The 57,671-nt window shown below is 69.7% G+C and carries 37 protein-coding genes (1 of these 37 running past the window's edge); 17 read left to right on the top strand and 20 right to left on the bottom strand.

Features of this window, described 5'->3' with window-relative positions; translation table 11 throughout:
* Positions 1–29 precede the first annotated feature (29 nt).
* The 10 genes from Q664_RS38840 to Q664_RS38885 form a co-directional block, all read right to left on the bottom strand.
* Positions 30–713 carry a DUF7986 domain-containing protein gene (locus tag Q664_RS38840; RefSeq protein WP_043408025.1) on the bottom strand — a complete coding sequence of 228 codons (684 nt, stop codon included), beginning with the start codon at positions 711–713 and terminating at the stop codon, positions 30–32.
* Between the two features lie 14 nt (positions 714–727).
* On the bottom strand, positions 728–1,846 hold the full coding sequence (carA, locus tag Q664_RS38845; protein ID WP_043408028.1) for a glutamine-hydrolyzing carbamoyl-phosphate synthase small subunit: 1,119 nt from the start codon (positions 1,844–1,846) through the stop codon (positions 728–730).
* Positions 1,846–3,147, bottom strand: a complete 1,302-nt coding sequence (locus tag Q664_RS38850) for a dihydroorotase (RefSeq protein ID WP_043408109.1) — start codon at positions 3,145–3,147, stop codon at positions 1,846–1,848. Before Q664_RS38850 ends, carA begins: the two co-directional genes overlap by 1 nt.
* Entirely contained in the window at positions 3,144–4,037 is an 894-nt protein-coding gene (locus Q664_RS38855) for an aspartate carbamoyltransferase catalytic subunit (RefSeq protein WP_043408032.1), read from the bottom strand. The genes Q664_RS38850 and Q664_RS38855 overlap by 4 nt, the downstream gene beginning before the upstream one ends.
* A gap of 15 nt (positions 4,038–4,052) precedes the next feature.
* Positions 4,053–4,469, bottom strand: a complete 417-nt coding sequence (locus tag Q664_RS38860; RefSeq protein ID WP_152622591.1) for a hypothetical protein — start codon at positions 4,467–4,469, stop codon at positions 4,053–4,055.
* Between the two features lie 54 nt (positions 4,470–4,523).
* Complete coding sequence (lepB, locus tag Q664_RS38865) at positions 4,524–5,768, bottom strand: signal peptidase I (RefSeq protein ID WP_043408036.1); 1,245 nt, start codon at positions 5,766–5,768, stop codon at positions 4,524–4,526.
* Positions 5,769–5,771: 3 nt separating this feature from the next.
* Entirely contained in the window at positions 5,772–7,583 is a 1,812-nt protein-coding gene (gene lepA, locus Q664_RS38870) for a translation elongation factor 4 (protein ID WP_043408039.1), read from the bottom strand.
* Positions 7,584–7,719: 136 nt separating this feature from the next.
* Positions 7,720–8,646, bottom strand: a complete 927-nt coding sequence (locus Q664_RS38875) for an NAD-dependent epimerase/dehydratase family protein (protein ID WP_043408041.1) — start codon at positions 8,644–8,646, stop codon at positions 7,720–7,722.
* 56 nt (positions 8,647–8,702) lie between these two features.
* Positions 8,703–9,662 carry a UDP-glucuronic acid decarboxylase family protein gene (locus Q664_RS38880; protein WP_043408110.1) on the bottom strand — a complete coding sequence of 320 codons (960 nt, stop codon included), beginning with the start codon at positions 9,660–9,662 and terminating at the stop codon, positions 8,703–8,705.
* 46 nt (positions 9,663–9,708) lie between these two features.
* A complete protein-coding gene (locus Q664_RS38885) occupies positions 9,709–9,891 on the bottom strand; it encodes a ribbon-helix-helix domain-containing protein (RefSeq protein ID WP_043408044.1) in 183 nt (60 codons plus the stop codon).
* Positions 9,892–10,027: 136 nt separating this feature from the next.
* Here Q664_RS38885 and Q664_RS38890 point away from each other — a divergent pair, with 136 nt between their 5' ends.
* Complete coding sequence (locus Q664_RS38890; RefSeq protein ID WP_235217058.1) at positions 10,028–10,540, top strand: hypothetical protein; 513 nt, start codon at positions 10,028–10,030, stop codon at positions 10,538–10,540.
* A gap of 25 nt (positions 10,541–10,565) precedes the next feature.
* On the opposite strand, the gene manA is transcribed toward Q664_RS38890, so the two are convergent.
* From manA to Q664_RS38915, 5 genes are all read right to left on the bottom strand, one after another.
* Positions 10,566–11,765 carry a mannose-6-phosphate isomerase, class I gene (gene manA / locus Q664_RS38895; RefSeq protein WP_043408049.1) on the bottom strand — a complete coding sequence of 400 codons (1,200 nt, stop codon included), beginning with the start codon at positions 11,763–11,765 and terminating at the stop codon, positions 10,566–10,568.
* Positions 11,766–11,815: 50 nt separating this feature from the next.
* Positions 11,816–12,673 (bottom strand): SPOR domain-containing protein, encoded by an 858-nt coding sequence (locus Q664_RS38900; RefSeq protein WP_052519198.1) that lies wholly within the window; start codon positions 12,671–12,673, stop codon positions 11,816–11,818.
* Between the two features lie 152 nt (positions 12,674–12,825).
* On the bottom strand, positions 12,826–13,914 hold the full coding sequence (gene mnmA / locus Q664_RS38905) for a tRNA 2-thiouridine(34) synthase MnmA (RefSeq protein ID WP_326938776.1): 1,089 nt from the start codon (positions 13,912–13,914) through the stop codon (positions 12,826–12,828).
* Between the two features lie 200 nt (positions 13,915–14,114).
* Positions 14,115–15,389 (bottom strand): CCA tRNA nucleotidyltransferase, encoded by a 1,275-nt coding sequence (locus Q664_RS38910; protein ID WP_043408058.1) that lies wholly within the window; start codon positions 15,387–15,389, stop codon positions 14,115–14,117.
* 114 nt (positions 15,390–15,503) lie between these two features.
* Positions 15,504–16,811, bottom strand: a complete 1,308-nt coding sequence (locus tag Q664_RS38915; protein WP_043408060.1) for a TIGR02270 family protein — start codon at positions 16,809–16,811, stop codon at positions 15,504–15,506.
* Positions 16,812–17,069: 258 nt separating this feature from the next.
* On the opposite strand from Q664_RS38915, the gene Q664_RS38920 reads away from it, so the two are divergent.
* The 6 genes from Q664_RS38920 to Q664_RS38945 all read left to right on the top strand — a co-directional run bounded on the left by Q664_RS38920 (position 17,070) and on the right by Q664_RS38945 (position 23,040).
* Positions 17,070–18,080 (top strand): DUF2169 family type VI secretion system accessory protein, encoded by a 1,011-nt coding sequence (locus Q664_RS38920; RefSeq protein WP_043408063.1) that lies wholly within the window; start codon positions 17,070–17,072, stop codon positions 18,078–18,080.
* On the top strand, positions 18,077–19,141 hold the full coding sequence (locus tag Q664_RS38925) for a hypothetical protein (RefSeq protein ID WP_043408066.1): 1,065 nt from the start codon (positions 18,077–18,079) through the stop codon (positions 19,139–19,141). Before Q664_RS38920 ends, Q664_RS38925 begins: the two co-directional genes overlap by 4 nt.
* Positions 19,138–20,076 carry a PAAR-like domain-containing protein gene (locus tag Q664_RS56845; protein WP_084610677.1) on the top strand — a complete coding sequence of 313 codons (939 nt, stop codon included), beginning with the start codon at positions 19,138–19,140 and terminating at the stop codon, positions 20,074–20,076. The genes Q664_RS38925 and Q664_RS56845 overlap by 4 nt, the downstream gene beginning before the upstream one ends.
* A 4-nt stretch (positions 20,077–20,080) precedes the next feature.
* Positions 20,081–20,986, top strand: coding sequence for a type VI immunity family protein (locus Q664_RS38935; protein ID WP_043408072.1), 906 nt, complete (start codon positions 20,081–20,083; stop codon positions 20,984–20,986).
* 3 nt (positions 20,987–20,989) lie between these two features.
* Positions 20,990–21,760: a hypothetical protein gene (locus Q664_RS38940; protein ID WP_043408074.1), complete on the top strand. Its 771-nt coding sequence runs from the start codon at positions 20,990–20,992 to the stop codon at positions 21,758–21,760.
* A 167-nt stretch (positions 21,761–21,927) separates the two neighbouring features.
* A complete protein-coding gene (locus Q664_RS38945) occupies positions 21,928–23,040 on the top strand; it encodes an amidinotransferase (protein WP_052519199.1) in 1,113 nt (370 codons plus the stop codon).
* Positions 23,041–23,050: 10 nt separating this feature from the next.
* Here the strand turns inward: Q664_RS38945 and Q664_RS38950 are convergent, their stop codons facing one another.
* Positions 23,051–24,241, bottom strand: a complete 1,191-nt coding sequence (locus tag Q664_RS38950) for an aminotransferase-like domain-containing protein (RefSeq protein ID WP_043408077.1) — start codon at positions 24,239–24,241, stop codon at positions 23,051–23,053.
* 95 nt (positions 24,242–24,336) lie between these two features.
* On the opposite strand from Q664_RS38950, the gene Q664_RS38955 reads away from it, so the two are divergent.
* Genes Q664_RS38955 through Q664_RS38965 form a run of 3 tightly spaced genes read left to right on the top strand, consistent with a single transcriptional unit; the run spans position 24,337 to position 27,775 of the window.
* Positions 24,337–26,559, top strand: coding sequence for a B12-binding domain-containing radical SAM protein (locus Q664_RS38955; protein WP_043408079.1), 2,223 nt, complete (start codon positions 24,337–24,339; stop codon positions 26,557–26,559).
* On the top strand, positions 26,556–27,458 hold the full coding sequence (locus Q664_RS59550; RefSeq protein ID WP_043408081.1) for a cupin-like domain-containing protein: 903 nt from the start codon (positions 26,556–26,558) through the stop codon (positions 27,456–27,458). Before Q664_RS38955 ends, Q664_RS59550 begins: the two co-directional genes overlap by 4 nt.
* Positions 27,455–27,775 carry a chorismate mutase gene (locus tag Q664_RS38965; RefSeq protein ID WP_043408083.1) on the top strand — a complete coding sequence of 107 codons (321 nt, stop codon included), beginning with the start codon at positions 27,455–27,457 and terminating at the stop codon, positions 27,773–27,775. Before Q664_RS59550 ends, Q664_RS38965 begins: the two co-directional genes overlap by 4 nt.
* Positions 27,776–27,782: 7 nt before the next feature.
* On the opposite strand, the gene Q664_RS38970 is transcribed toward Q664_RS38965, so the two are convergent.
* The gene (locus tag Q664_RS38970; RefSeq protein ID WP_043408085.1) at positions 27,783–29,048 is read right to left on the bottom strand and encodes an MFS transporter; all 1,266 of its coding nucleotides are present in this window, start codon (positions 29,046–29,048) and stop codon (positions 27,783–27,785) included.
* The gene (pabB, locus tag Q664_RS38975; RefSeq protein ID WP_200883827.1) at positions 29,045–31,210 is read right to left on the bottom strand and encodes an aminodeoxychorismate synthase component I; all 2,166 of its coding nucleotides are present in this window, start codon (positions 31,208–31,210) and stop codon (positions 29,045–29,047) included. The genes Q664_RS38970 and pabB overlap by 4 nt, the downstream gene beginning before the upstream one ends.
* A gap of 175 nt (positions 31,211–31,385) precedes the next feature.
* Between pabB and Q664_RS38980 the strand changes: the two genes are divergently transcribed.
* Positions 31,386–33,647: a M28 family peptidase gene (locus Q664_RS38980; RefSeq protein WP_043408090.1), complete on the top strand. Its 2,262-nt coding sequence runs from the start codon at positions 31,386–31,388 to the stop codon at positions 33,645–33,647.
* A 180-nt stretch (positions 33,648–33,827) separates the two neighbouring features.
* On the opposite strand, the gene Q664_RS38985 is transcribed toward Q664_RS38980, so the two are convergent.
* Positions 33,828–35,030: a beta-methylarginine biosynthesis bifunctional aminotransferase gene (locus Q664_RS38985; RefSeq protein ID WP_075207640.1), complete on the bottom strand. Its 1,203-nt coding sequence runs from the start codon at positions 35,028–35,030 to the stop codon at positions 33,828–33,830.
* A gap of 217 nt (positions 35,031–35,247) precedes the next feature.
* Between Q664_RS38985 and Q664_RS38990 the strand changes: the two genes are divergently transcribed.
* From Q664_RS38990 to Q664_RS39010, 5 genes are read left to right on the top strand one after another with little or no spacing between them, the layout of a single operon-like run.
* Complete coding sequence (locus Q664_RS38990; RefSeq protein ID WP_043408094.1) at positions 35,248–36,285, top strand: 2-ketoarginine methyltransferase; 1,038 nt, start codon at positions 35,248–35,250, stop codon at positions 36,283–36,285.
* A gap of 47 nt (positions 36,286–36,332) precedes the next feature.
* On the top strand, positions 36,333–40,811 hold the full coding sequence (locus Q664_RS38995; RefSeq protein WP_084610679.1) for a non-ribosomal peptide synthetase: 4,479 nt from the start codon (positions 36,333–36,335) through the stop codon (positions 40,809–40,811).
* A gap of 2 nt (positions 40,812–40,813) precedes the next feature.
* Complete coding sequence (locus Q664_RS58415) at positions 40,814–40,972, top strand: hypothetical protein (protein WP_160174594.1); 159 nt, start codon at positions 40,814–40,816, stop codon at positions 40,970–40,972.
* A gap of 4 nt (positions 40,973–40,976) precedes the next feature.
* The gene (locus tag Q664_RS39005; RefSeq protein WP_052519202.1) at positions 40,977–55,679 is read left to right on the top strand and encodes a non-ribosomal peptide synthase/polyketide synthase; all 14,703 of its coding nucleotides are present in this window, start codon (positions 40,977–40,979) and stop codon (positions 55,677–55,679) included.
* Positions 55,676–56,443, top strand: coding sequence for an SDR family NAD(P)-dependent oxidoreductase (locus Q664_RS39010; protein WP_043408097.1), 768 nt, complete (start codon positions 55,676–55,678; stop codon positions 56,441–56,443). Before Q664_RS39005 ends, Q664_RS39010 begins: the two co-directional genes overlap by 4 nt.
* Here the strand turns inward: Q664_RS39010 and Q664_RS39015 are convergent.
* On the bottom strand, positions 56,440–57,324 hold the full coding sequence (locus tag Q664_RS39015; protein WP_043408100.1) for a prephenate dehydrogenase/arogenate dehydrogenase family protein: 885 nt from the start codon (positions 57,322–57,324) through the stop codon (positions 56,440–56,442). The genes Q664_RS39010 and Q664_RS39015 overlap by 4 nt on opposite strands.
* Positions 57,325–57,330: 6 nt before the next feature.
* Between Q664_RS39015 and Q664_RS39020 the strand changes: the two genes are divergently transcribed.
* Positions 57,331–57,671, top strand: the start of a protein-coding gene (locus Q664_RS39020) for an SDR family NAD(P)-dependent oxidoreductase (RefSeq protein ID WP_200883828.1). It continues 463 nt past the right edge of the window; only the first 341 of its 804 coding nucleotides appear in the window; the start codon lies at positions 57,331–57,333; the stop codon falls past the right edge of the window.

A 57,671-nucleotide genomic window follows, 5' to 3' on the forward strand; every position in this document is an offset into this window, starting at 1 on the left:
GGGAGAGGGAGCATGCGCAACACCCTCCATCAGCTCGCGGAAGCGAGCCAGGGCGTGGTCTGCGAGAAGTCGTAGATACGCTCGATGGCGATCTGCTTGTAGCGCTCGACCTTGACGGCGCGCCGGGCGCACTCCCAGACGAGCTCCGAGGGAGGACGATCCGGCTCCTTCTTCTTGCGGCGCTTGACCTCGGCCTTGATGGCCTTCACGGCGACGCGAGGGTGGAAGCAGAAGGCCGAGGAGAACAGCAGGTGCCCGGCGAAGGGGATGAGCCGGGCCTCCAGCACATCGCCCGTCTCGAGCCCCGCCACGGTGCGGCGCTCGGTGACGTCGAAGTCCTTGCCGGAGAACAGCTCACGCAGACGCACGAGGCCCTTGCCCAGCTTGCGCACCTCGAAGAGGCCGTGGACGGTCTCCGTGAAGCAGCGGAAGGCGTTGGCCTCCTCGGGCGAGGCGCCCTGCAGCCGCAGCTGGTACAGTTCCGCGGCGGGCGTCAGCTTGGAGATCGGCGAGACCCGGTCGAACAGATAGAAATCCAGGAAGGACGCCATCCGCAGCTCGAAGATCTTGTCGTCCTCGAAGACCTCGCCGGTGAGGCGGAGGTACTCCGCCTTGGCCTCCAGCAGGTCGGGCTTGCGTGACTCCTGGCTCCCAAAGGCGATGAGCTGGTCGAGATAGGGCTGATACGACAGCGGCGAAAGGGGGGAGTCCATGGGGCAGCGAGATCCTACTCTCCGGCCATGAGCTTCGCGAAACGTGAGAACAGGTACCGGGCGTCATGGGGCCCGGGCGAAGCTTCCGGGTGGTACTGCACGCTGAAGGCGCGGGCGTCGGGGATGCTCAGGCCCTCCACGGTGCCGTCGTTGAGGTTGATGTGGCTCACCACCGCCTTGCCCTTCACGCTCGCATCATCCACCGCGAAGCCGTGGTTCTGCGAGGTGATCTCCACCTTGCCGGTGGTCAGGTCCTTGACTGGCTGGTTGGCGCCCCGGTGGCCGAACTTCATCTTGTACGTCCGCCCGCCCAGGGCGAGCGCGAGGATCTGGTGACCCAGGCAGATGCCGAAGACGGGCACCTTGCCGAGCAGTCCGGCCACGACCTTGTCGGCGCCCTTCACGGCGGCGGGGTCTCCGGGGCCGTTGGCGAGGAAGATGCCGTGGGGCTTCTCGGCGAGCACGGCCTCGGCGGTGGTGCCGGCGGGGACCACCTTCACGCGGCAGCCCACGTCCACCAGGAAGTGGAGCATGGAGCGCTTGAGGCCGTAGTCATAGGCCACCACGTCGAAGCGCAGCTCGGGAGCGGGGCGAGGAACCTCGCCGAGCAGGTTCGGGCTGGGGGTGGTGAAGAGGTAGGACTCCTGGGTGGACACGCCGGTGGCGAGATCCAACCCCTCCATGCCGCGAGCCTCGCGGGCCCGCTCCACGAGGGCGGCCGGCGAGTGGTCCTCGGTGGAGATGACGCCCATCTGCGCGCCGTGCGTGCGCACGTGCCGCACCAGGCGCCGGGTGTCGATGCCCTCGATGCCGACAATGCCATGGCGCTTCAGGTAGACGTCGAGCGTCTCCTGGGAGCGCCAGTTGGAGGCCTGCTCGGAGGAGTTGCGCACGATCATGCCCACGGCGTGCGGTTTGACGGACTCCTGGTCCCCGGGGTTGGCGCCCACGTTGCCCATCTCGGGGTACGCCATGGTGACGATCTGCCCGACGTACGAGGGATCCGTGAGGATCTCCTGGTAGCCGGTCATCGACGTGTTGAACACCACCTCACCCACCGTCTCGCCGGAGGCGCCGAGCGCGCGACCCTCGAAGGTGGTGCCATCCGCCAATGCCAGCACTGCCCGCTTCATCACCTGGACTCCTTGATGTGTCCGTCCTCGAAGACGAGCCGCCCGGAGACCCACGTCTGGGCGACCCGGCCCGTCAAACGCCGGCCGTGGAAGGGGGTGTTCCGGCTGCGGGAGAAGAACCGCGCCGAATCCACCGTCCACTCCGCGTCCGGCTCCACCACCGTGATGTCCGCCGGAGCACCGACGGCCAGATGGCCGCCCGGCAGCCCGAACGCCCTCGCCGGTCCGTCCGTCAGCAGGGCCACCGCCCGCTGGAGGCTCATCACGCCCTCGCGCACCAGGGAGAGCGTCAGGCCCAGGGCCGTCTCCAGCCCCACCACGCCATTCCACGCCTTGTCGAACTCCACCTGCTTCTCCAACACGCCGTGGGGCGCGTGGTCCGTGGCGATGGCGTCGATGGTGCCGTCCACGAGCCCCTCGCGCACGGCCTCGATGTCGCGGCGGGTGCGCAGGGGCGGATTCATGCGGGCGTGGGTGTCGTAGGAGCCCACGGCCTCGTCATCCAGGATGAAGTGGTGCGGGGTGGCCTCGGCGGTGACGTTGAGGCCGCGGCGCCTGGCCTCGCGGATGAGGCGCAGGCTGCCCTCGCAGGAGACATGGGCGACGTGCAGCCGCCCCTTCGTCTCCTCCAGGAGCACCATGTCGCGCGCCACCATGGCCACCTCGGCCGAGGGCGGGATGCCGGCGAGGCCCAGGCGCGTGGAGGTGCGGCCCTCGTTCATCACGCCCTTGCCCGAGAGCGTCAGATCCTCCTCGTGCACCATGACGGGGAGGTTGAAGAGCTGGGCGTACTGGAGGGCGCGGCGCATGAGGCCGGCGTTCATCACCGGGCGGCCGTCGTCGGTGATGCAGACGCAGCCGGCGCCGACGAGCGCCCCCATCTCCGCCATCTCCTCGCCCTGGAGGCCCTTGGTGATGGCACCCGCCAGGTACACGTGGCACAGCCGCGCCTCGCGGGCCTTGGCCTTCACGTACTCGCTGACGAGCACGCTGTCGTTGACGGGCCTGGTGTTGGGCATGGCCACCACCGCGGTGAAGCCGCCCGCCACCGCCGCCATGCAGCCGGTGAGGATCGTCTCCTTCCCCTCCTCGCCCGGCTCGCGCAGGTGCACGTGCAGGTCGATGAAGCCCGGCAGCACCAGCTTGCCCGTGGCGTCCACCACCCGCGCGTCCCGCACCTCCAGGGGCGCCTCGGACACCTCGGCGATGGTGCCGTCCCGCACCAGCACGTCACGCACACCGTCCACACCGTTGCGCGGATCCACCACCCGCCCGCGGCTCAGCAGGATCGTCGAGCTCACCGGCACACCTCCTCGAGGATGGCGCGGCGCACGGCCACACCATGCGCCACCTGCTCCAGGATGACGCTACGGGAACCATCGGCCACGGCGGGGGCGATCTCCACGCCCCGGTTCATGGGGCCCGGGTGCATCACGAGCGCCTCCGGCTTGAGCCGCTCGGCGCGGGCGGCGTTGAGCCCGTACAGGCGGGAGAACTCACGCGCCGAGGGGAAGAAGTTCTCCCCCTGCCGCTCCGACTGCACGCGCAGACACATGACGGCATCGGCGCGGGGCAGCACGGCGTCCAGGCTCGTGGTGAGCTCGGCGCCGAAGGACTCCAGGCCGGGCGGAAGCAGCGTGGGCGGGCCGCACAACACCACCTTCGCGCCCAGCGTGGTGAGGCAGTGCAGGTTGGAGCGGGCCACGCGGCTGTGGAGGATGTCGCCGACGATGAGCACCGTGCGCCCATCCAGGCTGCCCCAGCGGCGGCGCAGGGTGAAGGCGTCCAGCAGGGCCTGCGAGGGGTGCTCGTGGGTACCGTCCCCCGCGTTGACGACGGCGCAGCGCACGTGGCGCGCCACCAGGTGCGGGGCTCCCGAGGAGCGGTGCCGGATGATGAGCGCCACCGGGCCCGTGGCCTCGATGTTGCGGACCGTGTCCAGCAGCGTCTCGCCCTTGGAGACGGAGGAGCCCGCCGTCGTCCAGTTGAGCACCTCGGCGCCGAGCGCGTGCGCCGCCATCTCGAAGGAGGTGCGGGTGCGCGTGGAGTCCTCGAAGAACAGGTTGGCGATCACCCTGCCCCGCAGCACATGCGAGGCATCCGGCCCACCGTGCAGGTGTGCCTCGGCCCGTCCGAGCAGCGCCTCGATGTCCGCGCGCCGCAGGCCCTCGATTCCCAACAGGTGTCTCATGGGGTCCCCTGGGCACTACTTGCCGGGAATGCCTTCCTTCACGACATGGAAGCGGATGACGCGGACGTGGTTGGTGGGCTTGAGCTGCACCCGCCGCTCGTACTCCACCTCGATGCGGACGTTCGGCGAGACCGTGCTGCGCTCGATGGTGATGTTCTCGTCCGTCAGCCCGAGCCCGGGCACGAGGATGTCCTGGTCGAACTTGTCCGTATCCCAGTGGGTGCCCACCTGGCTGGTGCGCTCGATGATCACCCTGCGCAACATCTCGTCGTCCGAGGTCGGGGACCGGTTGAAGGCCACCGCGACGGCTTCCTTCACGTCGAAGTTGTCCGCGTACACGGGGATGAGCATCACGCCCAGATAGAGGCCCCCCACGACGAGGATGAGTAGAACCAGGCCGCCAAAGCTGATCTTCCCAGAGGGATGACGCATGAGGCCCCCGCGTAGCAGCGGCATACGCGGGGCGTCAAGCATCGCGGCGGGGTTTCAACGGACCGGCTCGAACAGCCGGTCGGTGCGCAGCCCGGTCCCCTCGAAGAAGTTGCTGAACCAGCCACCGAACCCCAGTGCCATCCAGACGACCATGGCCTTGCCCTTGATGTGACCGTACGGGACGAACTCCACGCCCCGGCCGGCACCCAGGCCGTAGCGGCTGTCCAGGCTGTTCTCCCGGTTGTCGCCCATGACGAAGACGTGACCCGGGGGAACGACGTAGGGCCCCTCGTACTCCATGCGGGCCCTGCTCCCCGGCTGCAACACGGAGTGGACCTTGCCGTCCAGGTTCTCGTGGTACAGCCGCAGGTGCTCCGGGTACCAGGGCGTGTTGTCCTGCCGGTTGTAGACGACCTGGTCCTCGTTCACCAACGTGCGCGGCTGGGGCGCTCCGTTGATGTAGACCTCGCCGTTGATGAGCTCCACCTTGTCCCCGGGGATGCCCACCACGCGCTTGATGAAGTCCAGCTCCAACTGCACCGGGTTGTTGAAGACGATGACGTCTCCCCGCGCCGGCGCGCGGACGATCTGGAAGGGCACGTAGTTGGTGAAGGGCAGCCGCACCCCGTAGATGAACTTGTTGATGAAGACCTGATCGCCGATCTCCAGCGTGGGCAGCATGGAGCCGGAGGGGATGCGGTACGGCTCGATGATGAAGACGCGGATGATGACCGCGATGGCCAGCGCCTTGGCGAAGCCCGAGACGAAGTCCCCGAGGTCCTGCTTGCGCCACGCCGCCAGCAACTGGGTGGCCAGCGTGTCGAGCGCCTTCGTCTCCTTCTCCAGCCGCTCGGCGTCCCCGGCCAGCGAGGCGGCCTCCACCTGCATGGCCTGCTCGGCCAGCCGCGTGGACGCCTCGGCGGGGATCTTCCCCGGCACCTTCTTGTGGATGCGCTCGATCTCCCCGATGAGCTCACGCGCCTCGTGCCGCAGGTGGCGCAGACGGCTCTGCTTGGGCAGCGCGAAGCGCAGCACCATCAGCCCGAGGAAGTAGAGGAGCATCAGCCCCGCCAGGCCCTGCATGAGCGGCTGGGCCCAGTCGGCCGAGGGGGGCACGAACTCGATGAGGATGATGTAGGGGATGAGCGCCAGGCCGAGGATGACCAGGGGCGCCCACAGGCTGGTGAGCAGCTCGCGCCACAGCAGCGCGCGGCTGGCCTTGAGCTGCTCGGGCGTCCTGCGGGCGGCCATGGAGGCCTCGAGTCCCGCGGGAGCTTCGGTCGCGCTGGTGGTGGACATGGACTATTCCTCCGTCTTCAGCACCGCGAGGAAGGCCTCCTGCGGGATCTCCACCGAGCCCACCTGCTTCATGCGCTTCTTGCCCTCCTTCTGCTTCTCGAGGAGCTTGCGCTTGCGGCTGATGTCGCCGCCGTAGCACTTGGCGAGCACGTTCTTGCGGATGGCGGAGATCGTCTCACGCGAGATGATCTTCGCGCCGATGGCGCCCTGGATGGCCACCTCGTACATCTGCTTCGGGATGACCTCCTTGAGCTTCTGGCACACCTCGCGGCCGCGCTGGTAGGCGCGCTCCTTGTGGACGATGACGCTGAGCGCGTCCACTGGATCCCCGTTGATGAGGATGTCCAGGCGCACCAGGTCCGCCTCCACGTAGCCGGCCAGCTCGTAGTCGAGGCTGGCGTAGCCGCGCGTGACGCTCTTGAGCTTGTCGAAGAAGTCGAAGACGACCTCGGCCAGGGGCATCTCGTACGTCACCTGCACGCGCGTGCCGCTGGAGCCCAGGTACTTCATGTCCTTCTGCACACCGCGCCGGTCCTGGCACAGCTTGAGCACCGCGCCCAGGTAGTCGTTGGGCACGTGGATGTGGCAGGTGAGGACGGGCTCCTCGAATTTGGCGATCTTCTGCACCGGCGGCAGCTTGGCCGGGTTGTCCACGTGCATCACCGCGCCCTGCGAGTCGGTGATCCGGTACACCACCGACGGCGCGGTGGTGATGAGCGACAGGTTGTACTCGCGCTCCAGGCGCTCCTGGACGATCTCCATGTGGAGCAGGCCCAGGTAGCCGCAGCGGAAGCCGAAGCCGAGCGCCGTGGAGGACTCGGGCTCGTAGGTGAAGGCCGCGTCGTTGAGCTTGAGCTTGGCGAGCGCGTCGCGCAGGCCCTCGTACTGCTCGGAGTCCACCGGGAAGATGCCGGAGAACACCATGGGCTTCACTTCCTTGAAGCCCGGGAAGGGCGCGTCCGTGGGACGCAGCTCCTCCGTCACGGTGTCACCCACCTTGGCGTCCTGGAGCTCCTTCACGTTGGCCACCAGCACGCCCACCTCGCCGGCGATCAGCTGCGGCACCGGGCGGGAGAACGGGCTGAAGACACCCAGCTCCTGCACCTCGAAGGTCTTGTTGTTGCTCCACAGCTTGATCTTCTGCTTGAGCTTGAGCGTACCCTCGAGCACGCGCACCAGCGTCACGACGCCGCGGTAGTTGTCGTACCAGCTGTCGAAGATAAGGGCCCGGAGCGGAGCGGCGGGATCCCCCGAGGGGGGCGGCACGCTCTTCACCACCGCCTCCAGGATCTCCTTGATGCCGATGCCCTCCTTGGCGGAGGCCGGCACGGCGCTGGAGCCGTCGATGCCGATCACGTCCTCGATCTCCGTGCGCGTGCGATCCACGTCGGCGCTCGGCAGATCGATCTTGTTGATGACCGGGATGATCTCCAGGTTGTGATCCAAGGCCATGTAGACGTTGGCGAGCGTCTGGGCCTCGACGCCCTGGGTGGCGTCCACCACCAGGAGGGCGCCCTCACACGCGGCGAGCGAGCGGCTCACCTCGTAGGCGAAGTCCACGTGTCCCGGGGTGTCGATGAGGTTGAGGACGTACTTCTGGCCGTCGTTGGCGGTGTAGTTCATCCGCACGGACTGGGCCTTGATGGTGATTCCGCGCTCGCGCTCCAGCTCCATGTTGTCGAGGAACTGGTCCTGCGCCTCGCGCTTGGTCACCGTTCCGGTGGCACCGAGCAGACGATCGGCCAGGGTGGACTTCCCGTGGTCGATGTGGGCGATGATCGAGAAATTGCGGATGTGAGCGTTGTCGGCCGGCATGGTAGGGGGGCCTCGGGCTACGTCGAAGCCGGCTTGAGTAACACCGAACCCCACCAAAATCCATGCGTCCGCGCACCCGGCGTGCAACCTGAACGACGCCGGGCCGCCTCCCTCCCCCGCCGGGAGGACGGGAGGGCTAGCGGGAGGTGTGCTCGCGGAAGAACGACACCGTGCGGCGGAGCCCCTCGGGGAGCTCCACCGAGGGCTGCCAGCCGAGCACCCGGCGGGCCAGGGTGTTGTCCACGCAGGAGCGCAACTGCTCGCCGGGCTTGCCGGGAGCACGGAGGGCGGGCTTGTCCACCCCCGCCGGCTGGGCCACCAGGGTGTAGAGCCGGTTGATGTCCGTCTCCACGCCAGTGCCGATGTTGATGGCGCCCGAGTAGTCCTTCTCCACCGCCAGCACGTTGGCCCGCGCCACGTCCTCCACGTAGACGAAGTCGCGCGTCTGCTTGCCCTCGCCGTAGATGGTGCACTCGCGTCCGCCGAGCAGGCGCTGGCAGAAGATGGCCACCACGCCGGCCTCGCCGTGCGGGTTCTGCCGGGGGCCGTACACATTGGCGTACCGCAGGGCCACGTAGTTCATCCCGTACTGGGCCTTGTAGTAGCCGAGGTACAGCTCACCCGAGGCCTTGGAGACACCGTAGGGCGACACCGGCCGCGTGGCGTGGGTCTCGGGCGCGGGGAAGACGTCCTGCTCGCCGTAGATGGCCCCGCCGGTCGAGCTGAACACCACCTTCTGGACACCCGCGACGCGCGAGGCCTCCAGGAGGTTGAGGAAACCGAGGATGTTGGCCTCCGCGTCGAAGCGCGGGTCCTCCACGCTGCGGCGCACGTCCATCTGAGCGGCCAGGTGGCACATCACCTGGGGGCGCTCGGCGCGGATGAGCTGCGCGGCCTCCGGAGCCCGGATGTCCATGACCTCCAGACGCACCCGGGGGTCCAGGTTCTCCTTCCGACCACTCGACAGATTGTCGAGGGCGATGACCTCATGACCCGCGCGCACGAAGGCGTCACACACGTGCGAGCCAATGAAACCCGCCCCACCAGTCACCAGGACTTTCAACGTACCGCTCCCGCCACCACCAGGTGGCCATCTACTGAGAAAGTTTTGCGCGGAAGTTAGGGGATGGAGCCCTTCCCGGCAACCGATCGGAACCAGGCAATCGTCTCCCGCAAACCCTCCTCCAGGGGTACTCGCGGCTCCCACCCGAGCAACTGCCGGGCCCGGCTGATGTCCGGGCGGCGCTGCTTGGGATCGTCCTTGGGCAGCGGCTTGTGGACGATGCGCCCTCCCCCACCCGCCGCGGCGCGCACCGCCTCGGCGAACTCGAGCATGGTCATCTCGCGGGGATTGCCGATGTTGACGGGCTCGATGACGTCCGAGAGGGCCAGCCGGATCAGGCCGTCCACCAGATCCCTCACGTAGCAGAAGGAGCGCGTCTGGGTGCCCTCGCCGAAGACGGTGAAGTCCTCGCCGCGCAGGGCCTGGCCCACGAAGGCGGGCACCACGCGCCCGTCGTTGAGGCGCATCCGCGGCCCGTAGGTGTTGAAGATGCGGACGATGCGCGTCTGCACGCCATACGAGCGGGCGTACACCATGGTGAGCGCCTCGGCGTAGCGCTTGGCCTCGTCGTAGCAGGCGCGCGGGCCAATGGGGTTCACGTTGCCCCAGTAGTCCTCGCGCTGCGGGTGCACGTGCGGATCACCGTACACCTCCGAGGTGGAGGCCTGGAGGAACACGGCGCCCCTGGCCTGGGCCAGCTTGAGCCCGTTCTCCGTGCCCAGCGAGCCCACCCGCATCGTCTCCAGCGGCAGCTTCGCGTAGTCGATGGGCGAGGCCGGTGAGGCCATGTTGAAGACGTAATGCACCGGCCCGTCCACCGAGAACCCCTCGGTGATGTCCTGCTTCACCACCTCGAAGCCCGCGCGGCCCCGAAGGTGCGCCACGTTGGCCTCGGCACCGGTGATGTAGTTGTCCACGGACACCACGCCGGACGCGCCATCGTCCAGCAACCGCTCGCACAGGTGCGAGCCCACGAAGCCCGCTCCCCCGAGCACCACCACCCGCTGGCCCTTCATGCTCTTGCTCATGATCCCGCCCCGCAGTCCCGCTCTGGTGTGGAGCTCAGCTCAGCTCGTCGAAGGAGGCCTGCCCCGGCAACTGCGCCTTGTATTTCTCCAGCACGAGATCGATCCCCTGCCGGATGTACTCGGCCACGGGAACCTTGGTCTTCTGGTTCAGCGCCTTGAGCAGATCGTTCTGCTCCGGCGTGATGTAGATGGTGGTGCTGATCTTCTTTCGGGCCATGGCGATATGTGAAAATATATGGACTTACATGTCCCTTGAAGCGCTGTTTTCGAGCCTTGTCGTACAGCCCTCGAAACTCGGATGGGTGGCGGGGCTCGCGCTGGTGGGTCTCTGTGGGTGCGCATCCGACAAGGCCATGAAGAAGCCGGAGGAGGCGCAGGCGAAGGAGGAGGTGGCGCCCCAGCCCATCCGCCCGGAACCGGCCGCCAACGAGAAGGTGACGGAGAAGGACACCAACGGCGATCAGAAGCCGGACGTGTGGATCTTCACGGTGGACGGGCGGATGGTCCGCAAGGAACTGGACATCAACTGGGATGGCCGGGTGGACCTCACCACGTACTACGGCGCCCGCGAGGAGCGGGAGCGCGAGGCGATGGACCTCGACTTCGACGGGAAGGTGGACTCCGTCTACTTCTACGAGAAGGGCATCAACGTCCGGCGGGAGCGCGACCTGAACGGGGACGGCAAGCCGGACGTGTGGATCTTCTACGAGAAGGGGCGGCTGGCCCGGAAGGAGCGGGACTCCAACGGGGACGGCCGCGTGGACTACTGGGAGTACTGGGAGAACAACCAGGTCGATCGCATCGGCGAGGACCTGGACGGCGACGGCAACGTGGACAAGTGGAGCCGCGGCACTCCCGCCGAGTAACCCACCGGATGACCCACCGGCGGAATCAAAGGCCGGAGGTGGCGCGGTAGACGACGCCCTCGCCCTCGAGCGTGTAGGCCCCCTCGGCCGCGCTCACGAACACCGAGGCACCCCGGGGAAGCGCGAGCGTCTCGCCCCCGGAGGACAGCCGGGCGGAGCCCTCGGTGCACAGGAGGATCTCCGGCCCGCGCCGCTCCGGCCGGGCGGACACCGCGGGGCGGAGCTGGAAGCGTGAGAGGCGGAACTCGTCCGTGGGCGTGGGGTAGACGGACTCCACCCCGTCCGTGGTGGCCGCCGGGACCAGGCCGATGGGGCCGCACCGGAAGTCCAACACGCGGAGCAGCTCCGGGACGTCCACGTGCTTGGGCGTGCACCCGCCGCGCAGCACGTTGTCCGAGTTGGCCATGAGCTCCACGCCCACGCCACGCAGGTACGCGTGGAGGTTGCCCGCGGACAGGTAGATGGCCTCGCCCGGCCGCAGCCGCACCAGGTTGAGCATCAACGCGCCGATGACGCCGGGATCGCCCGGGTAGAGCTCGCCGAGCCGCAGGGCCCACCGCAGCTCCGCCGCGAAGTGGCCCCCCTTCCCTTCGCGCGCCGAGCAGGCGGAGACCACCGCGTCCACCAGGGGCCCCCGCGACTCGCGAGGCAGCGTCATCAGCGCCTCGAACATGCGCGCCACGCCCTTCGCATCCGGCGACGCACGCAGCGGGGCGAGCAGCGGCTCGAGGGCGGCCACGCCGAGCGAATCGAAGAGGGCGAGCGTCTCGTCCGCGCTCCGGAAGCCACACAGCGCATCGAAGGGCGTCAGCGCGCAGATGAGCTCGGGCTTGTGGTTGGCGTCCTTGTAGTTACGGTGCGAGGCGCTCAGGGGCACGCCGAGCGCGTTCTCACGGGCGTACCCTTCGCGGGCCTGGGCGAGACTCGGGTGCGTCTGCAGGGACAGCGGGGTCTCCGCCGCGAGCACCTTGAACAGGAAGGGCAACTCGGCGCCGAAGCGGCGCGTCACCTGCTCACCGAGCTCCCGCTCCGGCGAGGCCCGGATGACCTCCAGCAGCGATCCCCCACCCGCCGGCCGCTTCACGCGCGACGGGGCACCCGGGTGGGCTCCCATCCACAGCTCCGCCTGACAGGCGGCGGAGGGCGAGGGTTGCCCGAGCAACTCGGCGATAGCGGTCCGCGAGCCCCAGGCGTACGGCTGGATGACGTTGTCGAGGAGGTCCATTCAGCGGCGCCCATAGCACTCCGGGCGCCGGCCCGCCATGCACCGGCGGTCTAGTTCGCGGCCACGAAGGCCTGGATCTGCGTCTCGCGCTTGAAGTCCGACAGGTAGCGGGAGGCGGCATCCTTCGAGGGGAAGCTGCCCATGCGAACGCGGTACCAGGTGCCCTTGTTGGGGACCTCGGCGGCGACGATGTACGGGGCGTAGCCACGGTCCCGGAGCTTCGTCGCGAAGCGCTCGGCCTCCGGGCGGTTCTGGAAGGCGGAGATCTGCAGGGTGAAGGCACCGCCGGGGGCGGCCTCGGTGGGCCGCTGGGTGGCGCGGGCGATGGCGTCCTTCAAACCGCCACCCTGGGCCGGAGTCGTGGTGCGAGTAGGCACGGGAGCGGCCTCCACCTTGCCCGGCACGGGAGCGGGCTTGCTCTCGGCCACCTGGGTCGCGGCGGGCTTGGACTCCGGCTTCGGCTTCGGCTCGGTGGCGCTGGCCGTGGCGGGGGGCGCGTAGTCGTCATCCGTGGGCGACGAGGCGGGCTCCTCCGCGGGGACCTCGGCGATCTGGGGCTCCGGCTTCGGCTCGGCGGGCTTGGGCTTGGGGGCCGGCGGAGGGATGGCGACCGTGACGGTGCCAGGCTTGGAGGCATCGGAAACACTCTTCCGGGTGAGCTCGTCCTGGAAGGTGAGCGGCGACTCGGCCTCGCGGGCCTGCTGGAGGGCCTGGGCGTTGGCGTCGAGCGCGGAGAGGAGATCCGGCGCGGCGGCGGTCTGGGCATTGCCGGCGAGCTTCTTGCCGACCACGACGCCGAGGACGAACACGGCGCCCATCACGATGATGCCCGCGATCAACAGGCTGACGATCTGCCGGTTGTCGAGCGTGACATCGAACTTCTCTTTCATCCGGTGGGCATCGCGCATGACGTGACATTCCTCGCGTGTACGGCGCCCCGGCGCGGCCACACGAGTGTCGCGGCCTGTAGCGTCGAGGTGTGCCGGAAGGTACGCCCCGCCTACAGGCCGGTCAAATTCAGTGCGCGCACAGCGTCACGCCCTGACTGTTGCGGCGAGGCTCAAACAATCCACCCACCGCCCAGTACGTGATCCCCGTCATAAACGACGGCTGCCTGGCCGGGCGTCACGGCGCGAGCCGGAGAGTCGAGGTGGATGGACACGAGCCCATGCTGAGAGACACGCACGTGGCCGGGAGCACCGGGGTGACGGTGGCGGATGCGGACCATCACGGACTTCTCGGGAGGCGGCGGCCCATCCACCCAGTGGGGCTGGAGGAGGCCGAAGGAATCGCGCGAGGTCTCATCGGCGGGGCCCACGACGACGCGGCGGGACTCGGGCTCGATGCGCTGGACGTAGCGGGCCTCGCCGCCTCCGAGGTTGAGACCGCGGCGTTGACCGACGGTGAAGCGGTGCACACCGGCGTGGGAGCCGAGCACATGGCCCTCGGTGTCGACGATCTCCCCGCCGGGCTGGGGGCCGGCGACCTTCTCGACGAAGCCGGCGTAGTCGCCATCGGGCACGAAGCAGATCTCCATGCTCTCGGGCTTGTGGCTGGTGGGGAGGGCATGGCGCTCGGCGACGGCGCGGACCTCGGACTTGGTCATACCGCCGACGGGGAAGAGGACGTCGGTGAGCTCCTGCTGGCCGAGGGTGAAGAGGAAGTAGCTCTGATCCTTGGCGGCGTCGACGGCGCGGCGGAGGACGAACCTGCCGTCCTGCTGCTCGACGCGGGCGTAGTGGCCGGTGGCGAGCCGGGCGCCGAGGGCGCGGGCGCGCTTGAGGAGGAAGTTGAACTTCACATCGCGGTTGCAGGCGACGCAGGGGATGGGCGTCTTGCCACCGAGGTAGGACTGGACGAAGGGGCTGACGACGCGGTCCTTGAAGAGGTCCTCGGCGTTGGCGACGTAGAAGGGGATGCCGAGCGTCTGGGCGACGGCGCGGGCATCGTCGATGTCATCGGGGCTGCAGCAACTGCCGCACTGGGCCTTGCCCTCATAGGACCAGACCCGGAGGGTGATACCGATGACCTCGTGGCCCTGCTCCTTGAGCAGGGCGGCGGCGGCGGAGGAGTCCACCCCACCACTCATGGCAACGACGACTCGCATGACGTCCCTATCTACACGCCGGCCAGCCCGGGTGCGACCCAACTGACGCAAGAGAACAACCGACGAGAACAACCGACGAGAACAACCGACGCCAGAGAACAACAACCCGGACAAATCCCCTCGCCCCCCGGGAGAGGGACGGGGTGAGGGTGCCGAGCCCCCCGGGTTGAACCCGTGTATGCCCCCTCTCCCTCTGGGAGAGGGCTGGGGTGAGGGTCTACTCCCCTGCCCCACGAACGACCTCAGGACCCACGGGCCTGCCGCCAGGCCAACAACATCTCCTTCAACTTTTCCACCTCATTGAGGGAGGGCTCATCGAGAACCCGCTCGAGCAGAAACCGGGTGGCCTCGCCGACGATGGGAGAAGGCCCGACGCCCAGGGTGGCCATGATGGCGCCCCCATTGAGGGCGAGCTCCTTGGCGGACAGCGGAGGCTTCGAGGCGGCAAGCCCATGCAGTCGGCCAATCAGGGCGTCCATCTCAGGAAGCCGGGCCGGGTCCCGGGCCTGGATCCGGGCCCGGGCCACGGAGGTAAGCGCCTCGACATTGGCGAGCCCCACCTTGGCCAGAAGCCGACGGAGGGCGGGATCGGGGTCCCCGACATGCCGCTCGAGCGCGGCGTGCGAGCTCAACAGCTTCACCCGCTCGATGGTCTTGGTGGGGAACTTGAGCCGGACGCCGATCTCCTCGGCCTGCGGAGGGGTGACGAGGTCGGCGAGCAGAGCGGCGAGACGGATCTCCACATCGACGGGCTCGGCGGCGGCGGCGGTGCGGGCGAGGCGAGCGGCCTCGGCATCGGCGCGGGCGAGCTCGGGCAGAAACACGTCGAGCAACCCGGTGGTGGCGAGCAGCTCGAGCCCGAAGGCCTCGCGCTTGGAGAGGAGCAGCTTGACGAACTCCTCGCGGACGCGCTCGTAGGCGACCTTGCGGAACACGGGGAGCGTTTCGGGGATGGCGGCCTGGGTGCCAGGGTCGAGCGTGAAGTCGAGCACGGCGGCGAAGCGCACGGCGCGCATGGGACGCAACCCATCCTCGGAGAAACGCTCGATGGCCGAGCCCACGCAGCGCACGACACGGGCCTTCAGGTCCTGCTGGCCGCCGAAGGGATCGGCGAGCTCGTGCGTGAGAGGATTCCACGCCATGGCGTTGATGGTGAAATCGCGGCGGGAGAGGTCCTTGACGATGTCCTGCTCGAAGGTGACGGCAGAGGGGCGGCGGCCGTCGTGGTAGTCGCCCTCGCTGCGGAAGGTGGTGACCTCGACGTGGGTGCCGCCCTGGACGACGGTGACGGTGCCGTGCTGGATGCCGGTGGGGATGACCTTGCGGAAGGCGCGCTGGACCTCCTCGGGGAGCGCGCTGGTGGCGACGTCGAAGTCCTTGGGGTGGACGCCGCGGAGCGTGTCACGGACACAGCCGCCGACGAGGAACACGGCATGGCCCAGCTCATGGAGGCGGGCGATGACGTCCAGGACGGGGCGCGGGACGTCGGCTTCGAGGAGAGGGGCAGGCGTGGTCATGTGATCGTGTAGTTGATAGACGCGGAGCGGTCACCACGCTTCGACAAACGCCCAGCATGACCGACCGAGTCCACGTCTCTCTCGTACTACAGAACAGGCTACACCATGAGTGCGTCAGCTGCGGAAGAGGCGAACCAGGGGCTGACCTGGCAGGCTCTCCCGCACGGCTTCAGCCCTGGCTACTTCCGCACGCTGCCGTTTGGTAAAGGCGAACGTCCGCACCTGCAGCCCCCCCTGGGTACGCAGCGCCAAGTCGATCGCGTGCACGGAGCGCCGCCGCATGACCCCACTCGCTAGCGCCTCCATCAGTGTCGCGCCGCTGAAGAGCTGGCCTCCCAGATAACGCCTGTCCTTCGAGAAGTCCTTGCGCGCCTCCTGCCACCACCCCATCACTGCCGCGGGCGCGGGCACGGGCAGCGAGTCCTCCGGTTTCGGATTCAGGTCCGCGTCCAGGTCCTCTTCCTCGAGCGGTGGCAATGCCACTTCCTCGGTGTCCTCACTCTCTTCCACATACACGCCCTTGAGGTTCAGTCCGGTGATGGCACTGAACGCCTCGCCCGCGAGCCGCGCTACGGGCGGCTTCTGCCTTGTCAGCTCCAGACAGGTCTCCGCCGCGGCCACGCGCCCGGTGAAACCCAGTGCCCATAGGACGTCCGCGCGCACCGCCTCATTCCCCGCGAGCACCAGAAGCCGCTCCAGGTCCTTGTCATCCCCACCCAGAGCCAGGAACACGAGCGCTTCGCGCAGCGCAGGCCCTCGCGTCTCGATTTCGATGCGGCACTCGTTCCATGCCGCGCGCGAGCCAGACAGAAGCGCCAGTTCCACCGCCCCCCACCGCACCTCCGGTCGCGGATCCGACATCCAGGGAACCACATCGAACGAGGAGACCTTGCGAGGTGCCGCACCCAGGGCCCGTAATGCCGCCGCCGCCACTCTTCCATCTGAGTGCCCCAGCAGTTCCAACGCCATCCCCGGCGGCACAGCATCCCGGAAGGCCAACACCTCCAGAGCCAGCGCCACCAGGACATCCTCCGAACCCCTCAGCCGTGCCACCAATGCCGACTCCACCCCCTCGCGCCCGCTCAACTCCAGAGCGCGCTTCAATGCAGATAGCACCGGGGCGGGCGCGACTGGAAGCAGCGCCAGCACCGTTTCCAATGCCGCAGGAGGAGTTTCCGCGATGGATGCGAACGCCGCAGTGAACACCTCACCCGGGTCTTCTCCCTCCAGGGCGGGTTTGAGCAGAGCCTCGGCCACGGGCTCACCACCAATCACCAGCGCATCCAGGTGCGCTAGCAGCCGCTCCTCCCGGACCGCGACCTCCGTCAGCGTGGAGCGCGCGCCCCGCAGTTCCTGCTCCCATTGCGTCCAAAGGAAGGCGGCCTCGCTGAGGTGCTCCTCATAGATATTCTCCAGCCACACGACCCACCGCCTCGGTTGATCTGCACCGAGCCAACCTCGATGCAGTTAACGCCTGGATCGCGAGTCTCTACCCAGGCTCCTGCCTCCCGCGCTCCCGTGGCAGGGCCCTACGCCACCATCTTCACCCGGTGCAATCAAGCACTGTCCGGCAGAGACCCCACCCTGCGAAACCGCCTCTTCCATCGCCTGCCTTCTCCATGATCGGCTACACTCTCCCAGGCAGATTTCCGAACCGGACTCCACCTCCATGGTGAGCCAATGTGGGCCCTGAACAACCGCACTTCCTACTCCGCCGAACGTAACTGGACGCGAGACAAGACGGGCGCGCACCACTGGATCGTGGCAGTGAAGGCGTCATTCCACGTAGCGCCGGACGGCCAACTGTCCCTCGCGGACGAGCAGCCTCCACCAGTGCTCGCGCCCGAGTACCGCGGTGAGCCGGGAACTTCGAGCTTACGGTGCGACTCCGACCTGCTCGCGATCAAGCCAGCGACCGACGTGCTCGTGGACGCGAGTGCGCATGCTCCGGAAGGCAAGCCGACCACGACCGTTCCCGTCACGCTGCGGTTCGAGGCAGTGCGGAAGGTCCTCGTGGTGCATGGGACCCGCGTATTCATGAACGGCTTGACTGGGGTCGTGCCTTCGAAGCCGCTTCCCTTCACAACGCGTCCCATTGCCTACGAATGGGCCTACGGCGGCCATGATCAGACGGACCCCGATGTCCGCAACCACCGACTCGACCCACGCAACCCTGTGGGCAAGGGCGTCGCCGCGAAGCCAGAACGGCTGGTGGATCAGCCCGCCCACGTCATCGAGTACCCCGACGGTCACTTCGCGAAGACAGGCCCCGCTGGATTCGGCCCCATCGAGGCCAGTTGGTCTCCGCGACGCGAGCTCTCCGGCACGTTTGATGCCGCCTGGGAGCAGACACAGAAACCACTGCTTCCCACCGACTACGATGAGCGCTTCGCGCTCTGCGCTCCTGTGGATCAACGCCCGAGTAGGCTCCTGCGAGGCGGGGAGCGCATCGAACTCGTGAACATGACGCCGCAAGGGGTGCTGCGCTTCGATCTGCCAAAACTCTACTTCGTCATGACGACATGGTTCGGTCGCCGCTCCCAGGAACACCGCGCGCGGCTCGCCACCGTCTTCGTCGACGCGAACCGGATGCTGCTGGGAATGGTGTGGCAGAGTGCCATTCGCGTCTCGCCAAGGGACGTGGATTATCTGGATAGGACTGACATCCAGGAGAAACCGTTCCTGACATGAGCCACTCCGTGAACATCGTCGCGGTCGCGGCACGGACTCCGGTCGGGCTGACCGCGGAGAGCAGCGCCGCCGCGGTGCGTGCGGGCATCTCGAGGCTCGGTGTCCATCCCTTCATGGTCGATGGACAGGGCAAGCCACTCACATGCGCTCGGGATGGCCTGCTCGACGATGGGATCCTGGGACGCGCCCGGCTGACAGCCCTGGCCACGGCCACACTCGGCGAGCTCAGCCGGAAACTGAGCGCCCTGAGCTCTCTCCGGCGTCCTGCTCCCGTCCTGGTCGCGCTCCCAGAAACACGGCCGGGGTTTTCGGATGACGACGCACGGACCATCCTCCGCGAGCTCGCAGTCAACTCCCTCCCAGGAGGCAGGCACCTACGCTTCGAACCTGGCGGTCGCGGGCATGCGGGCGCGATCTCCGCGATTGAAGTAGCAGCGAGGTGGCTCGACCAGGGCACCGAGGAGTTCTGCATCGTTCTCGGTGTGGATGGTTATCAGGAAGCGGAGACGCTCGACTGGCTCGCCTCCAATCTCCAGCTGGCCGGTGAGGGGGCTCGCGCCGGGTTCTTTCCCGGCGAAGCCGCGGGCGCTCTCGTCCTGGCGCATGAGTCCACCCGGAGACGGCATCGCCTTCCGACCCTCGCGCGTGTGCGCGGTTCGTGCTCGGCGGTCGAGACGCGGCTCATCAAGGGAGACGAAGAGGGGCTCGGCCAGGGGCTGAGCCAGGCGATCACGGGGGCAGTCACCGGGTTGAAACTCCCCGACGAAGCACTGGATGCCGTGTATTGCGACATCAACGGAGAGCGCTACCGGACCGAGGAGTGGGGGTTCGCGGTGCTCAGGACGCAACGCGCTCTGAGGGATTTCGCCTACGTCGCGCCGGTCGACTGCTGGGGAGATGTCGGTGCCGCGTCAGGCGCTTTGTCGTGCGTGTTGGCAACACAGGCCTGGGCGCGAAGGTACGCGAAAGGACCGAGGGCGCTCGTCTGGGGCAGCTCGGAAAGCGGTCTGCGGGCGGCCGCGGTGCTCGAATCCAGCCCGGAAGCGGCGAGGGACTCATGAGCGTATCGGTGAATTCTCCGAAAACCCCCGTGACGGAAGGGAGCGTCGGTATTGCTGCGGCGACTCTTCCGAACATGTGCAAGATGCCAGGCCCGCCAGCTCCGTTCGTTCCGGCCCCACTGCCAAACATTGGAAAGAGCGGCGACTCACCCAAGGGTTACTCGACCTCCGTCACCATCGAAGGCCACGCCATCGCCATCAAGGGCGCGAGTTTCGGTTCTATGGGCGATGCTGCCAGCAAGGGCACCGGCGGAGGTCTGACCTCCGCCAACACACATGGGCCAACGAAGTTCATTGGTCCGGGGTCATTGAACGTCAAGGTTGAAGGGAAGAACGTCCAGTTGTTGGGCGATCCCATGATGAACAACTGTGGGCCGGGAGGCTCACCGTCGAACTCGGCGACACTGTCTGGACTGAGCCAAGCTTGCAGCCCTGTTGAGATACATAAAGCACTGGTACAGATCGCCAGAGAATGTAACGATGAGGTCAATCTCAGACACAAGTATACGCGAGAGAATAAGCCGATCGGCAAGAAATGCACTAAACTCGGAACGAAGAAGCACAAGTGCTGCGAAAAGAAAATCAAGGACGCAAAAAACCCATTAGTTGAGTCCGAGGTGGCTTTCGACAAAAAGGGCATGCCCTCGCGCAGATCCCGCGGGCAGGCGCTTGCTGCTGGGCGCAAGAAATCCCTTGACGCCAAGAAGGCTGGTAAAAGCAAGGAGGATCAGGGCAAAGCCTTCAACAAAGCCTTCTTCTCGAAGCTGCCATACATCCAACTCGATGTCGTCGTGCGAGACGCCGAGGGAAACATCGAGCATATCTATGACTTCAAATTCAATTGCGACAGTCCACCGAAGATGCCGAACAAGCAGTTCATGAAGTACAAAAAAACAATGAAGAAGACCCCTCAAGTCATCGGGGCTCGTTGGTGAGAATATGTCCAAAGAAATCCGACTACTCAATGAGGATGGGCTGTTCCTTCGAGACAGCTTCATCATCGTTTTCTTCTGCAAAAAGCCGTTCAAGGATCTAGCAGCCGTCTATGGTCGCGCATTCGAGCATTGGCTTGAGACGACTCCTGAAGACGGCAGGAAGTGGGCGTCCGTCGGATCCAACTCGGCGGAATACAAAGCCCTCACACCGCAGCGGCTCGCTGCGGCGCGCAAGGAGCTTGATCCAGGCAAGGCGCGCACCCGCGAACTGACTTCGTTCGAGATAGGGGGACCCCAACAGCTGAACCCAGATTACTTCTTCGCGTGCTGGGGTTTCCGCGACCCTGAGGACGACGAAGCAAATTTCCTGGAGATTCGGCTGCCACGCTCGCCGACGACCGAGGCAGAAGTCGGCGCAGCCCTCGCGCTGGCAAAACAGATTGGCACCATGTTGCCATACTCGAGCGGGTATGCGTCGCCAGCGCTGACCTGGGGTGTGGAAGGACAGCAGCTGGCCTTCGCGGAAGAGGTAGGCAAGCTCGCGTTCCGCCATCCCGGATATGACGTCCCAGAGAGCAAATCCTCATGCTTCAGCATTGGGAACAAGCTGCGCGGCACGTACTGGCTCAACTTCATCGGGCCGGCTGCACTCAAGAAGCTGGGCGGCGAAAAACACCTGCGCGGCGAGTTGGACGCCAGCATCGGAATAGAGAAAGTCGGTGACGGGCTCATGCTACAAGCAGGGCCGAAGCCCGAGGCCGGGGACGTGAATCGCAAAGCGAACCTCCCCCTGCTGCGATCTCTGGCGAAGGTGCTCGAACCCGTGACCCTGTTCGACGATAATTCGCTCGACAACAACTTCATCAAGGGCAGCGAAAGCGAACGCTGGAAGCGGCGGCATCTGGAGTAACGGATGATGGTCACGAACTACGCACTGCCTTTCGTGTTCGAAGTTCCTCCCAGAAATCCATGGGAGGGACAACGAACGGTCGAACTCACGATCGAGACGGTCGCGCCCCTAAGCACCGCCGATGCCGACCTTCTTCAAGACAACGTATTCCCCTTCTGGATGCTCGCCTCCAGCGGGGCACTCTCGATGGAGGCTGGGGCACAGCCACATCCAGCCCCAGAGCAGCCGTCCTTCAGTGGGTCGGCGCAGTCAGCACGGTTCATCTTCGACGGATGGAGGCTGGATGAGCGCGCGAGTCACTGTCTCCTGTGCCTCCTGCTCGCGGCCCACGCTGACGTGCCTCTCAAGCGCGTGCGGATCTCCTCCGCAGGCCTAGTACCTCGTCCCATCACCGTTGATCCGAAGCTCGAGGAGCCATACCCACAGGCTCCATCGAAGCTTCCGTTTCCATGGAGCATCGAGGACTCCGAGAACGACGTACGAGAACTACAAATCACCTTCGCCGCGGCTCTCTCCGACGAGCAATGGGAACTCGTGGCTGGAGAGTTGACGTCCGCCGGCATCGCGATTGCCGCCGGAGCATACGGAGTGGCCCCCGTTCCTCCGGAGGACTGCGGGTGCCTGCCCTCGGAGGACGTGGAACATTCGGACAACGAGCTCCGGTGGGCACTTGAGAAGTGCCGGTTCCATCCGGCCGCACTCGAAGGGCTCATCGGGGTATGCGTGTCACTGCATCATCACGTCGCGCCGATCGTCGGCGTCACCATCACGTAGACACTCGATGCGGCAGGTGCGCTGGCAGTGGCAGGACTTCATCCTCCGCGTGAAGTATTGCCCGAACCGAGCGTCGGCGCCCCTTGGCTGCGGATAATGGCCCCAATCGACTTTCGCGGACGACGTCGGTACCTTGCTCTGCCGTTTTCCCCTGTTCGCTCATCACCATGCGTCCTGCCCCCATCCAACCCGAGCCGCTTCCCGCCCGCAGCCCCGTCAACATCCACAACGAGTGGGATCCTCTCGAGGAGATCATCGTCGGCTCGCTCGAGGGCATGGTCATCCCGCCGTGGGAGCCGGGCATGGCCGGCCCGATGTACGAGCCCCACTTCCCCCTCTTCAAGACCCAGGGCGGCAAGCCGTGGCCGGCCGAGCTCGCCCGGAAGGCGGAGCAGGAGCTCGAGGGACTGGCGCGGGTCCTCGAGGCGGAGGGCGTGAAGGTCCGCCGCCCGGCCAAGGTGGACTGGTCGAAGAACTTCTCCTCGCCGGACTGGAGCTCTCCGAGCGGTCTCGGAGCCGCCAACCCGCGCGACTCGCTGCTGGTGATCGGCAACGAGATCATCGAGACGCCGATGGCCTGGCGCTCCCGCTACTTCGAGACCCTCGCCTTCAAGCCGCTGCTGAAGGAGTACTGGGCCGCCGGTGCCGGCTGGATCTCCGCGCCCCGCCCGCAGCTCCATGACGACCTGTACGAGAAGGACTTCGTGCAGCCGAAGAAGGGCGAGCTGGGCAAGTTCGTCATCAACGACCACGAGCCCATCTTCGACGCCGCCGACGTCATCAAGTGCGGCCGCGACATCTTCATGGGCCTCTCCAGCACCTGCAACCACGCCGGTGTGGAGTGGCTGCGCCGCTACCTGCGCGATCGCCACGGCGACACGTACCGGGTGCATGAGCTGCTCTTCGACGACCAGCACCCGATGCACATCGACGCCACCTTCTACCCGCTCGCGCCGGGCAAGCTCCTCGTCCACCCGGAGCGGGTGGTGAAGGTGCCGGAGATCTTCAAGGACTGGGACGTCTTCCGGGCCCCGGAGCCGCACATCCCCGACGAGCACCCGCTCTACTTCAGCTCGAAGTGGATGAACCTGAACGTGCTGATGCTCGACGAGAAGCGCGTCATCGCCACCCAGGGCGAGGAGCGGACCCTCGAGCTCCTGAAGAAGAAGGGCTTCGAGCCCATTCCCATCCCCTTCTGGAACTTCAACAACTTCGGCGGCTCGTTCCACTGCGCGACCCTCGACATCCGCCGCCAGGGGTCGCTCCAGAGCTACTTCTAGGCCCGCTCGCTCACCTCACGGAGCGCAGCAGCTTCCCGAGCCGCGCCACGCCGTCCTCGATGACGGCGGGCGCGCAATACGAGAAGGACAGGCGCATGCAGTTGTCCCCGGCGCCGGGACGCAGCGAGAACGCGCCTCCGGGCATGAACGCCACCCGCTGCTCGTCCGCGGCGCGCCGCAGCAGCTGCGTGGCGTTCAGGTGTCGCGGCAACTCCACCCAGGTGAAGAAACCGCCCTCGGGGTGGCTCCAGCTCGCACCGGACGGGAAGTGCTCGGCGAGCGCCCGCTCCATCGCGTCCCGCCGCTGGCGGTACTCCTCCTTCAGCGCCGCGACGTGCTTCCCCAGGAACCCCGTCCCCAGCGCCGCGCTCGCGACGTGCTGCGAGTAGCTCGCCACGTCGAGGTCCGAGCCCTCCTTCACGTTGGCCAGCTCCGCCGCCAGCTCCTCCGGCACCACCACCCAGCCCAGCCGCAGCGACGGCGCGAGGATCTTGGAGAACGAGCCGATGTACAGCACCCACCGCTCCTCGAAGGACCGGATCGTCGGCGAGCCCGCCCCGAAGCACAGCTGCCCATAGGCGTCGTCCTCCAGGATGTAGAACCCGAACTCGCGAGCCAGCGCCGCCAGCCGCTTCCGCTTCTCCAACGGCAGGCTCACCCCCAGCGGGTTGTGTCCATCCGCCATCACGTACAACACCCGCGGCCGGGCTCCGTTGCGCAACCGGGCCTCCACCGCGTCCACGTCGATGCCCGTCTCCACGTTCGTGGGCACCGTCAGCAGCTTGCAGTCGTGCGGCGCCAGCGCGCCGGCGAAGCCGGTGTACGAGATCTCCTCCGCCATCACCTCCTGGCCCGGATCCAACAGCAGCCGCAACAGCAGGCTCATCCCCTGCTGTGCACCGACGGTGAAGAAGATCTGCGACGCGGAGCAACGCACGCCGCGAGCGCTCATCAGCTCGAGGACATGGGGTTTGAGCGACTCCTCGGGCGCCCGGTACTGGAGCGCGGCCGCCGAGCTCAGCGAGCCCGCCGCGCGAGCCAGCGCCTCTCCCGGAAACAGCTCGGCGGCCGGGAGACCGAGCGCCAGGGACAGCATCCCCGGCCGGGACAGCAGCTCGAACGAGTCCTGTTGGGGCGTCCGGGCGATCTGGCGCAACCAGCTCGCCATCGGAAGAGGAGGAGTCGAGGAGTCAGGAGGCATGTGCCCGGATTCTACGTATCCATTCCCGGAAGGACCTCTGTTATTAACGCGCATCCCATCATCAATGCCTCTTCCTCGTGGCAACAGGAGTGAACATGCAACGAGCCCCGAGTGAACCTGGCGCGCTGAAGCCGAATCTCCTCTGCATCGCGCCGCCCTACCCACTCACCTCTCCGCCCGCTGGCGCCGCCGCGCTGCTCGGGTACCTCAAGGCGAACGGCTGCCACGACTTCGACTTCCTGGATCTGCGGCTCTGGGTGCCCTTCTCCTATGCGCCCACGTACCGGCCGATCGGTGCCTTCGGTGAGACCTACGTCATCGACGTGCCGGATCTCCCGCTGGCGCTGCGGATGCTGCGCAACTTCGACGAGGGCAAGCCGCTCGTCCCCGAGCACGACGAGCTCTTCGAGCGCTACTGCGTGGAGCGCGGCATCAACTCGCTGCCGCTGCACACGTACCTGGTGCAGTTGGACCGCTACTACGCCGAGGTGTTCAGCCAGCTTCCGGACGTACGCTTCGTGGGCTTCTCCACCTGGACGTCCAACTACCTGTCCACGCTGATGGCGGCCGCGCACCTCAAGCGGCGCAAGTCCCCGCCCTTCATCGTCGCGGGCGGGCCGCAGGTCACCGAGAGCCGCACGGCGGCGAAGCTGGGCCTGATGAGTGGCCTGTTCGACGCGGTGGCGATCGGCGAGGGCGAGGAGACGCTGCTGTCCCTCTACGAGGCCTTCTCCCACGGCGGTGAGGTGGTGGAGCCGGTGCCGGGCACGCTGATGAGGGATCGCCACAGCGGCGCCTTCGTCAGCACCGATCGCAAGCTGCTGCGCCTGCCGGAGCTGCCCATGCCCAGCTTCGAGGAGATGCCGCTGCTGTCGTACACGCCCATCGTGAAGGGCTTCCGCGTGCTGCCCTACCAACTGTCGCGCGGCTGCACCGACAAGTGCACCTTCTGCAGCGAGTGGGTCTTCTGGAAGCACTTCCGCCTGGGCACCACGGCGCAGGCGGTGGAGCAGATCCGCCAGATGAAGCAGACCTACCAGATGGACGCCATCTGGTTCACCGACTCGCTGCTCAACGGCAAGCTGAGCCGGCTGCGGGACTTCGCCCAGGCGCTGCTGGACCACAAGCTGGACATCCTCTGGGGCGGCTTCATGCGCGCGGACATGGATCCGGACACCGCGCAGCTGCTCTTCCGGGCCGGCTGCCGCACGGTGTTCCTCGGCATCGAGTCGCTCTCGGACGAAACGCTGGAGCGGATGAACAAACGCCGCACCGAGGCGGACAACCTGCGCGGGCTGCGCGCCTTCCTGGAGACGGGCATGGCGGTGGCCGCGGGCTTCATCCCCGGCTTCCCCGGTGACAGCCGGGATCGCTTCATCCGCACCGGGCTGCTGCTGCGTGGCCTCCAGGCGCAGTACCCGAACCTCCGCCTCAACGTGGAGCCGTTCATCATCTCCCCCGGCCAGCCGCTGTTCCACAAGCTCGGTGAGTACGGGCTCACCCCCTCCAGGTGGGAGGAGCCGTACCTCGACATGGCGGGGCGCTACCGGGAGATCGCCGCGGACTCGTACTGCAAGGTGGACGGAGCCAACCAGGGGATGGAGCGGCTGGGCCAGTACCGCGTCGCCACCGCGCTCAGCACCGCCACCGAGTCGCGCGACTGGTTCGGCTACCAGTCGCTGGAGTCGCTCTCCACGCAGTCCTTCTCCTACGAGCACCTGGTGGGCGAGGTGTACCTGGCGCGCATCAAGACGAGCACCTCGCTCGTCTACGGCGCCATCGTCACCGGCCAGGAGCGGCGCACGTTCGAGCGCATGCTCCTGATGACCCGGCTGCACGACTCCACCTCCGAGAAGGAGACGGTGGGCCGCTCGCTGCTGGACGTGGAGCCGTTCGCGGGCGCGACGCGGGAGCTCGAGGAGAAGCACGTGGTGCGCCCGCGTTCCCTCTCCCCCCGCGTCCACCGCTGCCTCTACCGGCAGGGGCTGCCTCCGGGCTCCACGCTGGTGCTGGCGCCGTTCGTGGTGGGCCGCGTGGTGGAGGCCGAGGGCCGCCGGGAGTTGATGCTCGTCAACCTGCTGCGCGCCGAGCCGGTGACGCTGCCGGCGGAGCTGGCGCCGCTGGTGGAGCAGCTCGCCACGCCCCGCACGGTGGAGGAGTTGCTGGCCTCGTTCCCCGACTCGCGCGCCGTGCTGGAGGATCTGAAGGAGCGCGGCCTGGCCGTGTTCCACTCGCCCGGCGAGGAGACCCACCGGCCCCCGCCGCGCCCCAGGCCCATTCCGACCGCACAGGCCCACGCCGCTGGAGGAGTGGCGTGATCCGCACCACCCCCCTCCCCCGGGTCCACGCACCCTCGCGGGAGGAGTTCATCCGTGAGTACCTGGAGCCCCGCCGGCCCGTCATCATCTCCGGATGGATGAGCGAGTGGCCCGCGATGAGCAAGTGGTCCCTCGGGTACTTCCGCGAGGCGTTCGGCACGCGCGAGGTGAACACCATGGTGGACCTCCCCAGCGAGGGCACCTTCTTCTCGCGCAAGCTCCAGCCGCACGCGCGCCGCCAATCGCTCGCGGCGTTCGTGGACCTCATCGAGTCGCGCGAGCGCACCCGGCCCTGCTACCTCAACGCCGTGAGGGTCGAGTCGATGGAGGGGCTCGCCTCCGACGTGCCCTTCCCCCGCTTCGGCCCCGAACAGGGGAGCACCAAGAGCCTGCTGTGGCTGGGCTCCGAGGGAACACGGCTCACGTTCCACTTCGACTTCATGGACAACTTCCTCGCCCAGGTGATGGGCGAGAAGCGGCTGCTGCTCGCCTCCCCGGAGGACTCCGCCTCCATGTACCCCTCGTTCGACAACCTGAGCGAGAGCATGGTGGACGTGGAGGCTCCGGACCCGAGCGCCTGGCCGCGCTTCGCCCACGCCCGGGTGCTGGAGGGCATCCTCCGCCCGGGTGACATGATCTTCATGCCCCGCGTCTGGTGGCACGAGGTCCGCTCGCTCTCGCCATCCATCTCGGTGAACTACTGGTGGTCCCCGACGCAGCCGTCGGACTACCTGCCGGTGCTGCGCGCCTGCACGCCCAGGCACTACGCGCACATCGCCTGGCAGTTCCTGATGCACGGCGCGCTCGGGCTCAAACCGGCCGAGCGCCTCTACAGCCCCCGCACCACCGGCCGCCTCCTGTGGGAGGAAGCCGTGCGCCAGTTCCGAGGAGCATCATGAGTGACCAGAAGCCATCCCCCGAGGCCCATCCCCTGGCGGGCCTGCGCGAGCAGCTCGACGCCATCGACGTGACGCTGGTGGAGACACTGGCGCGCAGGCTCCAACTGTGCGGGGAGATCGCCCTGCGCAAGCGGGAGCACAACATCCCGATGATGCAGCAGGGCCGGGTGGAGTTCGTGAAGCAGCGCTGCGCGGAGATGGGCGCGGCGCGCGGGCTGGATCCGGACTTCGTGCGGCGGCTGTACACGCTCATCATCGACGAGGCGTGCCGGCTGGAGGATCTCCTCATCGACGAGGGGCGCGAGCAGCCGAAGTGACGCCGGCTCAACCCGCGCTGGGGCCGGGCGAGCGGACCTCGCTCGCCCCCCGGAAGCTGGGAGAGAGCGCGAAGGTGACGGTGAGGAAGACGAGGAAGGCAGCCGCCATCCCGAGCGCGGCCACTCCGCCGGACCGGTCCAGCACGGCGCCCACGGTGACGGCGGACACCGGCCCGATGAGCCGGGTCGCCAGCGTGTAGAGACTGCCCACGCGGCCCAGCATCTCGTTGGGCGTCAGCCGCGCCCAGCGGGTGGACAGTAGCGACAGGGAGAGGGAGTTGGCGCCGCCACACAGCGCCGAGGCCACCAGCATGGGCGCCAATTGCCCGCTCAGCGCGAGCAGCGCCAGCGCCAGCCCGGCCACCAGATTGGCCAGCAGGATGACTGGCCAGACCCGCCCCCGGGAGAGCCTCGGCACCAGCAGCAACCCGGGCAGCATCCCGGCGCCGAACACCGCCACCAGCAGGCCGAAGGTGGACGGCGGCAGGCCACGATCCACCTGGGTGAGGAACGTCGTCATCGGCACGAGCTGGTAGGTGACGGCCTCGACCCCGCAGCTCAGGAGCATGGTGGCCACCAGGACGGGCTGCCCCGCCGCGTACTCCAGCCCCTCGCGCACCTCTCCGAACAGGGAGCCGCGCGATGCCGCGGGGGCGACCTGGAACGGGCCGCGCGTGAAGTGCAGCGCCGCGTACGCGACCAGGAAGGTGAGCGCGTCGAGCGCCAGCCCCACCTGTGGATTCCAGCGCGCCGCGATGAAGCCAGCCAGCGCCGGGCCGAACACATTGCCCACCCACCGCGCCGCCATCAGCGTGGAGGTGGCGGACGCCAGCGCCTCGTGCCCCACGATGGCCGGTAACGAAGCGAAGTACGCCGAGTTGAACAGCGCGTTGAGCGCACCGAACGGAATGGTGACCGCATAGACGACGGGGAGCACCGGCACGCCCATCGCGCCCGCGAGCGGCACCAGCCCGATCAGGACCGCGCGCGCCAGGTTGCACCACATCATGATGCGGCGGCGATCCCACCGGTCCGCGAGCGCCCCGGCGATGGGGCTGAACAGCGCCGCCGGCAGCATCTCCAGCGCGCCCACCAGACCCATCTGCGTCCCGGAGCCCGTCAGCGCCAGCACCAGCAGCGGGAACATCGCGAACGACACCCCGTCCCCGATGAGGGAGACGGTCTGGCCGACGAACAGCGCACGGAAGTTCGCGTTCGCCCACAACCGGGGCGCCGGCGGCCCGCCGCCCTGTTCCACCGCCGAAGCCGTCACCCCGTCGCCTTTTCGAGAAGGTCACCCCGCGCCGGGGCGGCCGCGCCTCGCGCCTGCTCGAACGTCTCCAGCAACGACCGGCCCTTCAGCAGGATCTCCGCGAACTCCTCCTCGGGATTGGACAACGCGATGATGGCGCCACCCACGCCCACGGTGGTGCGCTCCGGCATCATCACCGCCGTGCGGATCACGATGTTGAGATCCGCCGCGCCGGAGCACCCGATGAAGCCGATGGACCCCGAGTACACGCCCCGGGCCTCCAGCTCCAGCGAGTCGATGAGCTCCATGGTGCGCAGCTTGGGCGCGCCCGTCATGGAGCCGCCGGGGAAGGCGGCGCGGACGCAGTCCACCACGGAGAGGCCCGGCCGCAGACGCCCGCGCACCGTGCTGACGAGCTGATGGACCGTGGCGTACGTCTCCACGTCCATCAGCTTCGGCACGTGCACGCTGCCCACCTCGCACACCAGCCCGAGATCGTTGCGGACCAGGTCCACGATCATCAGGTTCTCGGCGCGGTCCTTCTCGCACGAGGCCAGGTCGCGGCGCAGCGCTTCGTCCACCTCGGCGCTCTCGCCACGCCGGCGGGTGCCCTTGATGGGCTTGGACTCCACCCACCCTCCGCGCTCCACACGCAGGAAGCGCTCCGGCGACGAGCAGCACACCGCCAGCTCGCCGAACCGAAGGAACGCGCCGTAGGGCACCGGGTTCCGCCGCCGCTGCAGCCGGTAGTAGAGCAACGGATCCGGCGCCTGGGGCAGGTGCAGCTTGTTGGTGAGGCAGACCTCGTAGCTCTCACCGTCGCCGATCTTCTCCAGGCACCGCTGGATGTCCCCCAGGTACGTCTCCCGCTCGCGGCTGAGGGCAACCGGCACATGCTCCCCCACGGGCGCGGCCACGGGCGGCTGCGCGGGAGGAACATCGGCGAGCCGCGCCTCCATCCGCGCGAACCACTGCTCCGCCTGTGCACCCTCACCGCGAGACACGAGGCACACCAGCCAGGCCTCGTTCCGCTGGTGGTCGAACGCGATGAGCCGGTCCGCCAGGATGAGGCAGGCATCTGGCTCGGGCGCGCGGAACCGGCGCGGCGAGCCACACTCGTCGCGCAACTCGTAGCCGAGATAACCGACGAAGCCGCAGTTGAAATCGAAGGGCAGCTCCGGCGAGTCCACTTGGCGCAGCGCCAGCTCGCGCGCGAGGAAGTCCAGCAGCTTGCCCTCCTGGCGCGACTGATTGCCCTGCTGGCGGATCGTCAGCTCCCCGGGGCCGCGGAACTCCACGGTGAGCGCGTGCGGGCCGCTCGCGTCACCCATGAAGGAGAAGCGCGAGAGGCGCGGATCCACCAGGCTGCTGTCCAGCCAGAACGCGTCCCGCGCCTGTCCGTGGAGGTGGACGAAGACGGACTCCGGGTCCGGCGCGGTGGCGAGATTGCGCGCGTGGACCTCGAAGCGCACCGGTACGGGCGCGACTGGCGCCGCGCGAGGCACCACGGACAGCACGCGGGACGGCGGCTGGGAGCGCGGGGCCCGTGTCTCATGGAAGCGCCGGGTGAGCTCGCGGAAGTTCGCGAGCAGCTCACGCCCGAAGCTCGTGCAGATGGACTCGGGGTGGTACTGCACGCCCCAGAACGGCCGCGAGCGGTGGCGTACCGCCATCACCAGCCCGTCCTCCTCCGTCCAGGCGATGCGCTCGAGCGACGCGGGCAGTGGCTCCGCGAGGATGAGCGAGTGATAACGCACCACATCGAAGGCGGCGGGGATGCCCGCGAACAGCGGATCCCCGGAGTGGATCACGCGGCTGAGCCGCCCGTGCATGGGCACGGGCGCGTGCGTCACCTGGCCGCCGGACACGTGCCCCAGGCCCTGGTGCCCCAGACACACGCCGAGGATGGGCAACCCGGACTGCTCCAGCGCGTCGCGACACACGCCGAAGTCGGAAGGGTTGGCCGGATGGCCGGGGCCCGGCGAAAGGACGATGTTGTCGAGCCCCAGCCCGGCAATGTCCCGCCACGCGATCTGGTCGTTGCGGACCACGATCGGCTCCTCGCCATTCACCTCGCTGATCAACTGGAAGAGGTTGAAGGTGAAGGAGTCGTAGTTGTCGATTATCAGCGTCCGCATCGCGAGCAGGTACGTCGTCTCTCCGGCGACTCTACCGGCGAGCACGGGGGCGCCGATACCCTTTCCTCGGCCGCGCCGTGGTCTCCTCGGAAGCCTGGCCAGCAGGAGAGCGCGCCTCAGCCTGCGAGTCGTGGCGCGCTCTTCTCCTGGTGAATACGCCGTTCCCGTTGGCAGGTGGACCCCAGCACTGTAGGTAGAGGTCCCCTCACGCGCGGAACGAATGCACGCACAGACTCCGACTTCGTGGTCCCGGCCCGCGCTGGCCAGCGGTGTGGTGGCGCTGCTGTCCCTGACGCTCGCTGGCCTGGCGTCCCTGATTGCACGGCCCCCCGAGCCCGCCCCGGCCAACGCGCCCGCCACCACGTTCTCCGAAGCACGCGCGCTGCCGCTCGTCCGCGAGCTGACCGAGGACATCGGCCCGCGCGTCACCGGTACGCGCTCCGCGGCACTCACCGTGGAAGTGCTCCTCGGCGCGCTGCGCTCCATCCCCGGCGTCGCGGTGGAGGTGCAGGACACGAGCGGCGTCCACGTGGACCCGACGGGCGCGCTCGTCTACCGCGCGCGCAACGTGCTGGCGCGGGTGCCGGGCCGCCGCACCGAGGCCGTGCTGGTGGCGGCGCACTACGACACCGCGCCCGGTATCGTGGGAGCGGGCGACAACGCCGCCCCCGTGGCCGCGGCGGTGGAGGTGGCCCGCGCGCTCGCATTGGGCCCCCCTCTGGAGCGCAGCGTCGTCTTCAACTTCTCGGACGGAGAGGAGGCCGGCGGCTCCGGCGCGGCCGCCTTCCTCCACCACCCGTGGACCCGGGACGTGGTGGCGTTCCTGAACCTCGACTCGGCGGGCCCCGGCGGCAGGACGCTGGTGTTCCAGTCCGCCGGCGGACTGGTGGCCGCGTACGCCTCCGCGGCCCCGCTCCCGTTCGGCACCGTGCTCGCGCAGGACATCTTCCAGGCCGGCCTCGTCCCCTCCGGCACCGACTTCGAGATCTATCGGCCGGCGTACCCGCGCGGGCTCGACCTGGCGCTCTACGAGGACGGCTACGCCTACCACACGCCGCTGGACCGGCTGGAGCGCCTGGAGCCGGGCAGCCTGCAGCACCTGGGAGACAGCGTCCTCGCCACGGTGCGCGAGCTCGCCACGCACGGCCCACCTCCCGAGGGTGGGAACGTCTTCTACGATCTCGCCGGACGCACCATGCTCGTCTACTCGCGCGGCACGGCACTGGCGCTGGCGGTGGTGACGCTGGCGGCGGCGGTGATGGCGGTAGGGGTAGCGCTGCGGCGCCGCGCGTTCACCGCGCGCGAGCTGGGCGGGGCGGTGGCGAGCACCTTCGCCGGGCTGCTGCTGGGCGTGGTGCTGCCGATGGTGGCCGCGCTCGTGCTGGCGTATGTGTTGAGGCGGCCTCACGGCTGGTACGCGGCACCGTGGACCGCGGTGGCCTGCTTCGGGGCCTTCGCGCTCGCGGGCTCCTGGCTGGGGCGGGCGCCGTTCAGCGGTGACCGCGCCGGTTGGGCCGGTGGCGTGGTGGGCTGGGCGGCACTCCTCGCCCTCGCCACGGTGTTCGGCGTGGGCTCCGGCTACCTCGCGCTCTGGGCGGTGGCCTGGGGAGCGGCCGCGCTGCTGCTGGGGACGTGGCTGCCCCGCTACCGCTCCGCGATCCAGGCCATCGCCTTCGCCCCGCCCGCGCTGCTGCTGGCGGAGGCGGCATCGGACGTGTTGCGCGTCTTCATTCCCGTCGCGGGCCGTATCCCACTCGCCATCCCTTTCGATCCCATCCTCGCCGCGCTGGTGGCCCTGCCGTTCGCCACCGGCGCCATGCTGGGGCTGTCGCTCGCGCCGGCCGCGCCATCCTGGCGCGCGGGCCTGCTGTGCCTGGCCACCGGTGCCGTCCTGCTCGTGCCCATGGCGCGCTTCCCGTACACGCGCGAGCACCCCAAGCGCATCACCGTCGAATACCTCGAGGCAGAGGGCCAGCAGCCGGAGCTCCTCATCCGCTCGCGCGACTCGGTGCCTCCGCCGGAATCGCTGGGTCCGGCCATGGAGGGGGTGCCCGGCGTCCGGCTGGAGCGCGAGGGGCGCCTGCTGCGCGCACGGCTCGCCACGCCCGCGTTGCCCATGCCAGCGGTGGAGGTGACGCCCTCGGGCGTGGCCGGCCCGGAGCGCACCGTTTCCCTGCGGGTGGGCCCGGGGGACTACACCCTCCTGGACTTGAAGGTGCCGCGCGGCGCACTCGCCGGATGGTCCCTGGACGCGCCGCTACCCCAGGCTCCCGGCGGCGATTCCACCTGGATCCGCGTGGTGAACCCGCCGCGCGATGGGTGGAGCATCCAGCTCCAACTGCACGGCGAGACACCGGTGCCAGCGGAGCTGGTGGTGCGCTATGCCGACCTCCCCTCCCACGTGGCCGGGGTGAGCGCCGCGCTCCCGGATTGGATGGTGGCGAGGACCGACGTGGCCCGCTCCACTCCGCTGAAGCTGTGAGCCCAGACGAGTTGGGCATGGTCCGAGGGCCCGTGGATGTCCCCCTCTCCCTCTGGGAGAGGGCCAGGGTGAGGGTCTTCCCTTCCCGGGTCCGCGTGACCGGACCGGTTGACGATTGGTTGACGACCCTCACCCCCCGCCCTCTCCCCAGAGGGAGAGGGAGCATGCGCAACACGATTCTTAGGAGCCCACGCGGGTGCGCTGCGCCCGAACCTCGGGCGCCACTCGGCCGGGATAACAGGCCAGGGCCTCGCCCAGCAGCGCCAGGGCGCGCTCGGCCACCTCGCGCGGCGCGCCTAGCGGGAAGCGGATGAAGGGTCCCTCCACCCCGCGGTACTGGCTGCGAGTCGCCAGGGCCAACCCGTGCCGGGACAACGCGTAATCGCCGAAGGCTTCCACGTCATCCACCGGCAACCGCACGAACGACTGCGTCCCACCCGCCGGGCGGAGCACCTCCAGCCCTTCCATCCGCGCCAGGCGCGCCATCATCACCTCGCGCCCCTGACGCACATGCTCCACCAGCTCCGCGTTGCCGCGCTCCAGCAGATGTGCCGCCTGTGCCTGGGACACGCCGCTGATCGCCACGCACTCGCGCTCCAGCAGCCCCGACAGCGGTAACAGGTTCTCCGGCGCCGAGAGGATCCAGCCGATTCGCAGGCCGGGCGAGCCGTAGTTCTTCGACAGCGAGTTGACGGTGTACACCCGGCCCCAGCGCTCCGCCGCTTCTCGCAGCAGCGTCAGCGTGAGCGCGTGCGCATCGAACGAGAAGCTGTCGTAGACCATGTCCACGATGAGCCGCAGGCCATACTCGGCGCTGATCTCCAGCAGCGTCTCCAGGGCGCGCGGCGACAACACCACGCCAGTGGGGTTGTTGGGCGTGTTGATGTAGATGGCGGTGGCACCCTCGCGTGCCATCGCGCGCAGTTCGTCCGCGTCCAGCTCCCCGTCACGCGAACCGAAGAAGCGCGTGCGGTACCCGTACGCGTCGAACATCTGCCCGATGCTGGTGAACACCGGCGCCTGGCACAGCACCGTGGCCCCCGGCCGGGCGAGCTCGCGGAAGATCAATGACACGGCATGCAACGCGCCGCCGGTGACGAGGACTTCACCTTCGGTGAGATCTATTCCGTACAACCGTTTCTCGCGCCGGATGATCGCCTCGATCAGCGCCGGTTCTCCCGTGCACATCGGGTAGCTGGACAGCTCGCCCGGGGAGATGGCCGCGTGCCCCGGCGCCACCGGCCAGCACGGCACGTTCTCCACCACGTTGGTCCACGCGCGCCCCGGAGAACGCTGCATGTACATCAATCGCTGTTGGAGCCCGGTGTATGGACTACCGGGTTGGACGATGCGCTCGAAAGACGAAACAGGTACGGGAGCCATTACACCTTGAGTGAGAGGGAAAACCGGCAGCAGGGAGGCTGAACCGGGGGGCCCGCAGCCAGGCGCTGGCACGCTTGACAGGGCGCTCCAGAGGCCGTCACTTTCGCATGTCCGAAAGTTCAACGCAAAGACCCGTTCGGGATGTACAGAGCACTCGCGCCGCGACCCATGCTCAGCGGCCGGGTAGCCCAACCGGAGCAACACACCGGAGCAAGCAATGTCTCATGGAACCAGGCTGGAAGATCGTCTCATCGAGGCGCTCCAACCCATTCGCTCGTTCGCCCTCGCCGCGAACCTCTATCACCTCTTCCAAACCGGGTTGTTCGATTCGCTGTGCGCGTGCGACAGCGCGACTGTCAGTGAATTGGCGAAGAAGCACGGCATGGATGAGTTCCGGCTGAGCACCTTCCTGCGTTACCTGGCCAACGAGGGCTACGTGACGGAGTCGGAGCACGCCTTCTCGCTGACCGCCAAGGGCCGGGGCCTGGAGGAGTTCCGCGGCTGGTACACGCTGATGATCGGCGGCTACGCCGAGACGTTCCTCCAGATGGGAGACAAACTTCGCATGGGCGCGGGCAACGCCACCCGCAACGCGGAGCGCGTGGGCGTGGGCAGTTGCGCGATGAGCCATTACGACGCCATCCCGCTCACCCGTCGGCTGATGGGCCACATGTCGCGCGGCTGCCGCCGGCTGCTGGACCTGGGCTGCGGCAACGCGCTGTACCTGGTGGAGTTCTGCCGCATGTCTCCGGAGATCGAGGAAGCATGGGGCGTGGAGCCGGACCGCGCTGGCTACGAGTCCGCGGTGAAGCTGGTGCGCGAGAGCGGCTACGACAAGCGCATCCACCTGTACTGCGACAGCGCGCTGGGCTTCCTCGACTCCGGGGTGCAGGCGGCGCCGGACTTCACCGTGCTCGGCTTCGTGCTGCACGAGGTGCTCGGCCAGTCCGGTGAGGAGGCCGTGGTGGGCTTCCTGCGCCGGCTGGTGGACCGCTTCCCGGATCTGCACATCGCCGTCATCGAGGTGGACTGGCAGATCACCAACCCCACCATCATGCGGCACGGTTTGTCGCTCGCGTACTACAACCCGTACTATCTGCTCCACCCGTTCACCGGGCAGCGGCTGGAGACACTGCCGTTCTGGGAGCAGGTGTTCGCCAAGGCGGGGCTGGAGATCGTGGCGAAGGAGACCACGTCGCCGGACGTGGACTCCACCCGGCTCGAGGTGGGCTACCTGCTGCGCCGCGCGCGCTAGCCACCATCGTTTCACGGGAGCGCCGCTCCCCAGGAGAAGCCGTCACCATGTCGAGTCGCGATGAGTTGATGGAGCGGCGCAAGCGGCTGTCCCCAGAGCAGCGCGCCCGCCTGGAACAGCGGTTGCGTGGAGAGGCCGCTCCCCGCGCCGCCGAGCCCACCATCCCGCGTCGCGCGGGCAACGGGCCGGCCCCTCTGTCGTTCGCCCAGCAGCGGCTGTTCGTCATCCAGCAACTGGAGGGGCAGAGCCCCATCTACAACGTGGCGGCGCGGTTGAGCATCCACGGGCCACTGGACGTGGAGGTGCTGCGCCGGGCGGTGGAGGAGATCGCCCGCCGCCACGAGGTGCTGCGCACCCGCTTCCTCCAGCGCGGCGGAGAGCCGGTGCAGGAGGTGCTCCCGGACGCCCGGCCGGTGTTCCAGCGCGTGGACCTGGGCACGGTGCCGCCGGGCGAGCGCGAGGCGCGGCTGGAGGAGCTGAGCCGGCGCGAGGCCACGCACCCGTTCGACCTGGAGCACGGGCCCCTGCTGCGCGTGACAGTGGTGCGCCTGGGCGCGGAGGAGCACGCGCTGTGCTTCGTGGTCCACCACATCGTCTGGGATGGGTGGTCCAACGGCATCCTGCTGCGCGAGCTCTCGGCGCTCTACCGGGCCTTCCTCCGCGGCGAGCCCTCTCCGCTGCCGGAGCTGCCCATCCAGTACGCGGACTTCACGCTCTGGCAGCGCGCCCACCTCTCCGGCGCGGTGCTGGAGGGGCACCTCGAGTACTGGCGCAAGCAGCTCCAGGGCGCGCCCGCGCAACTGGAGCTGCCCACGGACCGGCCGCGCATCCAGGCTTCCAGCGCCGCGGGCGCCGCCGAGCCCTTCACCCTCCCCGCTCCGCTCACCGCCGCGCTCAAGCGCCTGGCCGTGGCGGAGAACACCAGCCTGTTCGCCGTGATGCTCGCCGCGTTCCAGGCGCTGCTCGGCCGGTACTCGGGCCAGGACGACGTGCTGGTGGGCACCGCGGTGGCCAACCGCCGCGAGGAGCTCGAGGGCCTCATCGGCTTCTTCTCCAACACGGTGGTGCTGCGCGGGCGGTTGTCCGGGGACCCCAGCTTCCGCGAGCTCGTCTCCCGCGCTCGCCAGGTGGTGCTGGACGCGCAGGCCCACCAGGATCTCCCCTTCGACCGGCTGGTGACGGAGCTGCGCAAGGAGCGCGGCGCCAGCGGCTCTCCCCTGCTCCAGGTCTTCTTCGGATTGCAGGCCGCGGCGGAGACGTCGCTCGGGGACGGGCTGCGGATTGGCCAGGTGGAGGAGATCCACACCGCGACGCGCGCATTCGAGCTGTCGCTGCTCGCGCACGAGTCGCCGGAGGGAGTCTCCGGCATCCTCGAGTACGGCACGGACCTGTTCGACGCGGACACCATCCGGCGGATGCTCGGCCACTACCTGGCGCTGCTGCGGGCGGCGGTGGAGCGGCCGGAGCTCCCCTTCTCCGCGCTGCCACTGCTGAGCGCGGAGGAGCACGCCTGGTTCCTGGCGCGCAACGCCACCGAGCGGCCCTACGGGGACGAGTGCCTGCACGCCCAGGTGGAGCGACAGGCGGCACGCGCGCCGGACGCGGTGGCGGTGGTGTTCGAGGGCCAGACGCTCACCTACGGCGAGCTGGATCGCCGCGCCAACCGGCTCGCGCGAGCCTTGCGCGAGCTGGGCGTGGGCCCGGACGCGCGCGTCGCCCTGTGCCTGGAGCGCTCGCTGGAGCTGCCGGTGGCCCTCCTGGGCACGATGAAGGCCGGCGGCGCGTGCGTGCCGCTGGAGCCGGGCTACCCGCGCGACCGCCTCCAGCAGATGTTGGAGGACGCGGAGCCGCGCGTGCTCGTCCTCCAGCGCCACCTCGCGGATCGGTTGCCACCCAACGGCCTGCCCACCGTCTACATTGAGCCGGGCTGGGGCACTGGCGCTGGCGACGAGGCCACCCCGCCGCCGCCGGTGGTGGATCCGGACAACCTCGCCTACGTCCTCTTCACCTCCGGTTCCACCGGCCGGCCCAAGGGCGTGCAGATTCCCCACCGGGGCCTCAGCAGCCAGATGCGCTGGATGGAGGAGGTGTTCACGCTCGGACCGGCGGATGCGGGGCTCGTGAAGGGCTCACTCAGCTTCGCCCCCACGGTGTGCGAGCTGTTCGCGCCGCTGGCCGCTGGCGGACGCGTGGTGCTGGCACACCCCACCCGCGGACAGGACGCACCGTCGCTGTGCCAGCTCATCGCCGCGCAGGGCGTGACGACGGTGGAGATGGTGCCCTCACTGCTGGACGTGGTGCTGAATGATCCCGCGAGTGCCGCGTGCCAGTCCCTCCGCCACGTGTTCTCCGGCGGCGAGGCGCTCACGCGCGCGCTGGAGCGCCGCTTCCACGAGCGCTGGCCCCACGCGCGGCTGCACAACCTGTACGGCCCCACCGAGGCCAGCTCCGCGGTGACGTGGTGGCCCAGCACGCCGTCGGACGAGGGCGGACGCGCCACGGTGCCGGTGGGCCGCGCGCTCGCCAATGCCACCGTGTATGTCCTCGACTCGCGGATGGAGCCCACGCCGCTGGGCGTCGTGGGGGAGATCTACGCGGGCGGACCGGTCCTCACGCGCGGCTACATCCGGGCTCCGGCGGAGACGGCCCGCCGCTTCCTCCCGGATCCCTTCAGCCGCACCCCGGGCGGGCGCCTGTACCGCACCGGAGACCTCGGCCGCTACCTGCCCGACGGCACGGTGGAGTACGTGGGCCGCGCGGATCACCAGGTGAAGATCCGCGGCGTGCGCATCGAGATGGGCGAGGTGGAAGCGGCGTTGCGCCGGCTGCCCGCCGTGCATGACGCGGTGGTGGTGGCGTGGAACCGCGGCGAGCGCCCGGACGACCTGCACCTCGTCGCCTACGTGGTGCCCGCTCCCGGCGCGAGCGCGGGCGCGGCGGAGCTGCGGCGGCTGCTGGGCGCGGTACTGCCAGAGCACACCATCCCCGGCTACTTCGTCGTGATGGATGCCCTGCCGCTCACCCCCAACGGCAAGGTGGATCGCCGCGCGCTGCCCCCTCCCGCGGCGGAACCGGCGCGAGAGCAGGCGGTCCCTCCGGCCACGCCGATGGAGCGGACCGTGCTGGCGCTCTGGGAGGAAGTGCTGGGCGTCACCGGCACCGGCGTGGAGCAGGGCTTCTTCGACGTGGGCGGCCACTCGCTGCGCGCCACCGCGCTGCTGGCGCGCCTTCGCGAGCAGTTGGGCGTGGAGGTGTCGTTGCGCACCTTCTTCGATGCGCCCACCGTGCGTGCGCTGTCACGCCACCTGGAGCAGGCGCGCGCCTCGGGGAAGTCCTCGACACCGCCGCCCCGCCCCGTCCCGCGCGACCGTCCGCTGCCGCTGTCCTTCCCGCAGGAGGCGGTGTGGCGCTCCGAGCGCGACAACCCGCTCGGCAACTGCATCGCCGCCTACGCCCGGTTGCGCGGCCCGCTGGACGCGGAGGTGCTGCGACGGGCGCTGGAGGAGATCGTCCGGCGTCACGAGTCGCTGCGTGTCCTCGTGGACGCCAGCGGCCCCGAGCCGGTGCAGCGCATCGCCCCGCCCGCCGCGTTCGAGCTGCCCATGGTGGACCTCGGCCCGTTGCCGCCCGCTGAACGCGAGGAGGAGGCGGCCCGGCGCGCCAGTGCCATGCGTGCCAGCACCTTCGATCTGACCCGCGCCCCGTTGCTGCGCGGCGAGCTGGTGCGCCTGGGCGCGGAGGAGCACCACCTGCTGCTCACCGTGCACCGGCTGGCGTTCGACGGCTCCACGCTCGCCCTGCTCGTCGGAGAGCTGGGCGTGCTCTACGAGGCCTTCCTGGCGGGCCGCCCCTCGCCGCTCCCGCCCCTGCCGCTGCAGTACCCGGATTTCGCCATGTGGCAGCGGGAGCACCTCGGGGGCACGGCCCTGGAACAGGCGCTCGCCCGGGACCGCGCCCGGCTCACGGGTGCCCGTCTCGTCCGTCTGCCCACCGATCGGCCCAGGCCCGAGCACCCCTCACCCGGAGGCGACGCCCGACTGATCCGCATGCCCGGTACGTTGACGGCGGGCCTTCAAGCGCTGGGTGCGCGCGAAGGCGTGTCCCTCTACACCACGCTGCTGACGGGCTTCCTCACCTTGCTCCACCACGAGACCGGCGAGACGGATTTGTGCGTCGCGTCACCCGACGCGGACCGGCCCTACCGGGAGCTGGAGGGCTTGATCGGCCGCTTCGCGAACGTGCTCGTGGTGCGGGCCTCGCTGGAGGGAGACCCGACGTTCCTCGAGGCACTGCGCCGGGTGAACGCCGCAGGGACCGAGGCCCAGGAGAACGGCCGCCATACGCCGCATCACCGGCTGGCGGAGGCGCTCTACCCGGGCGAGCGCTCCACGGAGACACCGTTGGAGGCCATCACCTTCAACTACCTCAGCCAGTTCGAGCGCCCGCTCGACGAGCTGCGCTTCGGGGGCCTGCTCATCGAGCCGTTCCCCCGGCCGAGGCCCGTTCCAAGTCCGAGCTCACGCTAAACTTGGAGGGCTCGGCGCAGGCGCTCACCGCCGACCTTCTCTACCGGACCGACCTCTTCACGGAACAGACCATCCTCCGGCTGCTCCACCGCTACCAGACGGTGCTCGGAAACGCGCTCGCGCGCCCCGACGCCCGCCTCTCCGAGCTGCGCGCGACTTGATCCGATGACCTCCTTCTCCACCCTCGTCGACATCCTCCGGACCCGCGCCACCCACACCCCCGATCGCACCGCGTACACGTTCCTGATGGACGGCGAGTCGGAGGCCGTCTCCCTCACCTACGCCGAGCTGGACCGGCGGGCACGCGCCATCGCCGCGAACCTCCAGGCGGCAGGTGCCGCCGGCGAGCGCGCGCTGCTGCTGTTCCCACCGGGGTTGGAGTACGTGGCCGCCTTCTGGGGCTGCCTCTACGCGGGCGCCATGGCCGTGCCCGCGTATCCGCCGGACCCCATGCGGCTGGGCCGCACCCTGCCGCGACTGCAGGCCATCATCGCCGACTCGCGCACCCGGGTGGCGCTCACGACGCGGGCCATCCTCGACTTCTCCGAGATGGTGTTCGCCGAGGCGCCCGAATTGCGCGCGCTGAACTGGGTGGCCACCGACGAGGTCTCCGCGAGCGGAGAGCATGCCTGGCGCGCACCGGGGCTGGATCGCTCCACGCTCGCCTTCCTCCAGTACACCTCCGGCTCCACCAGCACGCCCAAGGGCGTCATGCTGACGCACGGCAACCTGCTGGAGAACGAGCGGATGATCCAGTCCGCGTTCGAGCACGACGAGCGCTCCATCGTCGTGGGCTGGCTGCCGCTGTACCACGACATGGGACTCATCGGGAACATGCTCCAGCCGCTGTACCTGGGCGTTCCCTGCGTCCTGATGTCGCCGATGGACTTCCTGCAGAAGCCACTGCGCTGGCTCCAGGCCATCTCCACCTACCGCGCCACCACCAGCGGCGGACCCAACTTCGCCTACGACCTGTGCGTGCGGAAGATCTCCCCCGCCGAGCGGGAGACGCTGGACCTGCGCAGCTGGACGCTGGCCTTCTCCGGCGCGGAGCCGGTGCGCCGCGACACGCTGGATCGCTTCGTGGAGGCGTTCGGACCGTGCGGCTTCCGCCGCGAGGCGTTCTACCCCTGCTACGGCTTGGCCGAGGCCACCCTCATCGTCAGTGGTGGCCGCAAGGCGGAGCCGCCACGGGTCCGTGGTTTCGACACCCGCGCGCTGGCGCGGGACAGCGCCGTGCCCTCGAGCGGACCGGACGCGCAGCCGCTGGTGGGCTGTGGCCAGGCGCTCCCGAGCGAGCGCATCGCCATCGTGGACCCCACCACGCTCGCGCCCTGCGCACCGGGCAAGGTGGGGGAGATCTGGGTCGCGGGCCCGCACGTGGCCCAGGGCTACTGGAACCGGCCACAGGAGACCGAGGCGGCCTTCCACGCCACCCTGCCCGGCGGCGATGGCCCGTACCTGCGCACCGGGGACCTGGGTTTCCTCGACGGCGGCGAGCTGTTCGTCACCGGCCGGCTCAAGGACCTCATCATCATCCGCGGCGCGAACCACTACCCTCAGGACATCGAGCTGACGATGGAGCGCGCCCACCCGGCGGTGCGCCCCGGCTGCGGCGCAGCCTTCGCGGTGGAGGCGAATGGCGAGGAGCAGCTCGTCCTCGTGGCGGAGGTGGACACCCGCCGCGAGCCGGACACCGACGCACTCGGCGCCGCCCTGCGAGACGCGGTGGCCCGCGGACACGACCTCACCGCGCACGCGGTGGTACTGCTACCGCCCGGCTCCATCCCCAAGACCTCCAGCGGCAAGATCCAGCGCCGCGAGTGCCGCGCGGGTTTCCTCGCGGGCACCCTGCCCGCGCTCGCCACCTCCACCCTGCCGCGCGCCGCGGCCGCCCCCGCCGAGACGAAGGCGGACACCACTGATTTCGTCGCCTACCTGCGCGACGTGCTCGCCACCGCGCTGCGCATGCCCGCCGCCCAGGTCCGCACCGATCTGGCGCCCGCGGCGCTCGGCCTGGACTCGCTCGCCGCGGTGGACGTGCAGCACCGGCTGGACGAGGACCATGGCGTGACGCTGCCGGCGGCGGCGCTGCTCCAGGCGAACAGCCTGGACGCGCTCGCGCGGGAGCTCCAGGCGGCGAAAGCGGCGCGAGCCGATGAGCCGGCGCTCACCCACCGCGAGGCCACCTCCGAGCGCGCGCTGTCGTTCGCGCAGGAGCGGATGTTCTTCGCGGATCAGCTCGAGCCGGGGGGCTCGCTCTACAACGTACCCGCTTCGCTGCGCTTGAAGGGACGGCTGGACGCGGCCGCCTTGGGGCGCGCGCTGGGCGAGGTGCTTCGCCGGCACGAGGCGCTGCGTACCACCGTGCGTGTGGTGGAGGGCCACCCGGTGGGCCACCTCCAGCCCGCGGGGAACTTCGAGCTGCCGCTGGAGAGCCTGGAGCACCTGACGCCCCGCGAGCGCGAGGACACGGTGGAGCGGCACGTGCGCGAGGATGCGCGGCGGGCGTTCGACCTGGAGCACGGGCCGCTGCTGCGGGCCCGGCTGCTGCGGTTGTCGGCGGAGGACCACGCGCTCGTCCTCACGCTGCACCACATCGCCTGCGACGGCTGGTCCATGGGCGTGCTGCTGCGCGAGCTGTCCGCGCTCTACACGGCGTTCGCCGCGGGCGCCGCCTCTCCGCTGCCCGAGCCGCGCCTCCAGTACACGGACGTGACGTCGTGGCAGCGACGGCGGTTGGAGGGCGGGCTGCTGGAGCGGCAGCTCGCGTTCTGGCGGGAGCAGCTCCGCGGCGTCCCGGCGGTGCTGGAGCTTCCCACGGATCGCCCTCGCACTCCGGCGACCACCCGGCGCGGCGGCAGGCGGACGTTCAAGATTCCGGCTTTCGTGACGGACGCCCTCCAGGGGCTGGGCCGCCGTGCCGCCGTCACGCCGTACGTCACGCTGCTGGCTGCCTTCGACGTGCTGCTGTCGCGCTATACCCGGCAGACCGACGTGGTGGTGGGCGCGCCGGTGGCCAACCGCGCCCGCGCGCAGTCGGACAAGCTCATCGGCCTCTTCGTCAACACGGTGGCGTGCCGCGTGGACCTCTCCGGTGACCCCACCTTCCGCGAGCTGCTGGGACGGGCGCGCGGCGCGGTGCTGGGCGCCATGGCGAACCAGGACGCGCCATTCGAGCGCGTGGTGGAAGCCGCTGGAGCGCCGCGCATGCCGGGCCGCATGCCGCTGGTGCAGGTGATGCTCTCGTACGAGAACGTGCGCCTGCCGGAGCTCAAGCTGGGCGACGTGGAGGCCCGGCGGTTGGAGACGGACACCGGCGCGGCGCAGTTCGACCTCGCCGTGGACCTGGAGCCAGCCGGCGAGGGCATCCGCGGCGCGGTGGAGTACAGCGCCGACCTGTTCGACGCGGCCACCATCGACCGGATGATGGCCCAGTTCGTCACCCTGCTGGAGGCGGCGGTGCGCGACCCCGACTCGCCCATCAGCAAGCTGCCGCTGCTGCGCGAGGGTGACAAACGCCGGTTGCTCGACACCTGGGCCGGGCCGCGCACGCCCCTCCAGCCCGACCTGACGCTGACGCGCCGCTTCGAGGAGCAGGTGGAGCGCACGCCCGACGCGCCCGCGCTGGTGTTCCAGGACACGCGCCTGAGCTACCGGGAGCTGGACGAGCGCGCCAACCAGCTCGCCCACGAGCTGCGCGCCCAGGGCGTGGGCCCCGACGTGCTCGTGGCGCTGCTGCTGGAACCGTCCCTCGAGACGGTGGTGGGCATCCTCGGCGTGATGAAGGCCGGCGGCGCCTACGTACCGTTGGATCCATCGCACCCGGCCAGCCGGCTCGCGTCCATGCTGGCGGACAGCGGCGCCGCGGTGGTGCTCACGCAACAGGCGCTGGCGGCCGCCACCGCGTCGCATCCCCGCGTGCTGCGGATGGATGTGGAGGAGGACCAGGCTCGCCTCGCGCGGCACCCGGCCTCGCGTCTGGCACCCGGCACCGTGGGCGAGAACCTCGCCTACGTCATGTACACATCTGGCTCCACCGGCACGCCCAAGGGCGTGATGGTGCCCCTGCGCGGCGTGGCCAACCTGATGGAGGTGATGGCGCGCGCCTACGGCGGTCCGGGCAAGCGCATCCTCCAGGGCGCCGCCCTCACCTTCGATACCTCGGTGGAGGAGATCTTCGTCGCGCTGCTGTCCGGGGCGACGCTGTTCCTGGCGCCTCGCGAGACGCTGCTGCCCGGCCCCGAGCTGGTGCGGCTGCTGCGCGAGCAGCGCATCACCGCGCTCAACGAGACGGCGTCCGTGCTGGCACTGCTGCCGTCGGACGGACTGCCGGATCTGGAGGCGGTCATCACGGGCGGTGAGCTCTGCACGGCGGACATCGTCGCGCGCTGGCAGCCGGGCCGGAAGTTCATCAACGTCTACGGGCAGACCGAGACGACCATCGAGGTCACCACCGCCGAGTGCGTGCCCGGGGGCGAGCCGCCGCTGGGCCGGCCCGTGCAGAACACGCGGCTCTACCTGCTGGACGAGACCCTGGAGCCAGTGCCCGAGGGCGTGCCCGGCGAGGCGTACGTCGCGGGCGAGGGCATGGGCCGCGGCTACTTCGGCCGGCCGGATCTCACCGCCGAGCGCTTCCTGCCGGATCCGTTCTCCTATGAGCCGGGTGCGCGCATGTACCGCTCGGGAGATCTGCTGCGCTACACGCGCGACGGCCGGCTGGAGTTCCTCGGCCGCGTGGACGAGCAGGTGAAGATCCGCGGCATCCGCACCGAGCCCGCCGAGATCGCGGCGGCGCTGCGCCGGTGTGCTGGGGTGACCGAGGCCGCCGTCGTGCTGCGTGAAGACGGGCCACGCGGCCCCATGCTGGCCGCCTACGTGGTACCGGCCGCCGGGGCCACGCTCGATGCGGCGGAGCTGCGGCGCCAGCTCGAGCAGGTACTGCCGGACCACATGGTGCCGGGCGCGTACGCGTTCCTCGCGTCGCTGCCGCTCACCACCAACGGAAAGCTGGACCGCCGCGCCCTGCCCGCGCCCACCATCACCGTGGAGCCCGAGCGCGCCTATGTGGCGCCGCGGACGCCGGTGGAGGAGATCCTCGCCGGCATCTGGCGCGAGCTGCTGGGTGTGGAGCGCGCCGGAGTGGAGGACGACTTCTTCGAGCTCGGCGGGCACTCGCTGCTGGCCACGCGGCTCGCGGCGCGCGTGCGGGTGGCGCTGGGCGTGGAGTTGCCGCTGCGGGCGCTGTTCGAGGAGCCCACCATCGCCGGGCTGGCGCGCCGCGCCTCGGAGGCGCTGGGGTCCGCGGTGCCGCCCGTCGAGCGGGTGCCGCATGATGGAGACCGGCGTGAGCTCTCCTTCGGCCAGGAGCGGCTGTGGTTCGTGGACCGGCTGGAGCCGGGAAACACCGCGTACAACCTGGCCGGCGCGGTGCACCTGCGCGGGAGCCTGGATCGCGAGGCGCTGGTGCGCGGCGTCCGCGAGGTGGTGCGCCGTCACGAGGCGCTCCGCACGTACTTCCGCGAGGAGCAGGGCCGCCCGGTGGCGGTGGTGGCTCCCGAGGTGGGAGTGGAGGTTCCCACGCTCGACCTGCGCGGACTGCCGCCGGGCGAGCGCGAGGCGGAGGTGTCGCGGCTGGCGCGTGAGGAGGCGGTCCGCCCGTTCGATCTGGGCACCGCGCCCATGCTGCGCTCGCGGCTGCTGGAGCTGGACGAGCGCGAGCACGTGTTGCTCATCGCGATGCACCACATCGCCACGGACGGCTGGTCCACCGAGCTGTTCGTGCGCGAGCTGGCGGCACTCTACGGCGCGTTCCTGGAGGGAAAGCCCTCGCCGCTGCCAGAGCCGGCGCTGCAGTACGGCGACTTCGCCGCGTGGCAGCGCCGCTGGCTGTCCGGCGGAGAGCTGGAGCGGCAGCTCGCCTTCTGGAAGCGCGAGCTCTCTGGCGCGCCCGACGTGCTCCCCCTTCCCTCGGATCGCCCGCGGCCGCCGGTGCGGACGAGCCGGGGCTCCACCGCTACCTTCCGCGTGCCGGCCCCGGTGACGCGCGGCCTGCGGGAGCTGGCGCGCCGTGAGGGCGCCACGCTGTTCATGACGCTGCTGGCAGGCTACCAGGCGCTGCTGGCGCGGTACTCGGGCCAGGACGACGTGGTGGTGGGCACGCCCATCGCGGGCCGCCGCGGCGTGGAGCTGGAGGGGCTGATCGGCTTCTTCATCAACCAGCTCGCGCTGCGCGCGGACCTGAGTGGCAACCCCACCTTCCGCGAGGCGCTGGCGCGGGTGAAGCAGCGCGCGCTGGGCGCGTTCGCCCACCAGGACGTCCCCTTCGAGCAGGTGGTGGACGCGCTCGCGCCCGCGCGCGACTCCAGTTTCAGCCCGGTGGTGCAGGTGGGCTTCGCCTTCCTCAACTACCCGGAGGAGTCCTTCTCTCTGCCCGGCCTGTCGCTGTCCATTGAGGAGCTGGATCGCGGGGCGAAGCTGGATCTGACGCTCGAGCTGCGCGAGGAGGGCGAGGGCCTGTATGGCGTGCTCACCTACAGCACCGACCTGTTCGAGCGGGAAACCGTGGAGGGCATGGCGCGCCACCTGACCGCGCTGCTGGCGGGCGTGGCGGCGGCGCCGGACACCCGACTGTCGGCGCTACCGCTGCTCCCGAACGAGGAGCGGCACCAGGTCCTGGTGGATTGGAACGCCACCGCGCGCGAGCGGGCCCCCGAGGGTACCGTGGCCGGCCTCTTCGAGGCCCAGGCGGCGCGCACTCCGGACGCACCGGCGGTGACGTTCGAGGGTAGATCGCTCAGCTACCGCGAGCTGGACGCGCGCTCGGGCGAACTGGCGCGGGCGCTGCGTGGGCTGGGCGTGGGCCCGGACGCACGCGTGGGCCTGTGCGTCGGGCGCTCGGCGGAGGCAATCGTGGGCCTGCTGGGCGTGCTGAAGGCGGGCGCCGCATACGTGCCGCTCGACCCGGCGCTCCCGCGTGAACGGCTCACGTACATGCTGGAGGACTCGGGCGCGGAGGTGCTCGTCACCGAGTCGCGCCAGGCCGACGCGCTGCCGCCCGCCCGTCACGTGCTGTGGCTGGACCGGCCACTCCCGGCGTCCGGCCCCGTGGAGCCACGGACCACTCCTCCCTCCGAGCAGGGCCTCGCCTACGTCATCTACACCTCCGGCTCCACCGGCCGCCCCAAGGGCGTCGCCGTGGAGCACCGGCAGATCGTCCACTACGTGCGGGGCATCGTGGAGCGGCTCGGCCTACCCGAGGGCGCCTCCTACGGCCTCATCTCCACCCTCGCGGCGGACCTCGGCCACACCTCGCTGTACCCCTCGCTGTGCTCCGGCGGCTGCCTGCACCTCATTTCCGAGGAGCGGGCGAGGGATCCGCGCGCGCTCGCCGCGTACCTGCGCGAGCACCCCGTGGACGTGCTGAAGATCGTCCCCTCGCACCTGGAGGCGCTGCTGGGCGCGGAGGACACGAGGGACGTGCTGCCGCGTGCCCGGCTGGTGCTCGGCGGTGAGCCCTTCCCGTGGGAGCTGGTGGAGCGCGTGCGCGCGCTGGCCCCGGGGCTCGTGGTGTTCAACCACTACGGCCCCACCGAGACGACGGTGGGCGTCACCACGTACCGGGTGGACGGCGCGCGGCCGGGTTCCGCCACGGTGCCCATCGGGCGGCCCAATCCGGACACGCGGCTCTACGTCCTGGACCGCTGGATGAACCCGGTGCCGCCGCTCGTGCCGGGCGAGCTGTACATCGGCGGCCGGGGCGTGGCCCGTGGCTATGGTGCGCGTCCCGACGCCACCGCCGAGCGCTTCATGCCGGATCCGTTCTCCGCCGAGCCGGGGGCGCGGCTGTACCGCACCGGAGACCTGGTGCGCCAGTTGCGTGACGGCGCGGTGGAGTTCCTCGGCCGCATCGATCAGCAGGTGAAGATCCGCGGCTTCCGCGTGGAGCTGGGAGAGATAGAAGCGGCGCTGCGTGCGCAGCCGGGCGTGGGCGCCGCGGTGGTAGTGGCGAGAGAGGATCGCCCCGGAGACAAGCGGCTGGTGGCGTACGTGACGCCCGAGGGAGCGCCACGCGCGGCAACCGAACTGGCCGCGGCCCTGCGCCGCAACCTCCCCGACTACATGGTGCCGGGTGCGTTCGTGTGGCTGGAGGCGTTGCCGCTGTCGCCCAACGGCAAGGTGGACCGCCGCCGGCTGCCCGCCCCCGCCGCCACGCCGAAGGACAGCGCTCCCGAGGTGTTCCGCACGCCGACGGAACAGACGCTCGCCGCCATCTGGAGCGAGGTGCTCGAGTGCGGCCCGGTGCGGCGCACGGACAACTTCTTCGAGCGAGGCGGCCACTCCCTGCTGGCCATCCGGGTGCTCACCCGCGTGCAGCAGATGTTGGGCGTGCAGCTCCCGGTGCGGGTGCTGTTCCAGGAGCAGACGCTGGAGCGGCAGGCCGAGGCGGTGGACACCGCGCTGCGCTCCCGCGCGGGCACGGCGCTGCCGCCACTGGAGGCGCACCCCGCGAACGGGCCCACGCCGCTGTCCTTCGCGCAGGAACGGCTGTGGTTCCTGGACCGGCTGGAGCCGGACAGCACCTCGTACAACATGCCGGCCGTCGTCCGGCTGGACGGAGCACTGGATGTTCCGGCGCTGGAGCGTGCCCTCTCCGAGGTGCTGCGGCGCCACGAGGTGCTCCGCTCCTTCTTCGTGGAGCAGCAGGGCCGGCCCGCCCAGGTGGTGCGCCCGCACGTGCCGCTCGAGCTGCCGGTGGTGGAGCTGCCACGCGACGAGGCCGAACGCGCCGCTGGCGAGGAGTTGCGCCGCCCGTTCAAGCTGGACGAGGGCCCACTGCTGCGCGCCCGCCTCTTCCGCGTGGGCGCGGAGGAGCACCTGCTCTCCGTCACCATGCACCACATCGTCTCGGACGGGTGGTCGCTGGGCGTCATCGTGCGCGAGCTGGCCGCGCTCTACGAGGCCTTCACACGCGGCGCGCCGTCGCCCCTGCCGGAGCTGCCGCTGCGGTATTCGGACTTCGCGCGCTGGCAGCGCGACTGGCTCCAGGGCGAGGCACTCGACACGGAGCTGCGCTACTGGAAGGAGCGGCTCGCGGGCGCACCGGCCTCCATTGATCTGCCCACGGACAGACCCCGGCCCGCGGTGCTCCGCTACCGTGGCGCCTTCCGGCCGGTGCGGGTGCCCGCCGCGATCACCACCGCGCTCGAGGCGCTGGGCCGGCGTGAGGGCGCCACCCTGTTCATGACGGCGCTCGCCGCCTTCAACGTGCTGCTGTCGCGCTACAGCGGCCAGCGGGACGTGTGCGTCGGCACGCCGGTCGCGGGACGGGACCACGTTGGCACGGAGGGGCTGGTCGGCTTCTTCGTCAACACGCTGGTGCTGCGCACGGACCTCTCCGGCTCGCCTGGCTTCCGCCAGCTCCTCTCGCGCGTGCGCGAGTCCGCCCTGGGCGCCTACAGCCACCGCACCCTGCCCTTCGGCAAGCTGGTGGAGGCGCTCAATCCGGCGCGCGATACCAGCCGCTCGCCGCTGTTCCAGGTGATGTTCACCCTGGACTCCTCGCCGGTGCGCGACGTCCGCCTGGGACAGGTGCGCATGCGCCCCTCCCCTGTGGTGGACACCGGCGCCGCCCAGTTCGACCTCTCGCTGGACCTCGACACGGTGGACGGCGAGCTCACCGGCCGGCTGGAGTACAACACCGACCTGTTCGACGACTCCACCATCGACCGGATGGTGGGCCACTTCCTCGCGCTGCTGGAGGAGGTCACCCGCTCGCCCGACGCACCGCTGGACGGGCTCGCGATGGTGCGAGGGGCGGAGCGCCGCACGCTGCTGCGCGACTGGAACGCCACCGCCGCGCCCGAGGCCGGCCAGGGGTGGATCCACGAGCGCATCGCCGCCCAGGCGGCGCTCACGCCGGACGCGGTGGCCCTCCAGTTCGAGGGAACCCACCTCACCTACCGCGAGTTGGACGAGCGAGCGAACCGGCTCGCCCACCACCTGCGCTCGCTGGGCGTGCGCGAGGAGGACCGGGTGGGTCTGTTCCTCGAGCGCTCCCTGGAGTTGCTGGTGGGCATCCTCGGCACGCTGAAGGCCGGCGCCGCCTACGTGCCGTTGGATCCGTTGTACCCGAAGGACCGGCTCGACCACATGCGCCGGAGCGCCGGCATGCGCGCGCTGCTGACGCAGGAGAAGCTGGCACCGAGGCTGGACACGCCGGGCGTCCCGGTGGTGCGGCTGGACGCGGACGCGGCGCGGCTCTCCGCCTGCCCCGCGCATGCGCCCGAGGTGAGGCTCCACGGCGACAACCTGGCGTACGTCATCTTCACCTCCGGCTCCACCGGCCAGCCCAAGGGCGCGATGAACAACCACCGCGCCATCAAGAACCGGCTCGAGTGGGCCCAGGCGCGCCACGGGCTGACCCCGGAGGACCGCGTTCTCCAGAAGACGCCCTTCAGCTTCGACGTCTCCGTCTGGGAGCTGATCTGGCCGCTGATGGTGGGCGCGCGGCTGGTGATCGCCCCTCCCGGTGCGCACCAGGACAGCCGTGAGCTGGCACGGATCATCGCGCGCGACGGCATCACCCTCACGCACTTCGTGCCCTCCATGCTGCGCGTGTTCCTCGACGAGCCCGAGGCGGCCCGGTGCGTCGGCCTGCGGGGCGTCATCTGCAGCGGCGAGGCGCTGCCCGCGGATCTGGCGGAGCGCTTCCACCAGCGGCTGGGCGCGGAGCTGCACAACCTGTACGGCCCCACCGAGGCGGCGGTGGATGTCACCGCCTGGCAGTGCCATCCCGGTGACCGCCGCGTCAACGTTCCCATCGGCAAGCCCATCTCCAACGTGGGGATGTACATCCTCGATGGTGCGCTCGAGCCGGTGCCCGCCGGAGTGCCGGGCGACCTGTACATCGGCGGCGTGGCGCTCGCGCGCGGCTACGTGGGCCGTCCGGACCTGACGGCGGAACGCTTCATCCCGGATCCGCACGCCACCGAGCCCGGTGCCCGGCTGTACCTGACGGGCGATCGTGCCCGCTACCTGCCGGACGGGAACATCGAGTTCCTCGGCCGCGCGGACCATCAAGTGAAGCTGCGCGGATTGCGCATCGAGCTGGGAGAGATCGACCTGGCGCTCGCGGAGCATCCATCCGTGGCCGAGGCGGTGGTGCTGGTGCGTCCGAACCAGGCGGGAGAGCCCATCCTGGCGGCGTACGTGGTGCCCGCGGGCGCGGCGCCGGACGTGGGCGAGCTGCGGTCCCACCTGGAGGCGCGGCTGCCCCCGTACATGGTGCCAGCGGCGTTCATGTTCCTGGCGGAGATGCCGAAGAACGTCAACGGCAAGCTGGACCGGCGCGCGCTCCAGGCCATGGAGCCGCACGCCCCCACCGGCCCACTCACCCCGCCGCGCACACCGATGGAGGTGCTGGTGGCAGGCGTGTGGAGCGCCGTGCTGGGCCACGAGCACATCGGCGTGGAGCAGGGCTTCTTCGACCTGGGCGGCCACTCGCTGATGGCGACGCAGGTGGTGGCACGGCTGCGTGACGCGCTGGGCGTGGAGATACCGCTGCGCGCGCTGTTCGAAGCACCCACCCTCTCGCGCTTCTCCGCGCGGGTGGAGGAGCTGTCTCGCGGCCTGCGCCGCGCGGCGGATCTACCGCTACTGCCGGTGGCGCGTCCGGAGGGCCATGCGCCGCTGTCCTTCTCGCAGGAGCGGCTGTGGTTCCTGGAGCAGCTCGTCCCGGACACCGCCGTCTTCAACCTGGGCGGCGCGGTGCGGATGCGCGGGCGGCTGGATCCGGCCGCGCTGGAGCGGGCCATCCAGGGCGTGGTGCGGCGCCACGAGGTGCTGCGCAGCCGCTTCATCCAGGTGGACGAGCGCCCGGTTCAGGTGGTGGAGCCCCAGGCGCACGTTCCGCTGCCGGTGGTGGACCTGAGCGGCGTTCCGTCCGAGCGGCGCGAGGCCGAGGTGGAGGCGCGGATGCGCGAGGAGGCGTGCCGCCCGTTCGACCTCACCCGCGCGCCGCTGCTGCGGCTGACGCTGCTGCGCTGCGCGGAGGAGCAGCACGTCCTGTGCGTCTGCATGCACCACATCATTTCGGACGGCTGGTCCATCGAGCTCTTCGTCCGCGAGGTGGCGGCGCTCTATGACGCTCAGCGCTCCGGCGTGGAGGCGGCGCTGGAGCCGATGGCGCTGCAGTACGGTGACTTCGCGCACTGGCAGCGCCAGTGGCTGGGGGGCGAGCAGCTCGCCAGCCAGCTCCAGTACTGGAAGGAGCACCTCACCGGGGCCCAACCCTTCCTGGACCTGCCCACCACGCACCGCCGCCCGCCCGTGCAGACGTTCCACGGCGCGGAGGCCACGTTCGTCCTTCCCCCGGCACTGTGGGACGGCGTGCGCGAGCTCAGCCGCCGCTCGGGCGTCACGCCCTTCATGACGTTGTTCGCGGCCTTCAACGTGCTGCTGTCCCGCTACGCGCGGCAGTCGGACGTGGTGGTGGGCATCTCGGTGGCCAACCGCACGCGCGCGGCCATGGAGAAGCTCATCGGCTGCTTCATCAACGTGCTCGCGGTGCGCACCGACCTGTCCGGCTCGCCTGCCTTCCTGGAGCTGCTGGGCCGCGTGCGCACGGGCCTCCTGGGCGCCTACGCCCACCAGGACATCCCCTTCGAGCGGCTGGTGGCCGAGCTACATCCCCCGCGGGATCTCAGCCGCACGCCCATCTTCCAGGTCATGTTCGACCTGAAGAACTTCGACCGCTCCGCGCTCGCGCTGGAGGGGCTGGAGCTGGAGCTGGTGGAGATCGACCGCGGCAGCGCCAAGTACGATCTCACGCTCGGGATGAAGGAGGGCCCCGAGGGGTTGGTGGGCCACTGGGAATACAACACCGCCCTCTTCGACGCGGCCACCATCGCGCGGATGGCGGGCCACCTTCGGAGCCTCCTGGAGGTGCTGGTGGCCCGGCCCGAGACCCGGGTGGACGCGGTGCCACTGCTCTCCGCGGAGGAGCGCCAGCAGGTGCTGGCCTGGAGTGGCCCGAACCGCCATTTCGAGCCCCGCGAGGGACTCCCCCAGCGCTTCGAGCGGCAGGTGGAGCGCGCGCCCGCCGCCATCGCGCTGGTGGACGGCGAGCGGCGCTACCGCTACGACGAGCTGAACCGCCGCGCCAACCAGCTCGCGCACGCGCTGCGCCACCGGGGCGTGGGCCCCGACACATTGGTGGGCCTGTACACCGAGCGCTCGGCGGACACCGTCGTCGGACTGCTCGCCATCCTCAAGGCCGGCGGCGCCTACGTGCCGCTGGATCCGGCCTACCCGCCCGATCGCGTGGAAATGATGCTGGAGGACAGCGGCGCCCGGGTGCTCCTCACCCAGCGCGCGCTCATCGGCCAGCTCTCCCGCCCGCCGCCGGAGGTGCTGCTACTGGACGACGAGGCCACCTTCACCGGCCCCGCCGACAACCCCACCCCCGCGGCCTCACCCGGGAACCTCGCCTACGTCATCTACACCTCGGGCTCCACCGGTAGACCCAAGGGTGTGCCGGTGACCCATGGCAATGTGGTCCGTCTATTCGATGCCACCGACCGCTGGTTCCGCTTCGACGAGCGCGACGTGTGGACGCTGTTCCACTCGTTCGCCTTCGACTTCTCCGTCTGGGAGATCTGGGGCGCGCTGCTCCACGGCGGCCGGCTGGTGGTGGTGCCCGCGCACGTCGCGCGCTCGCCATCGGACTTCTACGGGCTGCTGTGCCGCGAGCAGGTGACGGTGCTCAACCAGACGCCCTCGGCATTCCAGCATCTGATCGCCGCGGACGAGGCATCCACTCCGCTGCAGGCGCTGGCATTGCGGCTGGTCATCTTCGGCGGCGAGGCGCTGGAGCCAGGCTCGCTCAAGCGCTGGTACGAGCGCCATGACGACTGGGCACCGCGCCTGGTGAACATGTACGGCATCACCGAGACGACCGTGCACGTCACCTACCGGCCCATCTCCGCGATGGAGATCCGCCAGCCGATCGCCAGCGTCATCGGCGCGCCCATTCCCGACCTGCGGCTCTACATCCTCGACGAGCACCTCCAGCCCGTGCCGGTGGGCGTGTTCGGGGAGATCCACGTGGGCGGTGCCGGCCTGGCACGCGGCTACCTGAACCGCCCCGAGCTGACGGCGCAGCGCTTCGTGCCGGATCCCTTCTCGGACGTGCCGGGCTCGCGGCTGTACCGCTCGGGAGATCTGGCGCGCTTCCTGTCCAACGGGGACGTGGAGTACCAGGGCCGTGCGGATCTCCAGGTGAAGATCCGCGGCTTCCGCATCGAACTGGGCGAGATCGAGGCGGCGCTCGCGCGCGAGCCGTCGCTGCGCACCAGCGTGGTCATCGTGCGCGAGGACACCCCGGGCGACAAACGCCTGGTGGCCTACGCGGTGCCGGCGGGCGAGCGTCCCGCGGTGGCGGAGCTGCATGCGTCGCTGCGCAAGCGGCTGCCGGACTACATGGTGCCCACCTTCGTCTTCCTGGACGCGCTGCCACTCACCAGCAACGGCAAGGTGGATCGCCGCGCGCTGCCCGCCCCCAGCAGCGAGCGTGCCGGGGACGAGTCCTTCGTGGAAGCCGCCAATCCCACCGAGGAGGTGGTGGCCAGGATGTTCGCCGAGGTGCTGCGCGTGGCGCGCGTGGGCACGCGGGACAACTTCTTCGAGCTGGGTGGACACTCCCTGCTGGCCGCGCAGCTCGTCACGCGGCTGAAGAAGACGTTCCAGGTGGAGGTGCCGCTGCGGACGCTCTACGAGTCGCCCACGGTGGAGGAGATCGCGCTGACCATCGAGATGATGCTGCTCGACGAGATCGAGAAGTCGGAGTCCGGAGGAAACGGGACATGAAGGTGAGCGAGCTGAAGGTGGTGGTGACGGGCGCCGCGGGCGGGCTGGGGCGGCACTTCTGCCTGTCGCTGTGCCGCGAGGGCGCCTCGGTGGCGGCGGTGGACCTGAACGCGGACGGGCTGGTGTCGCTGGCGCGCGAGGCGGAGGGCCTGCCGGGGAAGCTGCGGACGTACTCGGCCGACGTCACCCGCCCGGAGGACACGGGCGAGGTGGTGCGGCGGGCGCAGGCGGAGCTGGGCCCACTCAACGGGCTGGTGAACAACGCCGGCATTGCCCGCGACGGGCGGCTGCTCAAGGTGGACGAGCGGCGCGAGGAGGTCCTCCGGATGCCGCGCGAGCAGTGGCAGAAGGTGCTCGACGTGAACCTCACCGGGCCGTTCTACATGGCGCGTGAGGTGGCGGCGGCGATGGTCGAGTCGAAGACGCGGCCCGGCATCATCATCAACATCTCGTCCATCTCCCGCCACGGCATCGTCGGACAGGCCAACTACTCGGCGGCCAAGGCCGGCGTGGCGGTGAGCAGCCGGGTGTGGGCCCAGGAGCTGGCGCCCTTCGGCATCCGCGTGGTGGCCATCGCGCCGGGCTTCGTGCGCACCGGCCTCATCGGCGTGATGAGCAAGGAGGCGCTGGAGGACGTCGTCTCGCGCGTGCCGATGGAGCGGCTGGGCGAGCCGGAGGAGATCTACGCCGGCCTGCGCTTCGCCATCGAGTGCGACTACTTCAACGGCCGCTGCCTGGACATCGACGGCGGACTGGGTGTCTAGCCCGGCTTGAACGGCACGGCGAACAGCCGGGCGCACAGGTCCCGCAGCACCGGGGCCTCACTCCCCAGCGGCTCCGCGCTCCGCGTGAACATCTCGCGGAACGCGTGCTCGTCCGCCACCACGCCCTCCAGCTTCCGCAGGCCCTCGGCCAGCGCTTCGCGCGCGGCGGGGGCGAACGGATTGGCGCGTTGGATCTCCCAGTACACCTCCGGGTTGGCCCCGGTGATGCGGGCGAGCAGCCCCAGCAGCAGCCGGTGCGGCGGAGTGGTGGCGTCGGAGATCCACCGCGGTTGATAGTCGAGCTCGCGGAGGGCCAGCCCGAAGGCGAGCACCGCGGCGTGGGTGGCCGTCTGGATGCAGGCCATGGACCGATCGTGCTCCTCGGCGGTGAAGGGCACCACGCGGCCGCCCCACCCTTCCATCAGCGCCACGAACTCCCGCGCCAGCTCCCCGCCGCACTCGCCCACCACGGCGACGTTCTGCCCGCGAAAGGGGACGCTGGGGGCGAACAACGGGTTGATGCTGAGGAACTCCACCGCGCGCGCGTCGCGCCCGGCGCGCTCCACGATCTCCGACTTCACGGAGCTGGTGTCCACGAAGAGGGCACCCGAGCGCATCGCGGGGACGACGGCGCCGAGCGCGGCGAGGATCGCGGGCTCCGGGAGGGCGGCCAGCACGCAGTCCGCGCCGGCCGCCTGGCGCAACAGCTCTGGCGAGGGAGCGCTCACGTCGGCGCGCAGGTAGTCAGACAGGGACTCGTCCGCGCGCGTCTCGCCGAGATCCGCGCCGACGACGATCCGGCCTTCACCAGCGAGCAGGCGGGAGAACGCACGCCCGACCGCGCCGTTGGCGCCGAGCAGGAGAATGCGGGTAAGGGGCATTCGCGCATGATAATGAGCGAGACGATGCAGCGGGATACGAAAAGCAGTGGCCGGGTGGCGCTCGTCACCGGCGCGTCAAGCGGCTTCGGGCTGCTCACCTCGGTGGAGCTGGCGCGCAATGGCTATACGGTCTTCGCCACCATGCGAGACACCACCCGCCGCGGCGAGCTCGACGAGGCGGCGCGCGAGGCCGGCGTCGAGGTGCGGGTGCTCCGGTTGGACGTGACGGACGAGGCGTCCATCTCCAGCGCGGTGGACGAGGCGCTGCGGAGCGCCGGCCGCATCGACGTGCTCGTCAACAACGCGGGCTATACCCTGGACGGTTACTTCGAGGACGTGTCCACGGC

It is taken from the genome of Archangium violaceum Cb vi76 (assembly GCF_000733295.1).
Taxonomy (GTDB): domain Bacteria; phylum Myxococcota; class Myxococcia; order Myxococcales; family Myxococcaceae; genus Archangium; species Archangium violaceum.

What these genes read in the sequence shown, in the direction of transcription:
- Q664_RS38840 (WP_043408025.1), bottom strand. Translation starts at nt 713, where the DNA reads ATGGACTCCCCCCTTTCGCCGCTGTCGTATCAGCCCTATCTCGACCAG.
- carA (WP_043408028.1), bottom strand. Translation starts at nt 1,846, where the DNA reads ATGAAGCGGGCAGTGCTGGCATTGGCGGATGGCACCACCTTCGAGGGT.
- Q664_RS38855 (WP_043408032.1), bottom strand. Translation starts at nt 4,037, where the DNA reads ATGAGACACCTGTTGGGAATCGAGGGCCTGCGGCGCGCGGACATCGAG.
- Q664_RS38860 (WP_152622591.1), bottom strand. Translation starts at nt 4,469, where the DNA reads ATGCGTCATCCCTCTGGGAAGATCAGCTTTGGCGGCCTGGTTCTACTC.
- lepB (WP_043408036.1), bottom strand. Translation starts at nt 5,768, where the DNA reads ATGTCCACCACCAGCGCGACCGAAGCTCCCGCGGGACTCGAGGCCTCC.
- lepA (WP_043408039.1), bottom strand. Translation starts at nt 7,583, where the DNA reads ATGCCGGCCGACAACGCTCACATCCGCAATTTCTCGATCATCGCCCAC.
- Q664_RS38880 (WP_043408110.1), bottom strand. Translation starts at nt 9,662, where the DNA reads ATGAAGGGCCAGCGGGTGGTGGTGCTCGGGGGAGCGGGCTTCGTGGGC.
- Q664_RS38885 (WP_043408044.1), bottom strand. Translation starts at nt 9,891, where the DNA reads ATGGCCCGAAAGAAGATCAGCACCACCATCTACATCACGCCGGAGCAG.
- Q664_RS38890 (WP_235217058.1), top strand. Translation starts at nt 10,028, where the DNA reads ATGAAGAAGCCGGAGGAGGCGCAGGCGAAGGAGGAGGTGGCGCCCCAG.
- manA (WP_043408049.1), bottom strand. Translation starts at nt 11,765, where the DNA reads ATGGACCTCCTCGACAACGTCATCCAGCCGTACGCCTGGGGCTCGCGG.
- Q664_RS38900 (WP_052519198.1), bottom strand. Translation starts at nt 12,673, where the DNA reads ATGCGCGATGCCCACCGGATGAAAGAGAAGTTCGATGTCACGCTCGAC.
- Q664_RS38910 (WP_043408058.1), bottom strand. Translation starts at nt 15,389, where the DNA reads ATGACCACGCCTGCCCCTCTCCTCGAAGCCGACGTCCCGCGCCCCGTC.
- Q664_RS38920 (WP_043408063.1), top strand. Translation starts at nt 17,070, where the DNA reads ATGTGGGCCCTGAACAACCGCACTTCCTACTCCGCCGAACGTAACTGG.
- Q664_RS38925 (WP_043408066.1), top strand. Translation starts at nt 18,077, where the DNA reads ATGAGCCACTCCGTGAACATCGTCGCGGTCGCGGCACGGACTCCGGTC.
- Q664_RS56845 (WP_084610677.1), top strand. Translation starts at nt 19,138, where the DNA reads ATGAGCGTATCGGTGAATTCTCCGAAAACCCCCGTGACGGAAGGGAGC.
- Q664_RS38935 (WP_043408072.1), top strand. Translation starts at nt 20,081, where the DNA reads ATGTCCAAAGAAATCCGACTACTCAATGAGGATGGGCTGTTCCTTCGA.
- Q664_RS38940 (WP_043408074.1), top strand. Translation starts at nt 20,990, where the DNA reads ATGATGGTCACGAACTACGCACTGCCTTTCGTGTTCGAAGTTCCTCCC.
- Q664_RS38945 (WP_052519199.1), top strand. Translation starts at nt 21,928, where the DNA reads ATGCGTCCTGCCCCCATCCAACCCGAGCCGCTTCCCGCCCGCAGCCCC.
- Q664_RS38950 (WP_043408077.1), bottom strand. Translation starts at nt 24,241, where the DNA reads ATGCCTCCTGACTCCTCGACTCCTCCTCTTCCGATGGCGAGCTGGTTG.
- Q664_RS38955 (WP_043408079.1), top strand. Translation starts at nt 24,337, where the DNA reads ATGCAACGAGCCCCGAGTGAACCTGGCGCGCTGAAGCCGAATCTCCTC.
- Q664_RS38965 (WP_043408083.1), top strand. Translation starts at nt 27,455, where the DNA reads ATGAGTGACCAGAAGCCATCCCCCGAGGCCCATCCCCTGGCGGGCCTG.
- Q664_RS38980 (WP_043408090.1), top strand. Translation starts at nt 31,386, where the DNA reads ATGCACGCACAGACTCCGACTTCGTGGTCCCGGCCCGCGCTGGCCAGC.
- Q664_RS38985 (WP_075207640.1), bottom strand. Translation starts at nt 35,030, where the DNA reads ATGGCTCCCGTACCTGTTTCGTCTTTCGAGCGCATCGTCCAACCCGGT.
- Q664_RS38990 (WP_043408094.1), top strand. Translation starts at nt 35,248, where the DNA reads ATGTCTCATGGAACCAGGCTGGAAGATCGTCTCATCGAGGCGCTCCAA.
- Q664_RS38995 (WP_084610679.1), top strand. Translation starts at nt 36,333, where the DNA reads ATGTCGAGTCGCGATGAGTTGATGGAGCGGCGCAAGCGGCTGTCCCCA.
- Q664_RS39005 (WP_052519202.1), top strand. Translation starts at nt 40,977, where the DNA reads ATGACCTCCTTCTCCACCCTCGTCGACATCCTCCGGACCCGCGCCACC.
- Q664_RS39010 (WP_043408097.1), top strand. Translation starts at nt 55,676, where the DNA reads ATGAAGGTGAGCGAGCTGAAGGTGGTGGTGACGGGCGCCGCGGGCGGG.
- Q664_RS39015 (WP_043408100.1), bottom strand. Translation starts at nt 57,324, where the DNA reads ATGCCCCTTACCCGCATTCTCCTGCTCGGCGCCAACGGCGCGGTCGGG.